Genomic DNA, 54,816 nt, shown 5'->3' with positions numbered 1-54,816 from the left:
CAGGCCGGCTTGCCTGCACGGCCGCCCGCTTCTGTGCCGCTTTGGCCTGGCTGATCAGATCCCGCAAGCGCACCACATCGGGACGCTGGCGCAGCGCCTCGGTGGCCTTCTCCAGCGCCTCTGCATAGTCGCCACGCGCGAAGGCCTTGTACGCGTCGTCGGCCAGCACCCAGGCCGGCCCGGTCAGGGGCAGGGGCAACGTTTGCTGCGCGTGAGCGGCGCTGGCAAGCGAGGCCAGGGCAAGCAGGCCCAGCACCGCAGTGCCTGTTTTCGTCAAGGTGGTCTTCATGTTATTCCGGTAGTTTCACGCGTGAAAGTTCTGCGTGCATCAGTCGCTGCTGCTGGACGACGCGCTCGATCACCTCGCGCACAATAATTCCCTGGTCCACCAGGTAATCGCCGACGCGGCCATGGCGTTCAGGGCGATAGGTTTGCATGGCGCCTTCAAAGAGGTTGCGCTTGAGCAAACCCTGCTCCACCAGCATATCGCCCAGCAAAGGCACGCCCGCAACGCCGCCCTCCAGCCTGTAAAAGTCGCCCTCGACGCCACGCAGCAGGCGCAAGGCGATCGCCAGTTCGCCTTCGCGGACCACACGCTGCTGCGGCTCCACGCCGAAGATTTCAGCAAGCTCAGTCAGGGCTGCCTCCTGCAATGGCGTTGCAACTGCCAGAATGGGTTTTTCGTGGGCGTCGCGGCCGACATACACGGCGCGAAAGCGCGTGCCGAAATCCTTGGGCACTGCGCCCGCATGGCTCATGACCATCTCTTCGGTCAGCCGCGTGCGTGTCAGGCCGGCCTGGTAGGCAATGGCTTCGGCCAGCGTATCCTCATCAAGCCAGCCATGGGAAATCAGTATTTGCCCCAAAGGCATCTCGGTCGTGGCCTGCTCCTTGAGCGCCCTGGACAGGATGGTTTCATCCACAGCCTGCCAGGATTGCAGGAGTTCTCCCAGTCGCTGACGGCGACGCGGCAACTGCCCGCCGGTCGGAAAGTCATGCATGGTCTTGTCCCATGCCAGCGCCTTGCCCCGGAACAGGTAAGACAAGTACAGGCGCCAGGCGCGCGCCACGGCCATGAAGTTGACGAAGTTGCTGACCACCATGCGCGGCAGCGACATCAGGCCGTGCTCCCAGCCGTAAAGAATGGTGGTGAAGTAGACCCGGTGCCCGCACCGGATGACGAGCGACACGGCGTTCAGATAGATCAGCACACGCCACCAGCTGTTTTCGGCAAACAGCGAGGGATAAAACACATTCCACCACCCCGTCCAGAGGCCGATGTGGAACACCATGAATTGCACCACCAGCACGTAGCCCAGCACATTGACCAGCGCCGTGACGGTGCTTTTGCGGTCCCGCAGCAAAAGATACCGCGCCGCGATCGAGCCTTTCCAGGCAATCTGCTCCCAACTTTGCAGGCCGATTCCCAGAACCCACCGGGCCTTCTGGCGGTAGGCCTGCTCAAACGTATCCGGAAAAAACTCGCGCACCGCGAGCGGCATGCGGACCATCACCTCGCGCGTGGCCTGTCTGCCAAACCACGCGGTTCGTGTCACACGATAGCGGACCGGGAACACGCCAAAAATGGCCTGCATGCCCAATTGCGCAAGGCGGTTTCCGACGTCGTAATCTTCGGTGAGGCTGTCGGTATTGAAGGGTTTGTTGCGCGTCGACCCAACCAGCGCCTGGAGCGCCCGCCTTGAAAAGCAGGTGCCAACCCCCGCAGACGGCACCACGCCGGCAACACTCTCGCGGACCACCATGTCCTTGGCATGGCTCTCGGCAAACTCGTCCATGTAGGTGCCTGCCACCAGTTCGTACCACTCGCGTTCCAGTGAGGCGACCGGCAACTGGATCATGTCCTTGCGGGGCAGAAGGTAGTTGAAAAACTTCAGTTCCAGCGGGTGAAGCACGTCTTCGCTGTCGTGCAGCACCACCCCGGCGAACGCCATACCGTGCTCTTTTTCATAGGCAAAAATCGCATCGACCACCCAGTTCAGGCAGTCTGCCTTGCAGGTGGGCCCGGCATGCGGGACTTCCACACGGTGCAATTGCTTGTAGCGCTTTTGCATGCGCTCGACTTCCTCGATGGTTTTCGCATCGTTGATATAGGTGCCAACAAAAACAACGTAGTGCTGATACTCCAGCACCTCCACCATGTTTTCGATCATCGATGCGATCACGTCATATTCGAGCCACGCGGGGACCATGATGGCCAGCGGTTGCTCGCTTTTTTCGCGCAGGTGGGCCGCCGTCATCGCGGAATACTGTCTTTTGACCGTGAGGGAGCGAAAACCGCGCCTGATCCAATACCAGAGATCAATAAACAGGTCGTCAACCGAAGATATGAAAATCAGCACGGCCACCCCGGCGGCAAGCATTTCCAGGGCCGCGTAGTAGTTGGCAGTAAAGAGGGTCCAAACCATGTTGGCGTTCCTTGCAGGTCAGCCTACACCCTGGCAGCCTGTTCCGCGGCCTTGCGCCGGCGCACCCGGCTAGCGAACACCAGCAACCCGATCATGAAGACGACACCGAGTACCGGCAGCATCCACCAATAGCCCCGGGCCAGAAGCCAGATGCCCGCTTCGGCACCCACCGCCTTGCGGCCGCCCGGGTCGGCCGAGTTGATCTCGAGCAGCAGGCCGCCGGCACCTATCACCGCAACGTCACCGCCAGCCAGCACAATGGCTTTGTCCAGGGCGGGGGCCTGCTCGCCCACCGTGCGGTAAACCAACCCTATATTGCCCTTGACCTTGACCACCTCGACAATCGCCACGTTGTTCACCCCCTTGATATCGAGGACGGCCTCTTTGCTGTGGCCATTCATCACCAGCCGTCCGGCTTCGAGCGTGACCTTCGACTCTGCATCCCTGAAGGGCAATTCCATCGCCAGAAAGGGGCCGCCGGGCGGCGGGATGGTGTCGCCCGTGACCGCCGTGAAACTGGCCTTCATGGGCGAAACGCCGGCTGTGACGGCCATGCGGATCAGCCGCGGCAGCGAAGCGGCTGCATCTGCAAGATAGGCGGCGGGCACCATCACATGCGCACCCGTGGCATACCGTGCCACCATGCCAGTGAAGTCATTGGAGATATCGGTCTTTTCCAGCAGCATGCGGCTGCTGGGCAACACCGACACGGGGTAGGGTTCCGGCGATTCTCGGCAGCGGTCGCTGGCCAGCTGGCGCACAAAGCTGACGCGCAGGGTATTGCGCGCGGCCAGGGCGTAGGCAGGGATGCGTGCCGTGACGCGCTCAAGCTTCCCGTTGGCGTCCATCTGCCGGGCGCCCAGAAGGATGTCGTTCATGAACACGGAGACCACCGGCGGCGTGCGCGCCGCACTTGGCGCTGCAGACACATCGAGTATCAGGCTGGAGGGCAGGCGTCCATCGGCCGCGACTGCGCCTATATCGAAACTGGCGTTCCAGTCGGCGTGCGACAGAACATCAAAACTGCCCGGTCTGCCGCCCAGGTATTTCAGCGATACCGCCGACGCGTCGCCCGTCGGATCGGCAGCGGTTTGCACCACCATCGATGAGCCAACCGCCAGGCGGCTCCAATAGGTACTGAACAAGCCGGCCGCCTGCGCGCCCGCATCGCTGGCGACAACAATGGCCGGATTGCCGAAGGCCGGGGACAGGCGGATTTCCCCTGGTGCGGCAGGCAGGGCTGCCGGCTCCAGCGCGCGTGCGCGCCACGCGGCAAAATCAGCGACGGCCGCCGGCGCTGCCGCCTGCAGCTGGTTCTGGAGGGCGTCCAGGGACGTATTCATGCCTGCAGTCAGCGCCTTGTCGGCAATGATGATGTCGGCCCGCAGCGGGCTGGCTGCGCCCAGAGAAAGCAGGGCCCCGATCTCGGCGGCATCCTTGATTTTGTATTTTCCGCCCTGGGCCAGCGCCGCAAAAGCCGGGATGCCGCGCAGCGCCGCCGGCACCGCCAGGCCGTCCAGATCAATCGTCTCGCCCACGCTGGCCAGCGCCTGTATCCGGGCGCGTTTGCCGGCCCGCTCCAGTGCCACGCCCATGCGCCAGGCTGAGTCATAAGACCCCGCGCTGAGATTGTTCGAAGAAACCAGGATCACGGGCGAAGAGGGCAAGGACCCCCATGCGGTCGCCAGGTCACGCACAGAGCTGGCGTCATAGCGGTAGGTAAAACGCGAGTCCGGCTCGATGCGCAGCACATTGCCGACAACGCGGCCGTCGGTGCAGAGCCGCTCCGCGCCCATGGCCGTGTTCCAGCTCAGTCCCATCCTGACAAATCCGCTGGTTCTGGGGGATCCGTCCACGCCCAGAAGAATGCTGGCGTCGCCCTTGTCCTGCGCCATCAGCCGCGATGACACCGGGTAGCTGTCCAGCGACAGCACCAGGCTGGTTCGACCACCCTCCGCGCGCAAGTAGCTGGCATTGAGCTTGATCTCGGCCCCGCTCAAGGGCACATTGGCCGGGACCGGCAGGTACAGCTCGCGCACTGTCTCCGGCGCGCCCAGCACCAGAGGCCCTGTGAACCCTAGTTCCGCAAACGTGATCTCGCGGGAGACCCAACGGTCGGCCGTGAGACGCCTGAAAACTTCAGACGCGCTGGCCGCTGCGCCGGGCGCCCCAGTAGAAACAGGTTGCCCCTGGGCCAGCAAAGGCAGACAAACCGCAACGATCAGGCTGGAGCGGCATACAAGTTGCGGCAAGTGGTCGGAGAGTTTGGACAGGGTCTTCATAAAACTTTTTTTCTCGACAAGGCTGGGCAGTGCTGGGAAATGCCGGGAATCGCCCCGGTCAGGTGCTTGCGGCGAAGGCGCCGAAGCAGGCAAATCGGCAGCCATCACGCGCGATCGTCAGCAGTGAAGTCGTCCGTGGAAGGACGATTTTTGTAAAAACTGAAAAGGCCGGTCCACACGCAACTCACGCGAATTCGGGGACGGTCGCAGGTTCGTTGGCCAGCGCGCTGGCCAACATGGCCACAATCTTGCTCGAAGCGGTGCCGTCGCCGAAAGGATTCACGGCCTGCGACATGCGGAGGTAGGCCTGTTTATCGCCCGACAAGCGCGCCACTTCACCCACAATCGCAGCACGTGACACGCCTATCAGCAGGGCACAGCCGGCCTCGATGGCCTCGGGCCGTTCCGTTTCGTCGCGCAGTACCAGTACCGGCACACCAAAGGTCGGCGCCTCTTCCTGCAGGCCTCCAGAATCGGTCAGCACCAGCCACGCGTCGGCGAGCGCCTGCTGCATGCCGGTGTAGTCCAGTGGAGAAGTCAGCGTGACGTTGGCAATCCCTCCAAGGATGTCGTTGACAGGCCCCTGAATGGCCGGATTGAGGTGCACGGGAAACAGCACATTCAGGTCAGGCTGCTGGCGTGCGATGTCGGCAATCGCATGGCAGATCTCCTGCACATCGTGGCCCCAGTTTTCACGCCGGTGTACCGTCACCAGCAAATGGCCCCGGCCCGCCACCTGCCGTTGCACGCCGCGGTGCACGCAGGCCCACTGTTGGGCATCAATCACCGTGTTGCCGGTGAGCGTGATCAACTCATCCGCGATGCCTTCGTTTTGCAGCGCTACCAGGGCGCGCTGCGTGGGCGCAAAGTGAAAACGTGCCAACCGGCTGATCATCTGGCGCAGGCCTTCCTCGGGGAAAGGCCGGGCAAGGTTGTAGGTACGCAAACCAGCTTCGACGTGAGCCACTGGAACCCGGTGGTAAAACCCGGCCAGCGCGCCCTGAAAGGCGCTTTCGGTGTCGCCCTGCACCATCACCAGCGACCAGTCGCGCTGCTGCATCACGGCGTCAAGCTGTTGCCGGCAGCCGGTGCTGAAGTCCAGCAGGCTGTCGCCGCCCCGAGACAGCGAAATATCGGGCACCACGTCAAAGCAGGCCAGGATCTGGTCGGCCATGTCTGCATGCTGGCCGGTATGCAGCCACGACACCCGCGCCCATGGGGCGCCTCGCAGCGCGTGATACACCGGCGCCAGCTTGATGATTTCCGGACGCGTGCCCGAAACCAGCAGGATCTCTTGTACGCCCACGCCGTGTGTTTGCAAGCCGCTCATGCTGCCTGCAGGGTAGGCGCGTTATCGCGCTCGGTCCCTGGCGTTTTCAAGTCAACAATCATGACCAGGTCGCCGGCGAAACGACCCACCCCCAACTCGCGCGTGATCTGGTGCTCCTGTTCTGCCGAGCCCATGCGCAGAAAGCACAGCGCCTGACGTTTGCCTGCCTGGCTGGAAACCAGGATGTCCAGACGTTCTACCGAACCAAAACGCGAGAGCAGGGAATGCAGCGCCGGCTTCAGGGCGCCAATGTCGGAAAACTCTTTAAGTTGGTCGAACGCATTAATCATTTGTGATTCAGGGCTGCTGTCGAGTAATCTTTAAAACTTAAGTTCTTATGCAATATAGGTAGTCCGGCGCTTAGGTGTTCTACGGAAACCCCGTTACAACATGTAGGACATAGCCCCCTGCGGAGTGACTGGCCCTTAAATCAAAGCATGACGCAGCGAAATATTGCGGCGGGACGCACTGACCGAAGGCCGAGGGCGTCTGTCAATTGCACACAAACCATTTGAAGGCCAGCCCATGCCATTCGCAGGCATCAACGCGGCGCCGGACGAGGCCGATTCAGCCATCCCGGAACACTTTGGCGAACCGCTGATCAGTTTGTGCGCTAGCGTACATACAAAGCGGCTTGAAAAGCCTACTATGTCCGGCTGGCCCGAGACCTCTGCCAGAGGCACCGCTCGAAGCCAGTACTGCTTCGGAGCTTTTGTTGATGGCTGTTTCCCCCGACCCGAAAAAAAACACTTTGCTGGCTGCCCTGCCAGATGCCGAGTGGCAGCGCTGGTTGCCCCAGCTGGAATGGGTCGACATGCCCCTGGGCCAGGTGTTGTATGAATCGGGCGCCACGCTTAGCCATGTGTATTTTCCGACGACCGCGATTATTTCGATGTTGTATGTGCTTGAAAACGGCTCGTCGGCCGAAATTGCCGTGGTGGGCAATGAGGGCTTGGTCGGCATCTCGCTGTTCATGGGCGGTGAATCCACCCCCAGCCGGGCCGTGGTGCAAAGCGCTGGCAAGGGTTTCAGGCTGCCAGCCCAGGCCCTGAAGGAAGAGTTCAACCGGGGCGGGCCAGTGTTACACCTGCTGCTGCGTTACACCCAGGCGCTGATCACGCAAATGTCGCAAACCGCCGTCTGCAACCGGCACCATTCGCTGGACCAGCAGCTCTGCCGCTGGCTGCTCTTGAGCCTGGACCGGCTAGACGGCAACGAGCTGGTGATGACGCAGGAGTTGATCTCCAACATGCTGGGCGTGCGCCGTGAAGGCGTGACCGAAGCAGCGCTGCAGGTGCAGGCCGCCGGCCTGATTCGTTACTCGCGCGGGCGCATCACCGTACTGGACCGCCCGGGCCTGGAAAAGCGCTCCTGCGAGTGTTACGGCGTGGTCAAAAAAGAGTACGACAGGCTGCTGCCCGCGCTGACAACAATCTAACAAGCCAGACAGCCAAGGCGGCGGCTTATGGGGCCCATGTGCGTGGGCAAACAGTGGGGTAGCGTGGGTTAGCGCATACTGGGGCACCGATTTGAACTGGTTTCGACCGTAGCGCGGCTTGATCTTGTCCCCGCACAGGGGTGCGCTACCCACCGGAGAGCCAACATGGCCTCAGTCGAAAACCACCTGATAGAACTCCTCCCCCGCAGCGACCGCAAACGCTTGCTGGCCGCCTGCAAGCCGGTGCAATTGGTACTGTCAGACGTCTTGTGCGAACCTGACAAACCCACCGCCCATGTTTACTTCCCTACTGATGGATTTATTTCGCTGGTGACCCTGGTCGAGGGCAGCCCCGGTGTGGAAGTCGGCATGGTCGGGCGCGAAGGCATGCTGGGCGCACAGTTGACCCTGGGGGTGCTGGATGCGCCTTGGCGCGCGCTGGTGCAGGGCCAGGGCTCGGCCTGGCGCATGAGTGCCGCTGCCTTCAAACGCGAGCTGGCGCAAAGCCCGGCGCTGCAACGCGGCATCAAACACTATTTATACGTGCTGATGGCTCAGGCAGCCGGTTCTGCCGGTTGCCTGCGTTTTCACCTGATCGGGCAGCGCCTGGCGCGTTGGCTACTCATGAGCCAGGACCGCGCCCATTCAGACAGCTTTCATGTGACGCATGAGTTTTTGGCCTATATGCTGGGCATGCGCCGCGTGGGTGTCACCGCTGCCGCCAGTGCCATGCAAAAGGAAGGCCTGATCGAGTACCACCGCGGCGAGCTCAAGGTGCTGGACCGGGCTGGTCTGGAGGCAGCGGCCTGCGGCTGTTATGCCGCCGACCGGCACACCTATGCGCAGTTGCTGGGCTGAGGCAACACCCCAAAGCATGCAGGTTGTTGCAGCGTACCAACACCTCCTTGTCTGTAACAGGTGTTTAGCACCCCGTAGTGGGCAACACGGGCCACGCCAGAGGCCTCAGAAACGGTTTCTATGTGCGCTATCGCACCGACGATCATCACCGCTCGGCTTACAACGGAGGCATCACACCACACGCTACCATGTCTTCAGCCATGCAAGCCAAACCCAACGGTCAGGATTCCGCTTCGAACCTGCTGCTTGTAAGTAGCGCGCCAAACTTGCCGGTAGAAGGAGGCGATCACCGCCTGGCCATTGACCCGGTAGACTGGGACGTCCTGTTTGACGCGGTGTCAGCCAGGCTGTGCCACGCCGTCGGTGACGACCTGCACCACCCGCCAGATGTGCCCGCCTGTTCTGCCGCCCTGACCGCCAGCCTGATCCAGGCCGTGGTGCTCGATTGTGTGGGTGCGCTGGATCAACTGCATGTGGCCCTGAAGTACGAGCGCAGCCAGCGTCTGACACCCTGACGCGCTGCAACGGAAGCGCATGCGTGTGATACGCGTGTTACTTTCGTTCGATGCCCCCTGTCGCACTTACCACGCCTGCGTCTGACGCGGCCACCATTCCGGCCAGCCTGCTGACCCTGCTGCAACGCGCAGCTGGTGCGGGCACCTGGTCGTTCAGCCTGCCCGCGCACCAACTGAGCTGGACCCAGCCCCTGGCCGACCTGCTGCAAGGCGGCAGCGAGGCAACGCCGCCATGGCGGCAGCCCCTTGATTTTTTTGCCCCCGAGTCGCGCGACCGCATGGCCATCGTGCTGCAGGCCTGCACCCACGGCACGGCGTTTGATGAAGAGGCCCAGGCCATCACCGCACAAGGCCAGCGCCTATGGGTTCGCGCGCTGGGCGAGGCGGTGCGTGATGCCGCGGGCGCGCTGGTGCAGATGTCAGGCGTCATCAAAAACCTGAGCACCGAAAAACGCGCCCAGCAGGAAACCCTGAGCCTGACCATGCGGCTGGCCACCACGCTGGCCAGCATGACCGACGCCTTTGCCACGCTGGACCGCGAGGCCCGCCTGACCTATGTCAACCCGGAGGCGGAACGTTTGCTGCGTCGCCCGAGCACTGCGCTGCTGGGGCAAACGCTATGGGAAGTGCTGGAGGGTAGTGAGGCCGGGCGCTTGCGTCAGGACCTGATGACCGCCCTGGGCAGCGCGCAATACATGGAATGTGAGGCTTTTTATGCCGCGCCGGGGCGCTGGCTGGAGCTGCGCGCCCACCCGTTTGATGAGGGGCTGGCGCTGTACCTGCGCGACGTCAGCGACAGACGCCAATCGCAAGAGGAACTGCTGCTGCTGCAAACCAGCATTTCACGCCTGAACGACATTGTGCTGATCACCGAAGCCGGCCCGATCGATGCGCCCGGCCCGCGGATTGTGTTTGTCAATGATGCATTCGAGCGGCAAACCGGCTACAGCCGCGCCGAGGTGCTGGGCCAGACGCCACGCCTGCTGCAGGGCCAGCGCACACAGCGCGCCGAACTGGACCGCATCCGCCAGGCGCTGAGCAATACGCAGCCAGTGCGCGCCGAACTGATCAACTACAAAAAAAACGGCGAGCAGTTCTGGCTGGAGCTGGAAATTGTGCCGGTGGACTATTTCAGCCGGGGTCTCACGCACTGGGTCGCGGTGGCGCGCGACATCACCGAGCGCAAGGCCGCAGAAGATGAAATTGAACACCTCGCCTTCTACGACGCGCTGACCCAGCTGCCCAATCGCCAGATGCTGATGAACAGCCTGCGCCTGGCACTGTCGCACACGGGAAGCCCCGACAGGACGGGGGCGCTGATGTTTATTGACCTGGACAATTTCAAGGTACTCAACGACACACGCGGCCATGCCACAGGCGATTTGCTGCTGCAAAAAGTGGCCAGCCGGCTGAACGCCTGCGTGCGGCTGCGCGACACGGTGGCGCGGCTCGGCGGCGACGAGTTTGTGGTGTTGCTGGAAAACCTGGGCGACGACCCGCAGGTGGCTGGTGCCAAAGCCAAACTCGTGGCGCAGAAAATTCTGAGCACCTTGTGCGAACCCTACGACCTGGCCGGCATCGACTACGACGGAACTTGCAGCATTGGCATTACCCTCATCAGCCAGCACCAGCAAAGCGTGGGCGAGCTGCTCAAGCAAGCCGACTTGGCGATGTACCAGGCCAAGGCCGATGGGCGCAACGCGATCTGCTTTTTTGACCCCGGCATGCAGGCCATAGCGACGGCCAATGCAGCCCTCACCAGCGAGCTGCGGCAAGGCCTGCGCCACCATGAGTTTGTGCTGCACTACCAGCCACAAGTCGGGCGCCAAGGGCATATGGTCGGCGCGGAAGCCCTGGTGCGCTGGCGGCACCCGAAGCGCGGGCTGGTGTTTCCCGACCTATTCATCGCGCAGGCCGAAGAAAGCGGGCTGATTCTGCCGCTGGGCCAGTGGGTGATGGAAACCGCCTGCACCCAGCTGGCGGAGTGGGCAAAACGCTCCGAGACCGAAAAGCTCTCGATTGCCATCAATGTCAGCGTGCGCCAGTTTCGCCAACCCGAGTTTGTGGAGCTGGTCATGGGGTGTATCAAGCAGGCCGGTATTCGCGCAGAGCGGCTCAAGCTGGAGCTGACCGAAAGCCTGTTGGCAGACCACATGGATGTGACGATAGCGAAGATGGGCATACTGAAAGAGGCCGGCGTGACCTTGTCGATCGACGACTTTGGCATCGGTTATTCAGCCCTGTCGTACTTGAAACACCTGCCGCTGGATCAGCTCAAAATCGACCGCAGCTTTGTCAAGGACGTGCTGACCGACCCCAACGACGCGGCCATTGCACGCACCATCATTGGCCTGGCGCAAAGCCTGGGCCTGGGTGTGATGGCCGAAGGCGTGGAGACCGAAGCACAACGCGACTTTCTGGCACGCCACGGCTGCCACTGCTACCAGGGCTACCTGTTTTGCAAACCGCTGCCGATTGATGAGCTGGAGGTTTTCATACAGGGCTTGCCGCAGAAGTCGACCTGAGAAGGCACGGGGATCGGCGAATACTTGCTATTCATTTAGCAGCTGCTTGCGCAAGCTGCGCATGGGCTGGAGGCCGATTTGATCAAACATTTCGGCTGCACGGCGCCGCAACTGCGGCGCGGGCGTCAACTCTGCGTTGACGGCACGCCCAGCTTGAGCCCCAGCGCCTTGATGACTTTCATCACCGTTGCAAACTCCGGATTGCCCTCGGGCGACAGGGCCTTGTACAGCCCCTCACGCGCCAGGCCGGTGTCGCGGGCCAGCTGGCTCATGCCGCGCGCGCGGGCGATGGAGCCAAGCGCCCTGCGAATCAGGCTGCCGTCACCGGGGTCTTCCTGAAGGCAAAGTTCAAAATAGAGCTCAATGTCTTCTTCCGTCTTGAGGTAATCGGCGCTGTCCCAACGCGAGAACTTTTCAGCAAGCAGTTTTTCAGCCATCACTCAATCCTTCCAGTCTTTTGCCATTGCAATGGCAGCTTCAATGTCGGCGTCCTGTGAGCGTTTGTCACCGCCGACCAGAAGCACGATGACCAGCGGTCCACGCCGCGTGAAATAAACCCTGTATCCGGGGCCGTGATCAATACGCAGCTCTGCAATACCTTCCCGCACAGGCTTGAAATCACCCGGATTTCCGCTGGCCAACCTGTCGATCCGCACCAAAACACGAATACGCGCCGTCCGGTCTTTCAGCCCAAGCAGCCAGCGCTCGAAGATTTCTGTTTTGATGATTTCAAGCATGGCGATTGTAACCCATGGTTTACAGGTTGTCAGCTGATACGCAACCGATTTCAAGCGGCTCTGGAGCGCTCCAGATTCAGCGCCAGCAGCCGCTTGAGGATTTCCTCATCTGGCATCTCGGGCGTGTAGTCCGCCCAGCCGTAGGCGGCGGCCACTGCGGTGTCGAGTTCTTTGTGCGCCGCGTCCAGCCAGACCGGGCGCTGGTTGTAGAGCTTGGTCAGCGTGCGCTCGGCCAGGTCTTTCTCGTGCCCGTCTTTGGGCAGGATGCGGTCCGGATAGGGGCTGGCCGTCATGCCCAGCGGAATCACCTCGGGCACACGCTGCGTCCACTCGGGCGGGTTCAGCCAGACCTCGCGCAGGTCGGTCAGGCGTTTGGCGGCGCGGGCGATGGCTTCTGCTGCTGCGCGAGTTGCTACTAAATTTATAGCTGCTTGCGCACGTTCCGTATGGGCTAGAGGCCGATTTGATTCTGAAAGCCCGGCGGGAATCAGCGCACCGCCTGTTATCGCTTCGGTTTGCTGATGCGCCGTGTCGGCAGGGGTCAGGCCTTGGGGGAAGGGGAAGGTTTCGAAGCAGGTGGTGGGGGTGTAGCGCGGGTCGTTACCGACGCCCAGCCAAGTGCCCATGCGCAGCGACCAGAGTTCGTGGAAGCGGCTGTGCAGGATGCCAAACGCTACATCATCAGGGATTGTGATGGCCACAGTCGCTGTGTCAGGCAGATTGGCGGCTGGTTGCCAAACGAATAGCCGATGCTTCGCAACGCGCGGCGTGTTGATATAGCGCGGCACCTTCGCAATTGCGGCTCGGAACTGTTCACCGTTACGGCCAAAGCGCCACCAAAAGGTTCGGCGAATGTGGTCATTATTTTTTTCACGTACTGGCTTCACGTATTGCAATACGTGAGCAAAAGGCTGCTCGTACAAAGCTGCATCTTCAACGGACATGGAAGCCCCGAAGTCAATCACCCACCCGTCGCGCCGTCTGCGTGTAATGTCAATTCCGTTGATCAAAGGCCGCAAAATTTCTGCGTTTGAGCGGCCATGAGGATTGGGCACCGCCATCCAGCGACGCGCGATTTGCCCACCAATATCGAGGTCTCCGTCTTTACGCAAACCCTCGAACACGAAACCTGCATTTTCCGGCAAGGTTCGAGCCAAGGTCAGGTCTATGCTGTCAGTGTTCTGTGATTGCGGTGTCAAATCAGCATGGATTCCGGCGACCGTGCTGCCATCCAGTTTTGCAGAGGATGAATGTCCAAAACATATGAGAGACACCCTCACCGCCGCACCGTCGTTAACCCAGCCCTCGTCGCTCCATGCCTCAAAGATTCGTGATGATCCCGCGATCGCCCCGAGAACTTTGCGATTTGAGCCCCCGCGAATGGAATTGGTGGCCACCAGACCCGCCGCACCCAAGCCTGCTTCACTTATTTGCTTGAGAGACTTGTCAAACCAGTAGCACACCAGATCTGCTCCTGCGGGAATGCGCCCGGAGAAAACAGTGTCCAAAGCCTCAAAGTAAGCATCGCCCAACTCACGCCGCTTCTTGCTGCCGCCCAAAAACGGCGGGTTGCCAATCACCACACTCGCCTTCGGCCAATCGGCTTCGTGAGCCTTGCCCTCAGCATCAAAGCTCAAGAGCGCATCGCGGCACTCAATATGGTCCAGCGGGTCCAGCACCGGATTGGTCTTGAACTCGTAGCCGTGTTGCAACCGCCATTGCAGCTCGCCTATCCACACGGTCACGCGCGCCAGCTCGGCGGCGTATTCGTTCAGCTCAATACCCAGCATGTTGTGCGGGCCGGTGACCAGATCGGCCTCTCGGTCCAGGCCCAGGGTGGCGGCTTCGAGGTGGCTTTTGTGCTCAATGTCTTTCAGTGCCTTCAGGCCCAGAAACAAAAAGTTGCCGCTGCCGCAGGCGGGGTCGAGCACGCGGTAGTTTTCAAGCTGGTCCAGCCAGCCCACAAAGTGTGTCAGCGCGGCTTTGTAACTGGCGTCGCCCTTCTTTCTGCTTTTGGCCAGCAGCCCTTTGATGACCAGCGCAGTTTGCTCCCAAATCTGTAGCAAAGGCCGCTGCAACACGGGCTCCACAATACGCATGATGGTGGCCGGATCGGTGTAGTGAGCGCCCAGCTGGCTGCGTTTGGCCGGGTCCAGCCCGCGCTCAAACAGGGTGCCAAAGATGGACACATCAATCGCGCTCCAGTTCAGCGCGGCTGCGTTGCGCAGCTCGGTCATGTCGAGCACGGTAAGCGCGGGCACCTTGATTTTTCTGAACAGGCCGCCGTTGAACCACGGAATGTCGTCGTTGCCGTACAGGCCGCCTTCGCGCATGACGGTGAAGAGGTTGTGCAAGCCGGTGGTGAGTTTGTCGCTGGTGAGTTTGCGGTTGTTGACCAGGCCCTCAAACATGCGTCCGGGCAGCAGGCCCACGTCTTCGGCAAAAAAGCAGAACAGGCACTGGGTGAGGAAGTGCGCCACTTCGTCGGCATGCTGCTGGGCTTGCTGCGGCTGCGTGTCTTTGGCGGGGCCGCGCTTGCGCAGGCCGTCGGCCAGCGTGGCAAAACTTTTAGCGGCGGCTTCGGTAATGTCGCGGCTGGTTTTCTTGGGCCTGAAACTCTCGGGGTCGGTCCAGATTCGGCGCAGCAGAACCAGTTTTTCGGGCTGGTCAAGCTCGGCCAGCGCGATGTTGAAGGTTTCGGTTGGGTGGCCGGTGAACTGGGTTTGAATACGGATGGTCAGGCGGTCACACACCACCAGAATGGGTGGGTTGCTGAGCGCGCTGCTGTAGCGCAGCAGTTGCGTCAGTGCGTCGTTCAGGTTTTTGCCGGGGGCCTTGTTCTCCCATGCAAACGCGCCGCGCTTGAAGACATCGGCATAACCAGTGCGCCCGCCTACGACGGTGTTTTTTTCTTCAAACAGGTAACCCGCTTCGGTGCCGGGCCTGGGCACGCCCAGCAGGTCACACAGATCAATGAAGTGGCTTTGCGCACCCTGCTCTTCGTTGAGGTGAAAGGCCGGCCCGCCGGGGCCCCATTTGGTGATGAAGGTTTGGGGGGTCATGGTTTTTTAATAGCCCCGCAACAGCATGTCTAACGCGGTTTCAATATCAAGTCCGCGCGCCTGGGCAGACGCGATGATGTCACGCAATTCATTGACATAAAAAACGCTGATGCCCAAGGGATGCAGGCGCAAGGTTTCACCGGCCACCTCAATGGTTGGGTTAAAGCGTTCCGTCAACCCGGGCACCGCCTGTGGGCGAGCCAAGGGCACGCATACCCGTTCTGTGAACTGATAAAGCAGATCGCTTTGTATCTGGAGCACAAAAGGGAACTCGGGACGGTCTTCAGTAATAGGGTTGGGATAGATGTCGAAGCGGGCCATGAATGTGAACGGACAGGTTTGAAGCGAAGCGCAGTCACCGACAGGTCAGGTCTGTGATCAGGTGGGCTGGCCCGCTTGCGATTGCCGCCAGCGTCGTACACGCTGGGCATAAGGCTCACGCGTACTGGCCCAGGCGTTGTACTCCGCAATCTCGGCAGCGTGGTCGGCTACCCACTTCTGATTTTCTGCACCGGCGACCGGAGCTGGCTGGGCACGGACAGGCGACTTGACCTCATAAGCAGCCGTGTCTTCCCGCACCTGTGGATCAGCAGGCACAACCTTGACCGGCAGCAGTTCAACCCGACCGTCCTGGTGAAAGACAGCGTCATACAGTTGCCCCGCAAACTTCTTACCCAGCGATATCTGGCCGCTGGCACCCACTTCTTTAAGCATCGTGTGTCCTTAATGACTTTGGTTAATGTTGGCCGCGGCCTGCTTTTTGCGCCACTCATAAATGCGCCAGCCCATGCTACCGATCGCTTCATAGTGCTTGTTCATGCTGTCGATGGCGCCCTGATTTTCAGACTCCCACTGGCGGGCCATGCGTTCTGTCTCTTCCGGACTGCGCTCCAGCGCCGCCTTGCGCGCTGCCAGCCGCTCGGGCGTAAGCCAGCCGTCGCCCACGCGGTAGGTACCTACTTCTTTCAGCATGGCAGCTCCTTCAGAATATTCATGCCATCATGCCGCATGAAATAAGCAGGGTCAACCGGGCGATGGAAAATCCCGCCGCCGTCAATCACTCGGGGCCGCTGGGCCACAATGCCTGCATGCCACACACACCGCTTGTAGAACTGACCCGCGCCGGCACGCTGGAGTGCCAGCATGTGGGCTCCATCGCTGTTGTCAACACCCAGGGCCGCCTGGTGGCCAGCGCGGGTGACCCGCACTGGATGACGTTCACCCGCTCTACCCTGAAGGCGCTGCAGGCCCTGCCTTTTGTCGAGGCGGGCGGCCCGGCGCAGTTTGGCTTCAGTACCGGCCAGGTGGCGCTGCTGTGCGCCAGCCACAACGGTGAGGACATGCATGCGGCGGCGGCGCAAGGCATGCTGGACAAAGCCGGACTGACCTACAAGGCGCTGCGCTGCGGCTGCCACGTGCCGGGGCTGTTCACGCTGCTGGACCAGCCACCGCCGCCGGATCTGGTGTTTGACGAGCGGCACAACAACTGCAGTGGCAAACATGCCGGTTTTCTGGCCTATTGCGTGCAACACAGGCTGAGCCTGGACGACTACATTGCGCCAGACCACCCCCTGCAACAGGCGATACGCCGCGACGTGGCGCGCGCAGTCGGCATGGACGCGCAAGACATGGTGGCAGGCATAGACGGTTGCTCGGCCCCCAACTACGCCATGCCGCTGGCCAAGCTGGCCCTGGGCTACGCGCGCCTGGCCAGTGGCGCGCGCGACAGCGAGTTTGGCGCAAGCTTTGCGGTGCTGGGCGAAGCCATGACCGCGCACCCCGAGCTGGTGTCCGGTACCGGCCGCAACGACCTGGCCTTCATGCGTGCCGGGCGCGGCGACTGGGTCACAAAAATAGGCGCCGACGGTGTGCAAGTGGTCGGCAGCAAAAGCCGGGGCGAAGCGCTGGCGCTGAAGGTCATGGACGGCAACAAACAGGCGCTGTACGCCGCCACAGTCGAGGCGCTGGACCAGCTGGGCTGGCTGGACGATGACCAGCGCGCCGAGCTGGAGCCCTGGCGCGCCCGGCCCATCATCAATGCGCGCGGCTTGCTAGTGGGTGACCGGCGGCCAGCGTTCAGCCTGAAGGCCGGGGGCTGAGGCAAGAGCGCATCAATGCCCGCCGGCCAGCAAAGTCGCATTGCCGCCCGCCGCCGTGGTGTTGACGGTCACGGTCTGCTCCGCGCAAAAGCGGTACAGGTAGTGCGGCCCACCGGCTTTGGGGCCGGTGCCGCTCAAGCCCTCGCCGCCGAATGGCTGCACCCCCACCACCGCACCAATCATGTTGCGGTTGATGTAGATGTTGCCCACATGCGCGGCCGTAGCCAGGGCCTGGGCGCGTGAGTCGATGCGGGTCTGGATGCCCAATGTGAGGCCGTAGCCGAGGGCATTGATCTGGGCGATCACGGCTGCCGGGTCGCCGCGCCAGCGCACGATTTGCAGCACCGGGCCGAAAATTTCGTCTTTGACTTCGGCCAGGGTGGCGACCTCAAAGGCCGCAGGGTAGATCAGATTTGCTATTGAATCAGGAGCTGCTTGCGCAGGCGGAACAATGGCTGGAAGCACTTTTGAGCTTGAACCCAAACGCTGCAGGTGGCGCTGGATGTTGTCAAAGGCCTCGCGGTCTATCACCGGGCCGACGTCGGTGGCCAGCTCAGCCGGGTCGCCCACTTTCAGCTCCTGCACCGCGCCCTGAATCATTTCAATCACCTTGTCGGCAATGCCCTCATGCAGGCACAGCAGACGCAGGGCCGAGCAGCGCTGGCCGGCAGAACGAAAAGCGCTTTGCACCACGGCATCGACCACTTGCTCGGGCAATGCACTGCTGTCCACCAGCATGGCATTGATGCCGCCGGTCTCGGCGATCAGCGGGGTGATGGGGCCGTCTTTGGCGGCCAGGGCGCGATTGATGATTTTGGCGACCTGGGTGGAGCCGGTGAACACCACCCCGGCCACACCCGGCGCCGCCACCAGCGCGGCACCCACGGTTTCGCCGGGGCCGTGCAGCAGTTGCAGCGCGCCTTCGGGCACACCTGCAGCATGCAAAAGCTTGACCGCTTCCCAGGCCACGCCGGGCGTCTGCTCGGCCGGTTTGGCCAACACGGTGTTGCCGGTGGCCAGCGCCGCGGCGACCTGGCCGACAAAAATGGCCAGCGGAAAATTCCACGGGCTGATGCAGACCCAGGGGCCGCGCGCGGTCAGGCGCAGGGTGTTGGTTTCGCCCGTGACGCCGTGTGTCACGCCCTGGCTTTGGCCGGGCATCGCGATGGGCTGCATGATGCGCTCGGCCTCGTTGGCGTAGTAGCGCAAAAAGTCAATCGCCTCGCGTACCTCGCTGACCGCATCGCCCCAGGTCTTGAAAGCCTCTTTGACCAGCAGTGCGCAAAAGCGCGGCATCTGCTGCTGCAGCGTATCCGCCGCGCGGCGCAAGATGGCGGCGCGTTCAGCCACCTCTGACTTGCTCCACTTTTGATAGCTGCTTGCGCTTATGGATAAAGGGCCAGAGGCCAATTTGGCATCAAACTCCGGTACCACCGGCACTTGTGTGCTGGCCAGTGCGGCCAGCAGCGGAGCGCGCATGGTTTGCACCGTCAGATCCAGCCCTTCGCTGTTGGCGCGCGTCTGGCCATACAGCTCGGGCGGCAGCGGCAATGAAGGCTGCGGCGCCAGGCGCAGCGGCGACGTCAGCAACACATCCATACCGACCGACTCGTCGGCGAGCTGGTGCACAAAGGAGGAGTTGGCGCCGTTCTCCAGCAGGCGGCGCACCAGGTAGGCCAGCAGGTCGCGGTGCGCGCCTACCGGCGCGTACACACGGCAGCTGATCTGCGGATTTTTCAGTATCTCGCGGAAGATACCTTCGCCCATGCCGTGCAGCCGCTGCAACTCGAAAGGGACACTATCGCGCGCGGCCATCTGAATGATCGCGGCGATGGTTCCTGCGTTATGCCCCGCAAACTGCGGGTAAATCGCATCAGGTGCAGCCAGCAGGGCCTGTGCACAGGCGAGGTAAGACACATCGGTGTGGTGCTTGTGGGTGAACACCGGGTAATGCGGCAAACCCAGCTCTTGCGCCCGCTTGATCTCTGAATCCCAGTAGGCGCCCTTGACCAGGCGGCACATGAAGCGCAGCTGGTATTTGCGCGCCAGCGCAATCACCGCCTGCACCAGCGCCAGCGAGCGGGTCTGGTAAGCCTGCAAGGCCAGGCCGAAGCCCTGCCACTGCGGGTAGTGTTCTGCCACCCGGGCGGCCAGCGCTTCAAACACCTCCAGCGACAGCTCCAGCCGGTCCACCTCTTCGGCGTCAATGGTGAGGTTGATGTTGGCGCGCGCCGCCAGCTCGCACAGCCCCCAGACGCGCGGCACCAGCTCGGCCATCACACGTGTGTGCTGGGCATCTTCGTAACGCGGATGCAGTGCGCTGAGCTTGATGGATATACCATCATTTTGCTCACAAGCCAACGCCACATCTGCGTGAGAAGCTATCGATTTAATAGCGTTTGTATAGCTGGCCAGGTAGGCCTGCGCGTCGGCGTCGGTGCGTGCGCCTTCACCCAGCATGTCGTAGCTGAAGCGCAGGCCAGGCAGGGTCTTTCTGCTGCCATTGGCCTCCTTCATCGCCTCGACTATGTTCTGCCCCAGCACAAACTGCCGGCCCAGCAGCTGCACGGCACGCAAGGTGGCGGCCACCACCGTGCGCGCGCCGAGTTTGCTCATGAGCTTGTTCTGGCCGTCCTCTGGCAGAAACTTTTTGGACAGCCCAATCGCCGACGCCGACAGGCGCGCCATCACGCCGTCGCCGGCTGCATCAAAGTCGGCGCGACCCAGCTGGTCGGCGGTCAGGGCAATCGCCGTCTCGGCGTCGGGTACACGCAGCAGGGCCTCGGCCAGGCGCATCAGGGCCAGGCCCTCAGCGCTGGAAATGGGGTACTCCTTGAGCAGGCTTTCCATGGCCCAGAACGGTGGCGGCTTGTCACGCACCGCCTGCACCCAGGGGTGGGCTGGCAAAACGGCAGCGGCCCAGTCAAGCCCGCCAGCCAGCGCAGCCAGACCGTCAGACACAACAGCGGTCTCGGGCAGGTAGGGAAAAGGCAGCCTGGGTTGATAGCTCATTTTTGAAAAACTCCGCAGATGGTGAATGCTGTGATGTTGGCTTGATTCAAAACGAATTTCACGCTAAATTTGGCTGATTTTTCAGAATATTTCACCAGATATGACCCAAACCCTGACCAACATTGACCGCATTGATTTGAAGATTCTGAATCTTCTGCAGCACGATGGCCGCATCTCCAACCTGAAGCTGGCTGAAAGCGTGGCCCTGTCTGCCACGGCCGTTCTGGCCCGGGTGCAGCGCCTGAGCCGCGATGGTTTCATCCTGGGCTACGAAGCGCGGCTGAACCCGCTGCAGCTGGGTGCCGGCATGATGGTGTTTGTAGAGGTGCTGCTGGACCGCACCACGCCCAACGTGTTTGATGCCTTCAAGGCGGCGGTGCAGGTCTACCCTGAAATCATGGAATGCCACATGGTGGCCGGCGGCTTTGACTACTTGCTCAAGACCCGCATGGCCGACATGCCGGCCTACCGCCACTTTGCCGGCACCGTGTTGTGGCAATTGCCGGGCGTGCGCGAGACCCGCACCTACGCGGTGATGGAAGAGGTGAAAAGTACTACCCGGCTCGCGCTGGGTGTGTAAGCACAGCAACAAAGAGATCTCCGCAGCGCAGCCTTTTTGGCCTGCTTTGGTCAATAGTGCACACCGTGGGGGGCAACCACATTGCCAGCCCCCGGGACTTGGACTACCTTCAGGTCGGGTCATGTTCTGTTTTGCATCCATTCGGCAAGGCAGCCTTTGGCCAAGCCCAGCTCCCTTACCGAAAGAACCCCTGATGAACAAGCACTCCCTCTGGGCCTCCTGCGCCCTGTTTGCCGCCCTGTTCATGGCGACCGCTCCGGCGGCAGCAGAGACCGGCGTCACCGACCGCGAAATTCTGGTGGGGCAATTTGCTGCCCAGACCGGGCCGGCGGCAGAACTTGGCAAACGCATGCAGCTAGGCATGCTGGCGCACTTCAATGCGGTGAATGCGGCCGGCGGCATCAATGGGCGCAGCATCAAATTGGTTTCACGCGACGACGGTTATGAGCCGGAGAAAGCCGCCGCTGCTGTCAAGGCGCTGATTGAGGAAGACAAGGTGTTTGCATTGGTAGGCTCGGTCGGCACGCCCACCACGCTGGCGGCGGTGCCCGCCATCAATGCAGCAGGGATTCCGCTGATTGGGCCCTTCACCGGCGCACAGGCCCTGCGCGAGCCGTTTAACCGCAACCTGTTTCATGTACGCGCCAGTTACTTTGACGAAACCGAACGCATCGTGCAACACCTGAGCACGCTGGGTATCAAGAAAATTGCGGTGTTCTACCAGAACGACTCTTATGGCAAAGCCGGGCTGGAGGGGGTCACGCGGGCCCTGGCCAAGCGCAATCTCACCGCCGCCGCTGCCGTCACCGTGGAACGCAACTCGATTGATGTGGCCGCCGCCTGGGCAACCCTGCAGACGGCGGCGCCGGAAGCCGTGGTGCAGATCAGCGCCTACAAATCCTGCGCAGCGCTGATCAAGCTGGCTCGTTCCAAGGGTTATGGCGGACAATTTTTCAATGTCAGTTTTGTCGGCTCCACGGCGCTGTCGGCCGAGCTCGGCGACGCCGGCGCAGGCGTGACGATTTCGCAGGTGGTGCCCTTCCCTTACACAGCGTCATCGGCCATCGTGCGCGAGTACCAGCAGCGCATGACGGAAGGCGGCAACAAGGATTTTGACTTTTCCAGCATGGAAGGTTTTCTGGCGGCCAAGGTGTTTGTAGAGGGCGTGCGCCGGGCCGGAAAAACACTGACGCGAGAGAGCCTGGTGACCGGGCTGGAGTCCATGCGCGAGGTCAACCTGGGCGGCTTCCTGGTCAACTATGGGCCCAAAAGCCACGAAGGCTCGCGCTTCACCGACCTCACCATCATTGGGCGAGGCGGGCGCTTCGTGCGATAGGATTTTTTGGAGAACAGATTCATGAACCTACGGCGTACCCCACCGCAGCTCGCTGCCAGCGTGCTGGCGTTGCTCTTGCTGGCAAGCCCGCTTGCCATGGCCCAAAACCTCAAGCCCGGTTTGTGGGAGATCAACAACAAGATGCAATCCGGCTCAGGCCAGCTTGAAAAAGGCATGGCCGAGATGCAAAAACAGATGGCCGCCATGCCGCCCGAGCAACGCAAGATGATGCAGGACATGATGGCCAAGCAGGGGGTTGCTCTAGGCGCGGGTGGGCCTGGCAACATCGTGGCCAAAATCTGCATGACCCAGGACATGATTGACCGCAATGAGCTGCCCGCGCAACAAGGCGACTGCAAGACCAGCACCTCGCCGCGTTCCGGCAACACCATGAAGATGTCTTTTGTCTGCACCCAACCGCCGTCCAGCGGAGAAGGCACGGTGACCTACGTCAGCCCCGAGGCCTACAGCATGAAGATGGTCATGAAAAGCAACGTACAGGGCAAGCCGGAAACCATGACCATGGATGGCGGCGGCAAGTGGATTGCTAGCGACTGCGGGACGGTCAAGCCGATCACCGGCCTCCGAAAATAGCGGTCCCCACACGCACCATGGTGCTGCCAGCATGGATGGCGGCCTCCAGGTCGGCCGTCATGCCCATGGACAAGGTGTCCATCGCCCGGGGCAACACCCCAGCCGCATTGATCTCACCAAAAAGGCCTGCAGCCCTTTTGTGAATTGCGCAAGCAGCTACAAAATCAATAGCAGGCTCGGGGATAGACATGATGCCGCGCAACTGCAGCCGGGGCAGCCGCGCCACTTCTGCGGCCAGCGCCAACGCATCATCCGGGCTCACGCCCGCCTTGTTGGCGCCGCCGTCGATATTGACCTGCAGGCACACCTGCAGCGGGGGCAGATGTTCTGGCCGCTGCTCGCTCAGGCGCTGCGCAATTTTCAGGCGGTCCACCGACTGGACCCAGTCGAAGTGCTCAGCCACCAGCCGCGTCTTGTTGCTCTGGATGGGACCGATGCAGTGCCATTCTGGAGGGATGGAGAGGGGCCCCGCCGAAGGTGGGGAGCGGAACGCGGAGGAATGGCCAGAAGACGACAGCCGAAGGCCATCGGCTTCCCATCTGAGAACCGAGAGAATCTTCTCCACCCCCTCCTGAATGTAGTTCTCTCCAAATGCGGACTGCCCGCCTGAGAGCGCCTCGATGACCGCGTCGGGCCCGAAGGTTTTTGAAACGGCCAACAAGCGAACATCGCCTGGGTCGCGCCCGCAGGCTGCGCAAGCCGCAGCGATGCGCGCATGCACAGCTTGGAGATTGTCAACAATCATGGTCATAATCGAACTGTAAACTTATGAGGAACTCCCGGGATGGACATTACCCAGCTGCTGGCTTTCAGCGTCAAGAACAAGGCGTCGGATCTGCACCTCTCGGCGGGGCTGCCGCCCATGATCCGGGTGCACGGGGATGTACGACGCATCAACGTCGATCCGCTGGACCACAAGCAGGTGCATGGCATGGTGTACGACATCATGAACGACACGCAGCGCAAAAACTACGAGGAGTTTCTGGAGATTGACTTCTCGTTCGAGATTGACGGCTTGGCGCGTTTTCGCGTCAATGCCTTCAACCAGAACCGGGGCGCTGGCGCCGTCTTCCGGACCATCCCCTCGAAGATCCTGACGCTGGAGCAGCTCAACGCGCCGAAGATTTTTGGCGATCTGGCGATGAAGCCGCGCGGCATGGTGCTGGTCACCGGTCCCACCGGCTCGGGCAAATCGACCACCCTGGCAGCCATGGTCAACTTCCTCAACGAAACCGAGTACGGTCACATCCTGACGGTGGAAGACCCGATCGAGTTTGTGCACGAATCGAAAAAATGCCTGATCAACCAGCGTGAGGTCGGCCCGCACACGCTGAGCTTCAGCGCGGCATTGAAGTCCGCACTGCGCGAAGACCCGGACGCCATTCTGGTCGGCGAGATGCGCGACCTGGAAACCATTCGCCTGGCCATGACGGCCGCTGAAACCGGCCACCTGGTGTTTGGCACGCTGCACACCTCCAGCGCGGCCAAAACGATTGACCGGATCATTGACGTGTTTCCGTCCGAAGAAAAGGAAATGATCCGCGCCATGTTGTCCGAGTCGCTGCAGGCCGTGATCTCGCAAACCCTGTGCAAAACCAAAGACGGCCAGGGCCGTGTGGCTGCCCACGAAATCATGCTGGGCACCAGCGCCATCCGTAATTTGATCCGGGAAGCCAAGGTCGCGCAGATGTATTCGTCGATCCAGACCGGCAACAGCGTGGGCATGCAGACCCTGGACCAGAACCTGACCGATCTGGTCAAGCGCAACGTCATTTCCGCCGCTGAAGCGCGCGGCAAAGCGAAAATTCCGGAAAACTTCCCCGGCTAACCAGGACAAGTCATGGAACGCGACCAGGCCAGTAAATTCATCAACGACCTTCTCAAACTGATGGTCAGCCGCAACGGCAGCGATTTGTTCATCACTGCGGATTTTCCGCCGGCCATGAAAGTCGACGGCAAGGTCACCAAGGTGTCGCCGCAGCCACTCAATGCCAGCCACACGCTGGCGCTGGCCCGCGCCATCATGAACGACAAGCAGGCCGCCGAGTTTGAGCGCACGAAAGAGTGCAACTTCGCGATATCGCCGCCCAGTGTCGGTCGCTTCCGCGTCAACGCCTTCATCCAGCAGGGCAAGGTCGGCATGGTGATGCGGGTGATCCCGGCGGTGCTGCCGACGATTGACGGCCTGGGTGTGCCGCAGGTGCTCAAGGAAGTGGTGATGTCCAAGCGTGGCCTGTGCATTCTGGTGGGCGCTACCGGCTCGGGCAAGTCGACCACGCTGGCTGCCATGGTCGATTGGCGCAACGAAAACTCCTACGGCCACATCATCACGATTGAAGACCCGGTGGAGTTTGTGCACCCGCACAAAAATTGCGTGGTAACGCAGCGCGAAGTCGGGCTGGACACTGACAGCTGGGAAGCGGCGCTGAAAAACACCCTGCGCCAGGCACCCGACGTGATTTTGATGGGCGAGGTGCGCGACCGCGAAACCATGGAGCATGCCGTGGCGTTTGCCGAGACGGGCCACCTGTGCCTGTGCACCCTGCACGCCAACAGCGCCAACCAGGCGCTGGACCGCATCATCAACTTCTTCCCGGAAGAGCGCCGCGCTCAGCTGCTGATGGATTTGTCGCTCAACATGAAGGCCATGATCTCGCAGCGCCTGGTGCCCAAGCAGAACAGCAAGGGCCGCGTTGCGGCGGTTGAAATCATGCTGAACACACCGCTGATCTCTGACCTGATCTTCAAGGGCGAGGTCGCCGAGATCAAGGAGATCATGAAGAAAAGCCGCAACCTGGGCATGCAGACTTTTGACCAGGCCCTGTTTGATGCGTTCGAGTCCAACACCATCACCTACGAAGATGCGCTGCGCAATGCCGATTCGGTCAATGACCTGCGCCTGCAGATCAAGCTCAATTCACAGCGCGCCAAGACACAGGACCTGGCGGCCGGTACAGAAAACATGGCCATCATCTAGGGATGCGCTGCCTGACTTCCGCCATGCGCGTTCGGGTCCACAACGGGATGATTTGCTCGCCAACACGCCGCGTCGTGTGCCCGGAGGCACACGCAAGGGGTTTGGTGAGGAAAGCGCCCGCCAGCACAGCCGGTCGGCTGTGCGTGCCGGAATGGCCAACATGGCCCGCAAACGCGACCGCGTTTGCTCGGGTCCGAACCCGAAGGGGCGTGGTTTTGCGGGCGATCCGCTTCGTTACAAAACCAGGCAAGGCGCAAAGCCTTGCCTTGGGTTTTGCGCCTCTCGGCTCATCCCGCAAAAGCCTCGCCGCGCACGGCGCGAGTCAGGCAGCGCATCCCTGGCTACTGCGCGGGCTTGATGCGTCGATGCGCGGTGCTCGCTATCCTTACGTACCCTTCCCTTGGCTGTGTGCTGGGCGCCTCGCCTGAAGCCCGCTTGCTACGCCTCATCGCCCTTCCAACAGCGCCCACATCATGAACAGCACCAACCCCAAAACCTACGAAGCAGCCCCCTCCCGCAAAGTCGCCTTTCTCGGCCTGGGCGTGATGGGCTACCCCATGGCGGGCCACCTGGCGCTGGCCGGCCACCAGGTCACGGTGTACAACCGCACCGCTGCCAAATCAATAGCATGGTGTACTGAATACGCAGGGACCAGCAGCCCAAAACATGCCGCAACGCCGCGTGAGGCAGCGCAGGGCGCCGACATCGTGTTTTGCTGCGTCGGCAACGACGATGATTTGCGCGGGGTCACCCTCGGAAAAGACGGTGCTTTTGCCGGCATGCAGCCGGGCGCCATCTTTGTTGATCACACCACCGCGTCGGCCAACGTGGCCCGCGAGCTGTATGCGGCCGCCCAGGCGCTGAAGCTGCAGTTTGTCGACGCCCCGGTCTCTGGCGGCCAGGCCGGCGCGCAAAACGGCCTGCTGACCGTCATGTGCGGCGGCGATGCGGCGGCGTTTGAGGCCGTCAAGCCGGCCGGCATGGCGTTTTCCAAAGCCTTCACACTGATGGGCGCCAGCGGCGCCGGCCAACTCACCAAAATGGTCAACCAGATTTGTATCGCGGGGCTGGTACAGGGCCTGAGCGAAGCCATCGCCTTTGGGCAAAAGGCCGGACTGGATGTCAACCAGGTGCTGGACGTGATCGGCAAGGGTGCAGCGCAGAGCTGGCAGCTCGACAACCGGGGCAAGACCATGGTGGCCGACAAGTTTGACTTTGGTTTTGCGGTGGACTGGATGCGCAAAGACTTGGGCCTGGTGCTGGACGAAGCCAAAACCAATGGCGCACGTTTGCCGGTTACGGCCTTGGTAGACCAGTTTTACGCCGACGTGCAGGCGATGGGCGGACAGCGCTGGGACACCTCCAGCCTGATCAAACGACTGAAATAAAGCCCCCACGGTCGCTCGCTACGCGTGCTCTCTGCCCCCGGCCGGGGGTTCGCAGCAGGTGTGGTCCACAAAAAAGCCGGTGCATGCACCGGCTTTTTTGCGACGCGGAGGAATCAGCCGCCCGGGGCCCGGGCTGGCGTTGCGGGCTTGGCTGCCCCTGGCATCAGGCTGCGCAGTTCGTCCTCGCTGATGATTTCAAGAATACGCACCACTTTTTGCACACCGCGGGCGCCACGCACAATCTCGGTGGCGCGGTCGGCCTCGCGCTGGGTCACACGCCCCATCAGGTACACCGTACCCCGTTCGGTGACCACCTTGAAGGCATTGGCGTAAATGTCGCGTGAGTCAATCAGCAGTGCCTTGACCTGGCCGGTGACCAGCACGTCGGACGAGCGCTGCACCAGCGTCGGGCTGTTGATGATGTCCAGCGCATTGACCACGCCGGTGACGTTTTCCACCCGCGTGACCACCTGCTCCACCAGTTTTTTATCCTGCTCATTGAGCACCTCGCCGGTGAGCAGCACCTGGCGGTTGTAACTGGTGACGCTGACCCGTGCGCGGCTGCCGATGGCATCGCGCAGCCGGCTCATGGCCCGCAGTTCAATGCCTTCGTCTTCCAGCTGGGCGCCCGAGGTGCGGCGGTCAATGGCGACCAGCGCACCGCCCGCCAACGCGCCGCCCGCCAGCAGAGGGAAACACGCCGTCAAGCTGGTGCCGACCACGGCTGCGGCGCAAACCGCCAGCATCAGACGTTTGAAAACAGATGCTGGTCCTGGCTTTGCTGTCGATGTCATTTAAGAATTCTCCTGGTCGCCAAGTAATTGGGCATCCACGCCATCACAGATGCAGTGAAGGGCCAGCAGATGAACTTCCTGAATACGCGCGGTGCGGTCGTGCGGCACGCAGATATGCACATCGGTCTCGCGCAGCGCTGATGTCATTTTTCCGCCGCCTTTGCCGGTCAGGGCCACCACGGTCATCTCGCGCTCGTGCGCGGCTTCAATCGCCGCCAGCACATTGGCCGAGTTGCCGCTGGTGCTCAGCGCCAGCAGCACGTCACCAGCACCGCCAAGCGCGCGCACCTGCTTGGAAAAAATCACACTGAAATCGTAATCGTTGGCAATTGCAGTGAGGATGGAGCTGTCCGTGGTCAGCGCAATCGCACCGAGCTCGGGCCGCTCGCGCTCAAAACGCCCGACAAACTCGGCGGCGAAATGCTGGGCGTCAGCTGCCGACCCACCGTTGCCGCAGGCCAGCACCTTGCCGCCGCTGGTAACGCTGGCCAAAATCGCCTGCACCGCAGCCGCAATCGGTTTGGAAAGGGTTTGGGCCGCCTGATATTTGAGGTCGGCGCTGTCAATGAAGTGCTGTTCAATGCGTTGTTCAAGCATGGGGCGATGATACCGGGTCGGTTTTTCAAATTAGTGCCCTGGGCCGTTTCGGACGCCCAGGCGCAATGCATGGTTACAAAATGGGGATCAAGTGGCCTTACACAAGCCACTCAGGGACTGTCCTAACCCGCATCAAAAGCGCCGCGCAGCCAATCCACCGCCACGGTCTCTGGCGACTCCAGCGCGCCCTGGACGGTGACAACATCAAAACGGCAGGGCGGCAGGCTGGCAAAGCGCATCAAAAAATGCCGGGCGGCAAAGATGATGCGTCTTTGCTTGACCAGGCTGACACTGGCCGCCGCACCCCCATGCGAGCTGCTCTTGCGGTGCCGCACTTCGACAAAAACCAGGGTGCCGTCCCTGTCGCGCATGACCAGGTCCACCTCACCGCCGCCCCGGCCTGGCGTCCGATAATTGGCCTGTACCAGTTTCATGCCGGCGCGCGCCAGATGGGCCAGCGCCAGGGATTCCGCCGCGTCGCCCAGCCGCTTGGTGGTAATCTGGCCGGGCTGCGCCCCCACGCCGACATCGCTGCCGGTGGGGGTTTCTTTTGCAACCTGTTTTCTGGAAAACCACATTGAACGCTTCCTTCGACCTGGCACTGCCCGCCGCGCGCGCCGCAGCCGGCATGCAGCATTATCCCGAAGCGGCGCTGTATGTGGTGGCCACGCCGATTGGCAATCTGTCGGACATCAGCCTGCGCGCATTGCATGTTTTGCAGCTGGTCCATGCCATTGCCTGTGAAGATACGCGCCACACCCAGACCATGCTGCGCCAGTACGGCATCGACAAACCCCTGCTGGCGGTGCACGAGCACAACGAGGCAGAAGCCGCAGGGCTGGTGATAGAGCGTCTGCAACGCGGTGAACGTGTGGCCTATGTCAGCGACGCCGGCACCCCGGCCGTCAGCGACCCCGGCGCACGCCTGGTGGCAGCCGTGCGCAGCGCCGGCCTGACCATCCTTCCCCTGCCCGGCGCCAGCAGCGTGACGGCCGCACTGAGTGTGGCCGGTGTCAGTGGCGGCCCGGGATTTGTCTTTGCCGGATTTCTGCCGTCCAAGGCCCTTGAACGGGATCAGGCCGTGCAGGCGCTGCAAGCGGACCCGCGTGCCGTCGTCATTCTGGAAGCACCACACCGCATAGAAGCGCTGGCGCGCGCCATGGTGCCGCTGGGGCAGCGCCAGGTCACCATCGGCCGTGAGTTGACCAAACAATTTGAAGAAATCGCTACCGTGGCCGCGCAGGATCTGGCAGCCTGGCTGGCCGCCGGCGGTCAGCGCACACGCGGTGAATTTGCGCTGGTGCTGCATCCGGGTGAAGAGGCGCAAGCCAAGGACGATGGGCATCGGGTATTGCAGTTGCTGCTGGCGGAGCTGCCGCTGAAAACCGCCGTCAAACTGGCCACCGACATCACCGGCGCGCCGCGCAACGAGTTGTACGACGCTGCTTTGCAGCTGAAAAAGTCTGAGTCCGAATCGCCCTGAATTTTAGTTACGCGGGTCCCTGTCATTGCGAAACTCCATGCCGGGATGCGCCCTCTGCACCACCTGGTTGCCGTCGAGGTAAACCCAGTAAAACAGATCCTGCAGGTCATACCAGCGGTAGGTCAGGATGTCGCCCTGCCAGGAAGCGACACGATCCACCATGGCGGGCGGCCCGAATTCGCGCAATACATCGGCGCGGGTCCATTTGCCCGGCTCTATGCGCGCGAAATCCCTGGCGTTGAGGACCTGTCGCACGCTGAGCACCCGCCCTGTTGCATCCAGATCAACCATGACGGCAAATTGTCCGGTGGGCTGGCCGGAATATTGCAGACGCGTGCCCTGAGGGATGGCCACCGCCGCACCGGGCTGGCCCATACGCGCAAGCACGTCTTCGCGCGGCATGCCGGGCGTGACGCCGCCAAAGGGCTGCAGCGCGCAGCCAGTCAACCAGAGCAGGCTGGTGAGCAAAAAAAAGAGGCGGATTATGGGAAGGTACATGGCAGATCCTTGAAGTCGATGTTTGCTGTTTTGTTATACACCGCTGAAGCAAAAGGTCTGACGCATAGACACCAAAACGGTTCCCCGCCAGCGACAATCGGGCGCTTATGGACAAACCCCAAGCCCCCGCCACCGATCGCAATCGCGAGCCCATTCTGGCTGTATTGCAGGCGCTTTTTGCCGACCGGCACGCGGTACTGGAAATCGGCAGCGGCACCGGGCAACACGCGGTTTATTTCGCGCGCGCCATGCCCTGGTTGCGCTGGCAAAGCTCGGACGTCGCCAGCAATCTGCCAGGCATCAGACTCTGGCTGCAAGAGGCAGGACTTGCGAACACGCCCGAACCCAAGCTACTTGATCTGCGCCAGGACTGGCCAGAGCTCGTATTTGACACGGTCTTCAGCGCCAACACCCTGCACATCATGGGCTGGCCGCAAGTGCAGCGCCTGTTTGCTGAGCTCGGTCGGCGCATGCCACCCGCTGGCCTTCTCACGGTGTATGGCCCATTCAACTACGCGGGCCGCTTCACGAGCGACAGCAATGCGGCGTTTGACGCCTCTTTACGCGCCGGCAACCCGTCCAGCGGACTGAGGGACTTTGAAGCGGTAGACGCCCTGGCCAACGAGGCGGGCTTGCGCCTGCTGGAAGACCGCGCCATGCCGGCCAACAACCGGTGCATCACCTGGCGGCGTGGCCCGGCTGACCGTGGCTAAAAAAACGAGGCGGGAGGTTCCGCCATCGTCCGGGGTGCGCAATTGGCTGGTGGTGCGGCTGGCGGGGATCGAACCCACGACCCTTGGCTTCGGAGGCCAATACTCTATCCACTGAGCTACAGCCGCAACGCTGAAAAAACTTCTGCCTGGACTTTGCAGCAGACAAACCCCGACAGAAACCAGCTTTTAAAGCCGCCGCCCTGTGGAGCTGCAACGATTCTATCAGCCGGGCGGGCCTTGACCGGGGTTTACAGGGGCCACAGCTATAATCGAAGGTTGTCGAATATGAGTTGCTTTAGTCACCGATTTTCAGTTTTTTGAGGAAGCCATGAGCGCAAACGATCACACGACGGCCCACGAAGAAGACCACTCTGGCCCCATCAAAACACCCAAGCAACTGCTTGCCGCAGTCTTCTTTTCTTTCGTGGTCCCGATTTTTGCCATCATTGCCCTGGTTTACTACGTGACCTCGGGCAACAAGCCAGCCGCAGGTGCAGGGGAAGTTGAAAAAGCCGTGGCCCAGCGCATTCAGAAAATCGGCATGGTTGAAATCCGCGATGCCAATCGCCCGCTGAAGTCTGGCGAAGAAGTCTACAAAGCGCAATGTGTGGCCTGCCACGCCGCCGGTGCAGCCGGTGCACCCAAGTTTGGCGATGTCGCCGCCTGGGCGCCGCGCATCAAGACCGGGTTTGCCGCTCTGTGGGATGCATCACTCAAAGGCAAGGGCGCGATGGGTGCCCAGGGCGGCGGCGATTTTGACGATGTCGAAATTGGCAAGGCGGTGGTGTACATGACCAAAGCAGCCGGTGCCAAGTTTGCAGAGCCGCAGAAAGCAGCGGCCCCCGTTACCGCTGAGGCGCCAGCTGCACCGGTCGTCGCCGCAGCCGCCATGCCCGCCGCACCAGCCGTGGTTGCTGCCGCTGCTGCTCCGGCCGCCCCGGTCAAAGCGGGTGCAGGTGCTGGCGAGGCTCTGTACAAACAAGTCTGCGTTGCCTGCCATGCCGCGTCTGTCGCTGGTTCGCCGAAGTTCGGCGACAAGGCCGCATGGGCACCGCGCATCAAAACCGGGCTGGACATGATGACTGCCAGCGTCATCAAGGGCAAGGGCGCGATGCCACCCAAGGGCGGCTCTGCCGCTTCCGATGCGGACATCCGCGCTGCGGTGGAATTCATGGTGAATGCCGCCAAATAAGCCGGCACTGACCCCCGTCTCAAAAGCCGGTCCTGGACCGGCTTTTTTAATGCCGAAACAGGCTGTAGCCCTTATTCAATGAGCGTAAGCAGCTATTGAATCAATAGCATCAAACCGGCCCGACCAGGCTCGCCGCCGGGCTGCGCACGTACGAAAAGCGCTTCGGCAAGTCGCGGGTAGCGACTTCAACCGGTACCCACAGCCCCTGCTCAATCGCCTCGGAGGCCTGGATCATGTCCTGTGTATGCACCAGGCCAAAACCGATGTCGGTGTCCAGATAGAGGCGCCCATGCTCATCCAGCACGCAGCGCTGCACCCGGGCCGACTGGCCGGTGTGTGCTGTGACCGCAAAACCCGGCGCGGCGTCTACACGCCACACCAGCGGCGTGGCCTCCAGCTCCACATAAACACGTTGTGGGCCGTTCTGGAAAAACCAGAGCCCGGCAGGGTCGCTTTCGTAGTTGCGGGCGATGAAGTCAATCAGCTTGTCGTGTTTCAGGAGCGAGCCTTTGCTGGCCGCCGTGCCGCCTGCAAAGGCGCCCGCCGCCTGGGCCTGGTCGTCACGCATGTACCAGTTACCGCGCGCGTCCAGGCCGAGCCAGCCATAACAGTGGGGAACATTGGGCCACTTGGCAATGGCCTGGCGAACGATGTCATCCATGGCCGCTATTTTGCCCCGATGGTGGCCGAGCAGCAGCAAAGAAGCCGCAGACCGCCTCGGGCATGGCGCGCACATGGCCAGGAAACGGCGCTGCAGGAAAACCGACGTGGCCACCTTGGCGTGGTTGCCATAGCGTGACGGCCGCACTCACATCGCCCGCCTGCGGCAGGCTGGCGGCCGGAATGAAAGGATCGTTCAACGCGTTGACAGCCAGTGCCGCCACCGCAATGCGCCTCATGTGCGGTTTGGCAGAAGCACGCTCCCAGTAATCCTCGGTGTTTTTAAAACCGTGCAGCGGGGCCGTGACCACGTTGTCGAAGGCATACAGATCGCGCGCGGCGAGCAGGGCTTCAGCACTGAACAGCCCGGGGTGCTGCTCCAGCTTCTTCATGGCCTTGGGCACCATGGAGTTCAGAAACATGCGGGTGTACACCAGCCGGTTAAAGCCCCGGCCTATGGCGTGGCCACTGGCCGCCAGATCAAGCGGTGAGCAGACCGACGCCACCGCCGCCACCACCCTGTCGGCCTGGCTGCCAAGCTCGCCGGCCCAACGCATCAGCGCGTTGCCCCCCAGCGAAATACCCACCGCAAACAGCGGGCCTGCGTGCTGGCTCTGCAAACGCCGCAAAATCCAGTCGATCTCTTCAAAATCACCCGAATGGTAGGCACGTGGCGCGCGGTTCAGCTCACCCGAGCAGCCGCGAAAATGCGGCACGGCGCAGGCCCAGCCGCGTGTGCGGGCCACATCGGCAAAGGCCTCGGCATAGTGGCTGGCCGATGAACCTTCGAGGCCGTGAAAAATAACCAGCAGGGGGGCTGAGGCACCGCTGGCATGCCGGGCAAAGTCAACATCGACAAAATCGTCGTCGGGCGTTACCCAGCGCTCGCGGCGAAAGCTTGGCGCCTCGCCGAGGTAGCGCCTGGAGCGCAGTGCGGCATAAATCGTCTGCAGGTTGCCACCAGGCAACCACCACGGCGCATCGTAAGTCATCATGGTCCGGAGCTCAATGCAACACTTGGGGACTGTCCGAGATTTCCTGCATCTCGCGCGGCGTCCCCGGGCTGGCATGGTGCGCCACCAGGCGCCAACCTTGCGCGGTCTTGTGATAAACATTGCTGGCAATCACATAGGCATGGCGCGGGCCTTCTTCGGTCATGACCTCGATGCGCTCCAGCACGCTGTGCAAGCTGGCGCCCATGGACTCGACCTTGCGCACCTTCTCTGCGTGGGCGCGAATGCTGCCGTTGGCAAACATGGCTTCAAAGGCAGCGCGTATCGCACCCGCGCCCAGCCAGCGCGGACCGCCGGGGTGCACGCAGACAATATCATCCTCATCGGCCCAGCAGGCCATGAGTTTGTCGATGTCGCCGCTTTGCAGGGCTTCGTAAAAAGCGGCTTCGATGTCATCGGCGTTGCCGCTGCTGGCCGGGGGGACTTTGGGTTTTCGCATGGTTCGGTGGGAAGGGCTGCGTTCAGTTTTCCTGCACGTTGAGCCTTGTATTAAGCCATGCTTGCACGACGGCCTGCATGTCCTGGGGCTTGCCGCCTTGCCAGAGCAGTTCGGTGCCCACCACATGGGTACCCGGCGGCAACACACGCAAGGCGGCGTCCAAAAATTCGGCGACGCGCGCTGGCCGCACTGGCAGCGCGGCAGTTGGGATCATGTAGCTGCACACCGACAACATCCATGTGGCAATTCTTGCCAGCGGCCTGGCACCGACAGGCCGGGGCGGTTTTTGCGCAGAGCGCAGCAACAGCAGGCGTTCAAAACCCAGCGCGGCAAGCTCTTGCTCGGCCAGGCTGGCCAGCCCAAGCCTCAGGGCCTGCGGCAGGCTGCCCTGCGCATGGGGCAATACCAGCACCAGCGTTGTCACGCCGCAGCGCTGCAGCCACGCGGCCAGCGCCACCAACTGTGCCGGCACCGGCGTCCACAAGGCGCGCTCACGATCGTGGTGCAGCCGGGGCGGCTCAAACATCACGACCCCGGTCTGCGCTGCCAGGGTGCTGGCGGACCAGCTGGCAATGTCGTCGCCCGAAACCGGCGCAATCACCACCTGCGCCAGACCGGTGCTCATCGGTTCACGCGCCAGCACCTGGGTGTGCGCAATGCAGCCGCTGCCCGCAAGGCGGCGCAACACCTCGCTGCCCAGCGCGCCAGTGGCGCCGGCAACAATCAGCCCGGGCTTGACATGGGGGGTGCCGCGAGCCGGACCAAGCGCTGCCTGCAGCATATGCAGCGGAGTGCCACGGGTAGAGCGGTTTTCTGACGCTATGGACATGGTGTCTATGGTAGTGTTGCAAATCGCATTTTTGGAGGTTTGCCATGAACTCACGCTTTTTCAATTGGGTACTTCTGGGCGCCATGGCGCTGCTGCTGCCCGGCTGCGGCTACAACGACTTTCAGCGCCTGGATGAGCAGACCAAGTCGGCCTGGTCCGAAGTGCTGAACCAGTACCAGCGCCGCGCCGACCTGGTGCCCAATATTGTGGCCACCGTCAAGGGAGAAGCCGCTTTTGAGCAGGACACGCTGACCAAGGTGGTGGAAGCACGGGCCAAAGCCACCTCCATGCAGGTGACGCCCGAGACCCTGAACAACCCGGAAGCATTCGCGAAATTTCAGGCGGCGCAGGGCGAACTGAGCTCGGCGCTGTCGCGTCTGCTGGTGGTCACCGAAAACTACCCCAATCTCAAGGCCAACCAGGGCTTCCAGGATTTGCGCGTGCAGCTGGAAGGCACGGAGAACCGCATCACGGTCGCGCGCAACCGCTACATCCAGGCGGTGCAGGCGTACAACGTGCTCGCGCGCAGCTTTCCGAACAACCTGACGGCCATGGTGTTTGGTTACGCGGTCAAACCGACTTTCAGTGTGCAGAACGAGGCGCAGATATCGGCCCCGCCCACAGTGGACTTCAACAAGAAGTAAGCCAGCACTTTGTCGGGCATGCGCAACTTTCGTTACTTCCATTGGCCGCAGCTCGCGCTGGCCCTGTGCTTGTTTGCGGGCATCGGTGTGCTGGGTGCGCAGGATGTGCAGCCCGTGCCTGCGCTCACGGCCCGCGTGATGGACAGTACCGGCACGCTGGATGCTGCACAAAAGCAGGCGCTGGAGGCCAAACTCGCCGCCTTCGAGCAGTCGCGGGGTGCCCAGGTGGTGGTGCTGATGGTGCCCAGCACTGCGCCTGAAGACATTGCCGCCTACGCCCAGCGCGTTGGCGACAGCTGGAAGATCGGGCGCAAGGATGTGGGCGACGGCTTGCTGCTGGTGGTGGCCAAGAACGACCGCAAAGTGCGTATTGAAACCACCAAAACGCTGGAAGGGGCCATCCCCGATCTGGCCGCGCGCCAGATCATCGACAACGCCATCACGCCGCGCTTTCGGCAAAACGACTTTGCCGGCGGCCTCAATGCCGCCACCGACCAGATCATGGCGCGCATCACGGGCGAAAACCTGTCGACCCCGGACCAGCCCGGTGGCAGCCGTCCTGCCGACAAGGGCCTCAACTGGACCGACATGGCAGTGTTTCTGTTTTTTGCCGTACCCCTAGGCGGGCGCGTGCTGGCCAGCGTGCTGGGCCGCAAGTTGGGATCGGTGGCAACGGGTGGCGCAGTTGGTGCGCTGGCCTGGCTGTTCACCAGCAGCTTGTGGATAGGCGGCATAGCGGCGTTGGCCGGGATGCTGTTTGCGCTGGTGTCCAGCTTGGGCAGCCTGGCCGGTGTGGGCCGCGGCCGCGGTTCATCGGGCTGGGGCGGAGGCGGTTTTGGCGGCGGTGGTGGGTTTGGTGGCGGTGGCGGTGGCGGCGGCTTCAGCAGCGGCGGTGGCGGCAACTTCGGCGGCGGTGGCGCGTCGGGAAGCTGGTAGGGACCATGATCACCAAGCTCAAACTTCTGCTCAAGCACCTGTGGCTGGACGCATCCGACACGGCTCGAGCGATTCCGCCGGACATGCTGGAGCGTCTGGCACGGCGCGTCGCCGCCAGCGAGCGGCGTCACAGCGGCGAGATCCGCATATGTGTCGAGTCTTCACTGCCCGCGAGCTACCTGTGGCGGCTGGACAGCAGCCACAGCCTGGCCGCAATCACCCGCGAGCGGGCGGTGGCGATGTTTGGCAAATTGAGGGTGTGGGACACCGAGCACAACAACGGCATCCTGATTTACCTGCTGCTGGCAGAACATGCGATCGAAATTGTGGCCGACCGTGGTGTGGCCCGGCATGTCACTGCAGACGAGTGGCAGACGATGGTCGCGAACATGGCCGGTGCCTTCAAAGAGCAGCGTTATGAAGACGGGCTGACGCAGGCCCTGGAAGAATGTTCGGCGGTGTTGATGCAGCATTTTGAGCTTCAGGCCGGCGCCAGCGGTGTTCAGGGCGCAGGCAACGAATTGCCGGACACGCCGCTGCTTCAGTAGCGGCCAGGCGCCAGGCGGCTATTGAGCGAGCAGTACCCCGAGGGCCGCCACGGTACAGAGCAACAAAAGCCCCCGCTTGAGCCAGACCCGGACCGCAGGTCTGGGCTTGCCCGCAGGCTGGGCCTCGTCTGCCCAGGTCACGCTGTCCAGAATGCTGTCCATGATCTGTCCGCCTCTTTGTCGTTTGAACCACATTCAAGATAGCGCCCATCAGCCCCCGCTGTCGTGAGCAGATGTTACAAACGCTATTGATTTGATAGCTGCCAGCGCTTGCAGAACAAGGGCTTTCGGCAGATTTTAGGGGTGCAAAGGCCGGCTGCGCCGAAACGTCACAATTGCGCTAAACGCCACACAGCCAGATCCTGTGCCGGGCCAGGCGTGCGGCCCACCGGTCCGTAGCCCGGTGGGTGTCTGGTGCATGAAAAAGCCCCTGGCTTGCGGCAGGGGCTTGGTCAGAACAAGCTGCGGCGGTTCTTACTTCTTGCGAAGGAATTTGCGGGCGGCGCTAATCTCGGCGGCCATCACCGCTATCTCGGACTGGATACGAGCGATGTCGATTTCGCTCTTTGCGTTTTTCAACGCCTCTTCAGCCGCTGCCCTGGCCACGCCGGCCTTGGCTTCGTCCAGGTCTTTGCCGCGGATGGCGGTGTCGCTGAGAACGGTCACGCAATTCGGCTGCACTTCAAGCAGGCCGCCGGCGACGAAGACAAACTCCTCCGTGCCGTCAGCCATTTCAATCCGCACCGCGCCCGGCTTGATACGGGTGATGAGCGGTGTGTGGCGTGGGTAAATACCCAACTCGCCCGCCTCGCCCGGCAAGGCGACAAACCTGGCCTCGCCCGAAAAGATGGACTCTTCGGCACTGACAACATCGACGCGGATGGTGTGTGTGGTGTCCATGACTTAGACCTTCTTGGCCTTCTCGAAAGCTTCGTCAATCGTGCCAACCATGTAAAAAGCCTGCTCTGGCAGATGGTCACATTCGCCCGCCACAATCATCTTGAAGCCGCGAATGGTTTCAGCCAGGCTGACATATTTGCCGGGTGATCCCGTGAACACTTCAGCAACGTGGAAAGGCTGGCTCAGGAAACGCTGGATCTTGCGGGCACGGGCCACAGCCAGCTTGTCTTCAGGTGCCAGTTCGTCCATGCCGAGAATCGCAATGATGTCGCGCAATTCCTTGTAGCGCTGCAGCGTGCCTTGCACGGCGCGCGCCGTGTTGTAGTGGTCTTCACCGACCACCGCTGGCGAGAGCTGACGGCTGGTGGAGTCGAGTGGATCGACCGCAGGGTAGATACCCAGCGAGGCGATGTCACGGCTCAGCACCACAGTGGAGTCCAGGTGGGCAAAGGTGGTGGCAGGCGACGGGTCGGTCAAGTCATCGGCAGGCACGTAAACGGCCTGGATGGAAGTGATGGAGCCCACCTTGGTGGAGGTAATACGCTCTTGCAGACGGCCCATTTCTTCGGCCAGCGTCGGCTGGTAACCCACGGCGGAAGGCATGCGGCCCAGCAGCGCGGACACTTCGGTGCCGGCCAGGGTGTAGCGGTAGATGTTGTCCACGAAGAACAACACGTCACGGCCTTCGTCACGGAAGGACTCGGCAATCGTCAGGCCGGTCAGCGCCACGCGCAGACGGTTGCCTGGCGGCTCGTTCATCTGGCCGTACACCATGGCCACTTTGGATTCGCCGAGGTTCTCGAGATTCACCACGCCGGAGTCAGCCATCTCGTGGTAGAAGTCATTGCCTTCGCGGGTACGCTCACCCACACCGGCAAACACGGACAGGCCCGAGTGCGCCTTGGCGATGTTGTTGATCAGTTCCATCATGTTCACGGTCTTGCCGACGCCGGCGCCGCCGAACAGGCCGACCTTGCCGCCCTTGGCAAACGGACACACCAGGTCAATCACCTTGATGCCGGTTTCCAGCAGTTCCTGTGATGGGCTCAGCTCGTCGTAAGCCGGGGCTTTGCGGTGAATCGGGGCCGTCAGGGTCTGGTCGACCGGGCCACGCTCGTCAATCGGCGCGCCCAGCACGTCCATGATGCGGCCCAGGGTGGCTTTGCCGACCGGAACCGTGATGTTGGCGCCGGTGTTGTATACCATGTTGCCGCGGCGCAGGCCGTCGGACGTGCCCAGTGCGATGGTGCGCACAATGCCGTCGCCGAGCTGCTGCTGCACTTCAAGGGTCAGCGCAGAGCCTTCCATCTTGAGCGCGTCATAAATCTTCGGCATCTGGTCGCGCGCAAATTCCACGTCAACCACCGCACCGATACACTGAACAATCTTGCCTTGAGCTTGAGCCATGACTGGATCCTTTTCTATTCTTTAATCTTTAAATCGGAGTGGCGGCTTAAACCGCTGCAGCACCAGCGACGATTTCCGAAAGTTCTTTCGTGATCGCTGCCTGACGCGTTTTGTTGTAAACCAGCTTGAGCTCGCCAATCACGCTGCCGGCGTTGTCGGTGGCGGCCTTCATGGCCACCATGCGGGCCGACTGCTCGGACGCCATGTTTTCGGCCACAGCCTGATACACCAGCGCTTCGACATAACGAACCAGCAGATCGTCAATGACGGTCTGTGCATCGGGCTCGTAGATGTAGTCCCAGCCATGCTGGTCCTTGTCGGCCTGCATGTTTTCGGCCGTGAGCGGCAGCAACTGCTCAACCACCGGCTCTTGGCGCATGGTGTTGATGAACTTGGTGTAACACAGGTACACCGCCTTGATCTTGCCTTCGCTGTAAGCGTCGAGCAGCACCTTGACCGGGCCGATGAGCTTGTCCAGATGCGGCTTGTCACCCAGCTGCGTCACATGCGAGATCACCTTGGCGCCAACCCGGTTGAGAAAACCCAGGCCCTTGTTGCCGATGGCCACCGCCTGCGAATCTTCGCCCGCCGCCTGCAGCTCCTTGAGCTTGAGCGTCACGGCGCGCAGCACATTGGTATTCAACCCGCCGCACAGGCCCTTGTCGGTCGTCACCACGATGAACCCCGTCGTTTTGGTGTCGTTGGACGCCATGAACGCGTGGGTGTACTCGGGGTTGGCCTGAGCCAGATTGGCCGCGATGTTGCGGATCTTGTCGCTGTAAGGACGGGCGGCACGCATCCGTTCCTGCGCCTTGCGCATTTTGGAGGCCGCCACCATTTCCATGGCTTTGGTGATCTTTTTGGTGTTTTCCACCGATTTGATCTTGCCGCGTATCTCTTTTCCTGCCGCCATATTTTTTCCTAAATGGTTTCTAAGCGCTGGGCTTTGATGTCTTCAGGTATGGATCAGGCAAACGACTTCTTGAACGCAGCGACAGCGGTGTTCAGTTCAGCCTCGGCGTCCTTGTCCATGGCCTTGTTGGTTTCCAGCTTGGCCATCAGCGCGGCGTTTTTGTCCTTCAGGTAGCTGTGCAGTCCGGATTCGAACGCCAGCACCTTCTTGACTTCCACGTCGTCCATGAAACCCTTGTTCACTGCGAACAGTGTGGCGGCCATGTTGGAGATGGACAGCGGCGAGTACTGCGACTGCTTGAGCAGTTCGGTCACGCGGGCACCACGGTCCAGCTGCTTGCGGGTGGCCTCGTCCAGGTCGGAAGCAAACTGCGCAAACGCAGCCAGCTCACGGTACTGGGCCAGGTCGGTACGGATACCACCGGACAGGTTCTTGATCAGCTTGGTCTGGGCTGCACCACCAACACGCGACACCGAGATACCGGCGTTGATCGCAGGGCGGATACCGGCGTTGAACAGGCTGGTCTCCAGGAAAATCTGGCCGTCGGTGATCGAGATCACGTTGGTAGGCACGAAAGCGGACACGTCGCCGGCTTGCGTTTCAATAATCGGCAGGGCCGTCAGTGAACCGGTTTTGCCTTTGACTTCGCCCTTGGTGAAGTCTTCAACGTATTTTTCGTTCACGCGGGCGGCGCGCTCCAGCAGGCGGCTGTGCAGATAAAACACGTCGCCGGGATAGGCTTCGCGGCCTGGCGGACGGCGCAGCAGCAAGGAAACCTGGCGGTAAGCCACGGCCTGCTTGGACAGGTCGTCATACACAATCAGCGCGTCCTGACCGCGGTCGCGGAAATACTCGCCCATGGTGCAGCCAGAGTAAGCGCTGACATACTGCATGGCAGCGGATTCAGATGCCGATGCAGCCACCACAATGGTGTAGTCCATCGCACCGGCTTGCTCAAGCGAACGCACCACGTTTTTGATCGACGAAGCCTTTTGACCAATAGCCACATAAACGCAGAAAACGCCCGTGCCCTTCTGGTTGATGATGGCGTCAATCGCCACAGCCGTTTTACCGGTCTGGCGGTCACCAATGATCAGCTCGCGCTGGCCACGGCCGATCGGCACCATGGAGTCGATGGACTTCAAGCCGGTTTGCAGCGGCTGATCCACCGATTTACGGGCGATCACACCAGGTGCGACTTTTTCAATGACGTCGGTCATCTTGGCATTGACCGGGCCTTTGCCATCAATCGGCTGGCCCAGCGCATTGACCACGCGGCCAAGCAGCTCGGGGCCTACCGGCACTTCCAGAATGCGGCCCGTGCACTTGACGGTGTCGCCTTCAGCGATGTGTTCGTACTCACCCAGAATCACCGAGCCGACCGAGTCGCGCTCCAGGTTCAGGGCCAGGCCATAAGTGGGCGTGCCATCAGCGGTGGGCGGAAATTCCAGCATCTCGCCCTGCATCACATCGGACAGGCCGTGGATACGCACGATACCGTCGGACACGGACACCACCGTGCCCTGGTTACGGACATCGCTGCTGGCGCTCAAGCCCTCGATACGGCTCTTGATCAGTTCAGAAATTTCTGCGGGATTGAGTTGCATGACTCTTTCCTTCTTTCTAGGTTGTTGGCTAATTCCGGGAAGCTGCGCTTGAGCGCAAGCTCACGAAATCAACGCCACTTTCATTTGCTCTAAACGGGCTTTGACCGAGGTGTCCAGCACCTCGTCACCCACCACGACACGTACGCCGCCTATCAGTTCGGGTTCCAGCTCGACCTTGAGGTTGAGCTTGCGGCCAAAACGCTTTTCCAGCGTTGCCGCCAGATCGGTCAGCGCCGCCCCTTCCAGCGCAAACGCGCTGTACACGGTGGCATCCGACGATCCACTCTGCGCATTCTTCAAGGCCCGGAACTGGCTGGCAATTTCGGTCAGGACGCCGAGACGTCCGTTTTCAATCACCGTACGCAGGAAATTCTTTGCGGCCTCTGGCAACTTGGTCCTGGCCACACCGGAAACCACGTCAAACGTCTGTTCTGCCGTGACTCGGGGGTTGCCTGCAAATTGCAACAGTTGCGCATTGGCAGCAATCGCTGCCAGCTCATCCAGCCAGGTCGCCGCAGCGCCCAGGTCGGACCCGGACGCCTTGAACAGCGCTTCAGCGTAAGGACGGGCGATGGTGGCTAGTTCTGCCATGTTGACCCCTTCTTACAGCTCTGTCTTCAGGCGGCCCAGCAAGTCAGCATGCACACCGGCATTGACTTCCTTGCGCAGAATCTGCTCGGCACCCTTGACGGCCAGAGCGGCAACCTGCTCGCGCAGCGTCTCCCTGGCCTTGACGGTTTGCTGCTCGGCTTCGGCCTGGGCAGCGGCAATGATTTTCTTGCCCTCTTCCGTTGCCTTGCCTTTTGCCTCTTCGATCAGTGCCTGCGCGCGACGCTCGGCCTCAGCCAGACGCAGCGCCGACTCATTGCGCGATTTGGCAAGTTCTTCTTCCACGCGCTTGTTGGCAACGGAGAGTTCGGACTTGGCCTTCTCGGCAGAAGCGAGGCCTTCAGCGATCTTTTGGGCCCGCTCGTCCAGCGCTTTCGCGATCGGGGGCCACACGAATTTCATCGTGAACAGCACCAGCAATGCAAAGACGATGGCTTGCGCCACCAGTGTTCCATTAATGTTCACAGTAAATCTCCCTCAACGAGGTGTTGCAGGCAGGACTTACTTGACCAGGCGTGCGATTTGAGCGAGGAAGGGGTTGGCAGTTGCGAACCACAGTGCAATACCGGTACCGATAATGAACGCAGCGTCAATCAGACCAGCCAGCACGAACATTTTGGTTTGCAGTTCGCCCATGAGTTCTGGCTGGCGTGCAGCTGCTTCAAGGTACTTGCTACCCATGATGCCGATACCGATACAAGCGCCGAGCGCACCCAGACCGATGATCAAACCAGCAGCCAGAGCAGCAAAACTAATAACTTCCATGATTCACTCCTAAATTAACGAAAAAACACCAAAACGAAAACGAAAATCAATGCGCGTCGTGCGCCTGCCCGATGTAGACCAGGGTCAACATCATGAACACAAAAGCCTGCAGCAAAATGATGATGATGTGGAACACTGCCCACGCCCAGCCTGCCACGACATGCAACAACAGCAGCATCAGGTCTCCTGGCGCCGTTGAAAAGGCCCAAGAGCCGCCCAGCAGGGCAATCAGCATGAACACCAGCTCACCGGCATACATATTGCCAAACAGCCGCATGCCATGCGACACCGTTTTGGCCACAAAGGAGATCAACTGCTCGGCAATGTTGATGATGCCCAGAATCACCGCAAAAATCGGGTTCTTGCTGGTGCCAAACGGCGCAGAAATCAGCTCATGCGCCCAGCCGCCCACACCCTTGATCTTGATGTTGTAGAAGAGGCAGATGAACAAGACGGAAACCGACAGACCCATGGTCACAGACAGATCGGCCGTGGGGACCACGCGCAGGTAGGCGTGGCTCGGATCGTAGCCGGCGGCACCATAGGCCAGAGCCCACAATTCGGGCAGCAGATCCAGCGGCAGCAGGTCCATTGCATTCATCAGGAAAATCCAGACAAACACCACCAGCGCCAGCGGCGTCACCAGTTTGCGGCTGTTGGCGTTGTGCACAATCGCCTTGGCCTGGCCGTCCACCATTTCAAGCAGGATTTCGACAGCGGCCTGAAAACGCCCGGGCACGCCGGACGTCACACCACGAGCAGCCTTCCACAGGAAGAAGCAGCCGACCACACCCAGCAGGATGGAAAAAAACAGGGAGTCAATGTTGAAGACAGAGAAATCGACGATTTCCGTCTGCGGCTTGTTTTGCCAGTGCGTCAGGTGGTGAACAATATATTCACTGGCTGTCGGAGCGTTTGCTTCTGCGGACATGATTGACTCTTTAAGCTATTTTTCGTTCAGGGCGCATTAACAGCGCCACCCAATACACCTTCAAGGTCACGATCAGGCCGATCAGCATTGCCAACCAGTCCAGATCAGGGACCAAGCGCGGGGCCGCAAACAGCATCCCGACGCTGGAGGCAATCTTGATTGCCTCCCATACAAAAAAACCAAATCCGGCAGTCATTGCGTTGATGGACGAGAACTGGCTCATCAAACCCCGCGCAAACAAAGCGCCGGGAATCACCACCGCCAGCGCGCCATACAGCGCAGACCATCCGGCGCTTTGCCTTCCGGTCAGCAGCCAGGCAGCACACGCCACCAGCACACCCACCAGCAACTGACCCGCCAACACCGCCCACGGGGAGGTAGAGGGGTGCGCCAGACGAAGTTTTTGAGCCTCATCACGCGTCAGCGGCTTGAAATCACTGTCTTCTGCCACCACCGTCCAAGCTGGAGCTTTTGTAGAAACTGCTGAATGTGTCATTTTGGAAGTCACAAAGTACAAGCAGGTTACAGGCTGGTGTTTAGCAAAGCCCTTGATTATACGTAGAAACCCGCCCGTGCCCAAAATGCCCCTGCCGGGCGCTGCGGTGATGGCCAATGACCACAGGGCAAAAGGACCGGACTTTGGAGGCGACAATTCACCTCCTGCCGCTCGCGCAAGCTTGGGGCGCTCTCTTGAAGCCCTCTCTGCGCACCCAGTCCCGGTAACGCCGATTTTTTAAAGGTCTCCCATGCCCGCCCTGATGAAATTTTTGCACCTCGCCGCCGCCATCGTCTGGCTGGGCGGCATCAGCTTCATGCTGTTTGCGCTGCGGCCCGCGGCACAGGCCCAGCTTGCACCGCCCCAGCGTTTGCCGCTGATTGCAGCGGTACTCACGAAATTTTTCAGGCTGGTGTGGGTGAGCATCGGTTTGCTGCTGGCCACCGGCATGGCGATGCTGCTGGCTGTCGGCATGAAAAACGCACCCACGGGCTGGCACCTGATGCTGGGTATGGGCCTGCTGATGTTTGCGTTGTTCGGCCATCTTTATTTTGGCCCGTACCGGCGTCTGAGGCAGGCAGTGGCAGCGTCAGACTGGCCAGAAGGTGGGCGCCGCGTCGGACAGATTGCCACGCTGGCCGGCATCAACCTGGCGCTGGGCGCAGCGGCGATTGCCGCCGTGGTTTTTATCGGTTGAACACTGCTTGAGGAGACCACTCGCTGTGACCTGTTTTGTCGCCCGTGTTTCGCTGCTGCTTCTGTGTGTTGAGGATTTTTTCATGATGAAAATTGGCGAAGCGCGGTCGCTGCCAGCCAGACGGGCACAGCCGTGAGCCCGCGCAAGCCTGTCAAGGCCCACTGGAGCGATCGTTTCACACAGGGCATCAGCCCGCAAACTCTGGCGGCTCACCCCTGGCTCAAGCCGGTTGCGCATCGACTGCAGGAGCCAGGGCTGTGGCGCATGCAGCATGAAGCGGTGGCGCGGGGTGTGGCCATCGGCCTGTTCTGGGCCTTTGCCCTGCCAGTCGCGCAGATTCTGGTGGCAGTCGCGCACAGCGTCTGGTGGCGCGGCAACATTCCTGTGGCTGCAGGCATGACCCTGGTCACCAACCCGTTCACCATCGGCTTCTGGCTCTGGCTTGCTTACAAGCTGGGGAGCCTGATCCTGGGTGTGTCGGTCTACGAAGCGGCCGCAGGCGACGCCGCGTTTCAGGCAACCGCGGCCGCGCCAGGTTTTGACGCCATGGCCTGGCTGGCACACTTCGGCTGGCCCGCCGTGCTTGGCATGGCCATTTTTTCAGTCGCAGGTTCGCTCAGCGGCTACCTTCTGGTCAAGTTGGTCTGGCGCTGGCGCGTCTGGTTCAAGCGGCGCACGCGGCAGGGCAAGCGCTGAGGATTGCGCGACAATAACCGCCCAACCCCAGACACTCACGATGACCCCTTCCACGCCAACGCTGCCCGACACGCCCTGCTACCTCAACGGTGAAATCACCGCGCTGAAGGACGCAAAAATCAGCGTGATGGACCGCGGTTTCATCTTCGGCGACGGTGTTTACGAAGTCGTGCCGGTTTATGGCGGCAAGCCCTTCCGTTTTGCCCAGCACATGGCGCGCCTGGACCGCAGCCTGGCCGAGCTCCGCATCCCCAACCCGCTGTCGCACGCGAAGTGGCATGAACTGGTGCTGAAACTGGTGGACGGCTACGCGCTGTCGCAACACAGCTCGCACGAAAAAATCGACCAGCTGGTCTACATCCAGATCACGCGCGGCGTCGCCCTGCGCGACCATGTCATGCCGCCTGATTTGGCACCCACCGTTTTTGTCATGACCAACACCATGAAACCGCCCACGCCCGAGCAGCGCGCGCAGGGTGTAGCCTGCGTCAGCGCCGACGACTTCCGCTGGAGCAAGGCGCATATCAAAAGCACCAGCCTGCTGGGGGCGGTGTTGGCGCGCCAGATCAGTGCCGACGCCGACGCGGTGGAAACCGTGATGTTCCGGGACGGTTACCTCAGCGAGGCGGCGGCCTGCAACGTGTGGGTCGTGCGTGACGGCCAGGTGCTGGGCCCGCCCAAAGACAATCTGGTGCTGGAAGGCATTCGCTACGGGTTGATCGAAAGCATTTGCCGCGACGCCGGCATTGGTTTTGAATTGCGCCGCATCAGCCGCGAGGAAGTGTTCAGCGCCGACGAGTTGCTGCTGTCGTCGGCCACCAAAGAAGTGCTGGCCATCACCCGGCTGGACGACCAGCCGATTGGCAGTGGCAAGCCCGGCCCGGTGTATGCCAGGCTGCACGCAGCCTACCAGCGCGCCAAACAGGCAGAGCAGGCATGAGCACCCCCACGCCCCCGGAGGTACCGCGCCAGGAGTCGCTGATCGAGTACCCGTCGCAGTTCCCCATCAAGGTGATGGGCCAGAAGGTCGATGGGCTGGTGCATGCCATCACCCTCATTGCACACCAGTTTGACCCGGCGTTTGACGCCTCCACCATCGAGCTGCGCGAGAGCAAGGGCGGCAAATACCTGGGCATCACCATCACCGTGACGGCGACCTCCCGAGAGCAGCTTGACGAGTTGTACCGCACGCTGTCCACACACCCGATGGTCAAGGTGGTGCTGTAGCAGGCACTCGCGCTTGATGCACATGGATATTCGCACCCTGGGCCAGGTCGACTACCTGCCCACCTGGCAGGCCATGCAGGCCTTCACCGCCGCCCGCAGCCGTGAAACTACAAGCCAAATTGGCGTCCAGCCCTTATCTGACGGGCGCGACCAGCTATGGATTTGTGAGCATTCGCCGGTTTATACCCAGGGTCTGGCGGGCAAAAGCGAACATGTGTTGAGCCCCGGCGACATCCCTGTGGTGGCCACCGACCGGGGTGGCCAGGTGACTTACCACGGGCCGGGGCAGGTCGTGGCTTACCCGCTGCTGGACCTCCAACGCGCCGGATATTACGTCAAGGAATATGTCTACCGGATGGAGGAGGCCGTGATCCGGACGCTGGCGCACTTCGGTGTGACAGGGCACCGCGTGGCTGGCTCGCCGGGCATTTATGTACGCCTGGACGACCCCGGCGCACACGCTGCACTGACCGGCCCCCTGAACCCGGCCGACCCGTTTCGCGGCCTGGGAAAAATCGCTGCACTCGGTATCAAGGTCAGCCGCCAGTACAGCTACCACGGTGTGGCGCTCAACGTCGCCATGGACCTGGAACCCTTCTCACGCATCAACCCCTGCGGCTACGCCGGGCTGAGCACCACAGACCTTTCTACAATCGGGGTATCGGCAAGCTGGCAAGAGGCGGCAGATGTCCTGAGCCAAAAGCTTGTGACTTATCTGGCACCCTGAGCCACCCCCCAAGGTAAAACATACATGAGCACCCCAGAAGTTGTCCGCGACATCCAGAGCCAGGCAGACTACAACCCGCTGGCCAAACAAAAGGCGGCGGCCAAGCTGTCGCGCATACCGGTCAAGGTTGTCGCAGGCGAAATTCTGAAAAAACCCGAGTGGATTCGCGTCAAGGCCGGCAGCCCGAGCACACGTTTTTACGAGATCAAGCAGATCCTGCGCGAGAACAAGCTCAACACGGTGTGTGAAGAAGCCTCCTGCCCCAACATCGGCGAGTGTTTTGGCAAGGGCACGGCGACTTTCATGATCATGGGCGACAAGTGCACACGTCGCTGCCCGTTTTGCGACGTGGGCCACGGCCGGCCCGATCCGCTGGATGTGGACGAACCCTTGAACCTGGCCAAAACCATTGCCGCGCTCAAGCTCAAGTACGTGGTGATCACCAGCGTGGACCGCGACGACCTGCGCGACGGCGGCAGTGGTCATTTTGTGGAATGTATCCAGAAAATTCGTGAGCTGTCGCCGCAGACCACGATTGAAATCCTGGTGCCCGACTTCCGCGGCCGCGATGACCGCGCGCTCGAGATTCTGAAGGCCGCGCCGCCCGACGTGATGAACCACAACCTGGAAACCACGGCGCGCCTGTACAAAGAGGCGCGCCCCGGCAGCGACTACCAGTTCAGCCTGAACCTGCTGAAAAAATTCAAGGCCCTGCACCCCAAGGTGCCGACCAAAAGCGGCATCATGGTCGGACTGGGTGAGACCGACGAGGAAATTTTGCAAGTTATGCGCGACATGCGCGCGCACCACATCGACATGCTGACCATAGGCCAGTACCTCGCGCCTTCGACCAGCCACCTGCCGGTGCGCCGCTACGTTCACCCCGACACCTTCAAGATGTTTGAAGCCGAGGCCTACAAGATGGGCTTCACCCACGCTGCCGTCGGCGCCATGGTGCGCAGCAGTTACCACGCCGACGAGCAGGCGCATGCGGCCGGTGTGGCCGACAAGGCCGACGCCGCAGCGGCCACCACCACCCTCTGACATGAACACGCCGCAGGGCTTGCTGTCGCTGCGCCACTACGGCGCGTCACACGGCAGCCATGCGCACGCGCACTTTCAGGTGCTGCTGGGGCTGGACGGCGTACTTGAGCTGGAAGTGCAGGGCCGTGGACAGCGTATCGCCGCAGGTGATGGCTGCGTGATTGCCCCCGGAGAACGCCACGACTTTGAAGCCCGCAGCGGCAGCCGCTGTCTGGTGCTGGACACCGCGCAGCCGGGCTGGGCGCGCTGCGCCGTACAACCGGCCCAGCCCCGTCAAACGCTGGCCCTGGCCCTGTATCTGGAGCATGCCTTGCAGCAAGCCGGCGGCCTGGCGCAGCAGCATGGCCCGGCCCTGCTGCTCGAGGCCTGGCGCGCCTACGGCCCGCTGCCCCAGCGCCCTGCGCGCGCCATCAACTGGGCGCGGCTGGCCGACTGGACCACGCAGCACATGCACGAAGCGCTGAGCGTGGCGCAGATCGCGCGGCAGGTGTTTTTGAGCCCCAGCCGGTTTGCAGAGCGATGCCGGGCTGAAACCGGGCTCAGCGTGATGCAGTGGCTGCGCGGCCAGCGGCTGGCACGCGCGCTGCAACTGCGTGGGGAAGGCTTCAGCGTGGCAGAAACCGCGCTGCGTTGCGGCTACCAGTCGCCGTCGGCACTGACAGCCGCCCTGCGCCGCTTCCGGCCGCACTGAACTCACACCAGCCGTTGTTGCGCGACGGCCCACCCTGCTTGCGCGACGATGCCCCGTGCCGCCGCAGACTATGCTTGCGGCCATGCCAGCCAACCTTTACGCCCTGGGTGCCATTGTTTTGTGGGCCTGTCTCTCGTCTCTGGGTGTCCTGCTCCAGCACGTGCCGCCGTTTCTGCTGACCGGCGTGGCGCTGCTGGTGGGCAGCGCCTTGTCCTGGCCTGCCGTACTGAAGCACCCCGCGCAATGGAAGATTGCGCGCCGCACCCTGGCGATGGGGGTGTTCACCCTGTTCGGGTTTCACTTTCTGCTGTTCATGGCGCTGCGCCTGGCACCGGCGGTGGAGGTGAACCTGGTCAACTACCTGTGGCCCTTGTTCATTGTGGTGCTGGCGCCGCTGTATTTGCCCGGCATCCGGCTGCGCGGCCTTCATGTCGCCGCCGCAGTGACTGGTTTTGTCGGCGCAGCGCTGGCCATTCTGGGCGGGCGCCAGGCTGGTGACGCGGCGGGTCCGGGCCTGGCTGCCAGCAGCGGCTGGGGCTACCTGCTGGCGCTGGTGTCGGCGCTGATCTGGGCCAACTATTCGCTGCAGACGAAACGGGCCGAGTTGACGGGGCGCAGTTTTCCAACCGCCGCGGTTGGCCTGTTTGGCGCGGTCTCGGGCGCCTTATCGCTGGTATGCCACTGGGTACTGGAGCCGTCGGCGGCCCTGAACACGCGCGACTGGCTGCTACTCGTCGCAACCGGTCTGGGCCCGCTGGGTGCGGCGTTTTTTCTCTGGGACAAGGCGCTCAAGCTCGGCGACGCGCGCCAGATCGGCATCTTGAGTTACCTCACGCCGCTGGGCTCGACCTTGCTGTTGATGCTGGTCAGCGGGCGCGACCTGAGCTGGAGCATTGCACTGGCCGCGCTGCTGATTGTCGGGGCTGCAGGCCTGGGAAGTAGAGCCAAACAAGCCTCCAACCGCTAATCCATATGCGCAAGCAGCTATGTTTTTAATAGCACGTCAATCACCAGCCCCGGTGTCGCATTACGCACCTCCAGCCGGCTGCCATGCGCCTGCGCCACCAGCTGGCACAAGTACAGGCCCAGGCCCACGCCGCCCGTGGTGCGTTGGCGGGCGCTGTCGGTTCGGTAAAAGGGTTCGGTCAGCCGCTCCAGTTGCGCAGCGTCCACACCCGGCCCGAAGTCGCGCACCTGCAGCCGCAGGGCAGCCCCTTCGGCCTGCAGGGTCACACGCGGCGGCTGCGCCGCATCGGCGCTGTAACGCAGGGCGTTGTCCAGCAGGTTGCGCAGCAACAGGCGCATGCGGGTGCGGTCCAGCGCCAGTGGGCCCAGGCCGGGTGCCAGGTCCACGGTGACAGCATGGGCGGCCGGCATCTCGGCCACCACCTCGCGCACCAGCGCCGCCAGATCCACACTTTCACGCTGCACGGCGGCGTGCGGGCTGGCCAGGCGTTCGCTCTCCAGCAGGTCGCTGATCAGGTCGCGCATTTCACCGAGGTCACGCAGCAGGGCCGCCCGCTCGCCGCCGCCCTCCGGTGCGTCGGGCAGCAGTTCGGCATTGAGCCGGGCCCGCGTCAGGGGTGAGCGCAACTCATGGCTGAGCGCCAGCAGCAGAGCGCGTTTGGCATCGAGCATGCCCTCGATGTCATGCGCCATGGTGTTGATGCGCTGCGCCAGCTCACCCAGTTCATCGCGCCGACGCAGCGGAATCGGCGTATCAAAGGCGCCACGGCCAAAACGCTCGGCACCGGCGCGGATGTCATCGAGCGGCCGCAGCAGGCGCCGCACATAGGCATAGGCAGCGGCAATCAGTCCCAGCAACAGGGCCAGCGTGAACCAGCCGATGCCGTGCGGCCCCTCTCGCCAGTTCACGCTGCCCCAGCCAAAAGTCACCCGGTGGCCATCAGCGGTCATGCGGCTGCGCCAGTCGTTGCCGCGCCCAACCCGTCCGCGCCAGTCCGGCCCGTCACCCGACTCTGGCCGGGATTGCCAATTGACCACAGGCCCTTCGATACGGATGGCAATGGGCAAACGCGCTTCCAGCGCCTGGGCGCGATTGATGTCTGGGGGGGTGCCCAGTTCGGCCACCACGCGGTCCATATAGTCGGTGATCAGGGGGCGGCCGGCTTCGCGCCAGCCCGATGAAAAAGCGCGCTGCATGCCACCCAGAAAAACAGCAGCCATCACCAGTGCCAGCAGCACAAAAACGCCGATCAGGCGCAGCCGCAGAGAATGGCGCCAGCGGTGCGCCCAGCCCCTGGGGCGGGAAGCGTGATCAGCCTTCACGGCGCCGCTGCCTTGCCAACCGCCAGCGTGTAACCGGCGTTGCGCAGTGTCTTGATGCAGTCGAGTGGCTCCAGCTTTTTGCGCAAGCGGCTCACCACAATATCCACGGCGCGGGTGTACAGCTCTGCCTCGTGCCCGCGCAAGCGGTTCAGGATGTCGTCGCGGCTGAAGACCTTGCCCGGCTCGGCCGCCAGCAGCGCCAGCAGTTCAAACTCGGTGCCGGTCAACTCCACCGGCTGGCCCTGGCGCAAGACCTCGCGGGTTTCCACGTCAATGACCAGCTCATGAAACACCCGGCGCTGCCCGCGTGTTGCAGCCGGCGTGGCGCGCTGGCGCCGCAGTATGGTTTGCAGCCGCGCCACCAGCTCACGCGGCTCAAACGGCTTGGGCAAATAGTCGTCGGCGCCCAGCTCCAGGCCCACCACGCGGTCCATCACATCGCCGCGCGCGGTCAGCATGATCACCGGCACGTCGCTGCCCTTGCGGATCTCACGGCACAGCGCAAAACCGTCCATCTCGGGCAGCATCACATCCAGAATGGCGGCGTCATAAGGCCTGCTGCGCAGCATGGCCAGGCCTTGCGTGGGCCGGGTGGCGCTGTCGAGCTGAAAACCGAAGCGAGCAAAGTAGGCAGCCAGCGGAGCGGCCAGATGTTCATCGTCGTCAATCAGCAAAATACGGGGCATGAGCAGATCATAAGAAGCTGGGGCGCCACAGCGTCAAGTATTTGTTCACCAGGGGTCGCTTTGGCCAATGCAACCCAGGTGTGTGAGGCCAAAGCCCTCGCTGTACTTGAGCCCGTAACCAAGCGTGCGGTCAAAACCAATGTGGGCACACCAGACCAGGCCGACGGCGAGCAAACCAGGCATGGCCACCAGCACGCCAGCGGCCAGCAGCGCCAGCGCGCCCAGGTAAGAATGCGCAGCGTTGTAGGCGGCGGCCCCCCAGCGCGGGCCGGCCAGATAGGCTGCAAAAGACAGGTCAGGCAAAAGAAACAGCAGCGCAAACCAGCCCCAGCCCGCACCAAACTGCGCATAGGCCGCCAGTGCCAGCGTCAGCGCCGCCAGACCTTCCAACCGCAGCAGCGTGCGCACCCCACCGGCAGCGCTGCCGGGCAGGGCCGTCACCTGTGCCGCCCGCTGCGGCCGGCGGCCCGCGTCCAGGCGCACCAGACGGGCGCCCAGCAGTCCAAAGCCAGCCGCTTTAGCCACGCTGGCCCCAGCGACGGCCACGCTCCATGAACTCGCGGACTTTCTGCTGCTGCTCGGGGCGCAGGTTGTCAAAGAAGTCGGCGGCGGCGGCAATCACCTCCGGGCTGCCAGTCTGTATGGCTGCGGTTTTTTCGTCGATCAGCTTTTTGGCGCCCGCCTGGTCCAGCTTGCTGCCAGCAAACAGGCCCTGCATCGCCGCACGCGGGTCGGTTGCGCCGCGCAGCGCAGTGCGCTGGGCCTGCAGCTTGCCAGCGAGCACATCGAGCTTCTGCTTTTGCGCGGCGTCCAGGTCCAGCCGCGAGCCGACTTTTTCGACCAGCCGCGCACGCGACTCGGGCGAAGCCTCGCTCCAGCCGCCATGGCCGCGGTGCGAACAGGCGCCCAGGCTGCCAATAATCAGCGCCCCGCCAAACAGGCCGAGCAGGGTTCTTTTGATAAAACGTTTCATGGGGGTACCTTGTGAGGAGTGGTTGAGGCTTTGTATGGTGCGCGGCTTGAGGGTGGCGTGGGTTTCACGGCGGTTGCGCTGTGTTTCGTTTTGTTTCGGTTTGGGATTCAATCCGGCGTCACGCTGCGTCCCCGGTCTGCTTGCGACAGTAGGAGCGACTCCCCACTCCCAACCCCCCGCCCTTCCCTCGCCCCGCTGGGCGAGAGAAGGGAGCCTCATTTGGCCGCGTGTGCTGCTCCCGCGTGCAAACATGACGGTCCCGTGGTCCGAAGATGACGCGCAAAGCGCGTCATCTTCTCCCCGAATTCGCATCCGTTCCCGCATTCATCCCCCCACCCGTCGGGCTGGGCCGAGGAGCGGAGGTCAAAGCGGATCAGGGCTCGCGATTGTCTGAGCCGAAGGCGAGTTCGAGCGAGACCCCGCTTTGACCGAGCACCGCAGGTTGCCTGCAGCGAAGCGGAAGGTCCCAGACCATCGGGTCGCCTTTTCTTTGCTTACTTTCTTTTGGCGAAGTGTATAGACCGGAGACATGGGAAACAGGTGTGCGGAGACATAGGAAACACCTTGGAATCTCATCAGGCTTGCGTCAGGGTATTCAAGTCGAGCCGCATGAAGCGGTGGTGACAGAAGAACACATCGTAGCAACCGTCGGC

General features: G+C 62.1%; 60 protein-coding genes and 1 tRNA gene (1 of these 61 only partly in view). 25 read left to right on the top strand and 36 right to left on the bottom strand.

Annotated elements, in window-relative coordinates:
* The 5 genes from Q8L50_RS06180 to Q8L50_RS06160 all read right to left on the bottom strand — a co-directional run.
* On the bottom strand, window positions 1–289 hold the 5' end (the start) of the coding sequence (locus Q8L50_RS06180) for a tetratricopeptide repeat protein (protein ID WP_305347785.1). 1,724 nt of this gene lie to the left of the window's left edge; only the first 289 of its 2,013 coding nucleotides appear in the window; its start codon is at window positions 287–289; the stop codon falls past the left edge of the window.
* A 1-nt stretch (window position 290) separates the two neighbouring features.
* The gene (locus tag Q8L50_RS06175; RefSeq protein ID WP_305347784.1) at window positions 291–2,426 is read right to left on the bottom strand and encodes a glycosyl transferase family protein; all 2,136 of its coding nucleotides are present in this window, start codon (window positions 2,424–2,426) and stop codon (window positions 291–293) included.
* A gap of 23 nt (window positions 2,427–2,449) precedes the next feature.
* On the bottom strand, window positions 2,450–4,708 hold the full coding sequence (locus Q8L50_RS06170) for a cellulose synthase (RefSeq protein WP_305347783.1): 2,259 nt from the start codon (window positions 4,706–4,708) through the stop codon (window positions 2,450–2,452).
* Window positions 4,709–4,892: 184 nt separating this feature from the next.
* Entirely contained in the window at window positions 4,893–6,038 is a 1,146-nt protein-coding gene (wecB, locus tag Q8L50_RS06165) for a non-hydrolyzing UDP-N-acetylglucosamine 2-epimerase (protein ID WP_305347782.1), read from the bottom strand.
* Window positions 6,035–6,328 carry an RNA-binding protein gene (locus tag Q8L50_RS06160; protein ID WP_305347781.1) on the bottom strand — a complete coding sequence of 98 codons (294 nt, stop codon included), beginning with the start codon at window positions 6,326–6,328 and terminating at the stop codon, window positions 6,035–6,037. The genes wecB and Q8L50_RS06160 overlap by 4 nt, the downstream gene beginning before the upstream one ends.
* Window positions 6,329–6,756: 428 nt before the next feature.
* Between Q8L50_RS06160 and Q8L50_RS06155 the strand changes: the two genes are divergently transcribed.
* The 4 genes from Q8L50_RS06155 to Q8L50_RS06140 all read left to right on the top strand — a co-directional run bounded on the left by Q8L50_RS06155 (window position 6,757) and on the right by Q8L50_RS06140 (window position 11,374).
* A complete protein-coding gene (locus tag Q8L50_RS06155) occupies window positions 6,757–7,476 on the top strand; it encodes a Crp/Fnr family transcriptional regulator (protein ID WP_305347780.1) in 720 nt (239 codons plus the stop codon).
* 165 nt (window positions 7,477–7,641) lie between these two features.
* Window positions 7,642–8,334, top strand: a complete 693-nt coding sequence (locus Q8L50_RS06150) for a Crp/Fnr family transcriptional regulator (protein WP_305347779.1) — start codon at window positions 7,642–7,644, stop codon at window positions 8,332–8,334.
* A gap of 200 nt (window positions 8,335–8,534) precedes the next feature.
* The gene (locus tag Q8L50_RS06145; protein ID WP_305347778.1) at window positions 8,535–8,849 is read left to right on the top strand and encodes a hypothetical protein; all 315 of its coding nucleotides are present in this window, start codon (window positions 8,535–8,537) and stop codon (window positions 8,847–8,849) included.
* A 50-nt stretch (window positions 8,850–8,899) separates the two neighbouring features.
* A complete protein-coding gene (locus Q8L50_RS06140; RefSeq protein ID WP_305347777.1) occupies window positions 8,900–11,374 on the top strand; it encodes an EAL domain-containing protein in 2,475 nt (824 codons plus the stop codon).
* Between the two features lie 125 nt (window positions 11,375–11,499).
* Here Q8L50_RS06140 and Q8L50_RS06135 read toward each other — a convergent pair whose 3' ends face one another.
* Genes Q8L50_RS06135 through Q8L50_RS06110 form a run of 6 tightly spaced genes read right to left on the bottom strand, consistent with a single transcriptional unit; the run spans window position 11,500 to window position 16,145 of the window.
* Window positions 11,500–11,811 (bottom strand): addiction module antidote protein, encoded by a 312-nt coding sequence (locus Q8L50_RS06135; protein ID WP_305347776.1) that lies wholly within the window; start codon window positions 11,809–11,811, stop codon window positions 11,500–11,502.
* A gap of 3 nt (window positions 11,812–11,814) precedes the next feature.
* Window positions 11,815–12,111, bottom strand: coding sequence for a type II toxin-antitoxin system RelE/ParE family toxin (locus Q8L50_RS06130; RefSeq protein WP_305347775.1), 297 nt, complete (start codon window positions 12,109–12,111; stop codon window positions 11,815–11,817).
* 50 nt (window positions 12,112–12,161) lie between these two features.
* A complete protein-coding gene (locus tag Q8L50_RS06125) occupies window positions 12,162–15,173 on the bottom strand; it encodes a DNA methyltransferase (protein ID WP_305347774.1) in 3,012 nt (1,003 codons plus the stop codon).
* A gap of 6 nt (window positions 15,174–15,179) precedes the next feature.
* Entirely contained in the window at window positions 15,180–15,494 is a 315-nt protein-coding gene (locus Q8L50_RS06120; protein WP_305347773.1) for a CcdB family protein, read from the bottom strand.
* A 57-nt stretch (window positions 15,495–15,551) separates the two neighbouring features.
* The gene (locus tag Q8L50_RS06115; RefSeq protein ID WP_305347772.1) at window positions 15,552–15,887 is read right to left on the bottom strand and encodes a hypothetical protein; all 336 of its coding nucleotides are present in this window, start codon (window positions 15,885–15,887) and stop codon (window positions 15,552–15,554) included.
* Between the two features lie 9 nt (window positions 15,888–15,896).
* A complete protein-coding gene (locus Q8L50_RS06110) occupies window positions 15,897–16,145 on the bottom strand; it encodes a hypothetical protein (RefSeq protein WP_305347771.1) in 249 nt (82 codons plus the stop codon).
* A gap of 116 nt (window positions 16,146–16,261) precedes the next feature.
* On the opposite strand from Q8L50_RS06110, the gene Q8L50_RS06105 reads away from it, so the two are divergent.
* Window positions 16,262–17,272, top strand: a complete 1,011-nt coding sequence (locus Q8L50_RS06105; RefSeq protein WP_305347770.1) for an asparaginase — start codon at window positions 16,262–16,264, stop codon at window positions 17,270–17,272.
* Window positions 17,273–17,284: 12 nt separating this feature from the next.
* On the opposite strand, the gene Q8L50_RS06100 is transcribed toward Q8L50_RS06105, so the two are convergent.
* Entirely contained in the window at window positions 17,285–20,284 is a 3,000-nt protein-coding gene (locus Q8L50_RS06100; RefSeq protein ID WP_305347769.1) for an L-glutamate gamma-semialdehyde dehydrogenase, read from the bottom strand.
* Between the two features lie 100 nt (window positions 20,285–20,384).
* Here Q8L50_RS06100 and Q8L50_RS06095 point away from each other — a divergent pair, with 100 nt between their 5' ends.
* From Q8L50_RS06095 to Q8L50_RS06085, 3 genes are all read left to right on the top strand, one after another.
* Entirely contained in the window at window positions 20,385–20,864 is a 480-nt protein-coding gene (locus tag Q8L50_RS06095; protein ID WP_305347768.1) for an Lrp/AsnC ligand binding domain-containing protein, read from the top strand.
* Between the two features lie 193 nt (window positions 20,865–21,057).
* Window positions 21,058–22,200, top strand: coding sequence for an ABC transporter substrate-binding protein (locus Q8L50_RS06090; RefSeq protein ID WP_305347767.1), 1,143 nt, complete (start codon window positions 21,058–21,060; stop codon window positions 22,198–22,200).
* Between the two features lie 21 nt (window positions 22,201–22,221).
* Window positions 22,222–22,794 (top strand): DUF3617 domain-containing protein, encoded by a 573-nt coding sequence (locus Q8L50_RS06085; RefSeq protein ID WP_305347766.1) that lies wholly within the window; start codon window positions 22,222–22,224, stop codon window positions 22,792–22,794.
* Here the strand turns inward: Q8L50_RS06085 and Q8L50_RS06080 are convergent.
* Entirely contained in the window at window positions 22,775–23,545 is a 771-nt protein-coding gene (locus Q8L50_RS06080) for a YggS family pyridoxal phosphate-dependent enzyme (RefSeq protein ID WP_305347765.1), read from the bottom strand. The genes Q8L50_RS06085 and Q8L50_RS06080 overlap by 20 nt on opposite strands.
* A 33-nt stretch (window positions 23,546–23,578) precedes the next feature.
* Between Q8L50_RS06080 and Q8L50_RS06075 the strand changes: the two genes are divergently transcribed.
* From Q8L50_RS06075 to Q8L50_RS06065, 3 genes are all read left to right on the top strand, one after another.
* Window positions 23,579–24,622: a type IV pilus twitching motility protein PilT gene (locus Q8L50_RS06075; RefSeq protein WP_305347764.1), complete on the top strand. Its 1,044-nt coding sequence runs from the start codon at window positions 23,579–23,581 to the stop codon at window positions 24,620–24,622.
* Window positions 24,623–24,634: 12 nt separating this feature from the next.
* Window positions 24,635–25,771 (top strand): PilT/PilU family type 4a pilus ATPase, encoded by a 1,137-nt coding sequence (locus Q8L50_RS06070; RefSeq protein ID WP_305347763.1) that lies wholly within the window; start codon window positions 24,635–24,637, stop codon window positions 25,769–25,771.
* A gap of 473 nt (window positions 25,772–26,244) precedes the next feature.
* Entirely contained in the window at window positions 26,245–27,159 is a 915-nt protein-coding gene (locus Q8L50_RS06065; RefSeq protein ID WP_305347762.1) for an NAD(P)-dependent oxidoreductase, read from the top strand.
* Window positions 27,160–27,272: 113 nt separating this feature from the next.
* Here Q8L50_RS06065 and Q8L50_RS06060 read toward each other — a convergent pair whose 3' ends face one another.
* From Q8L50_RS06060 to Q8L50_RS06050, 3 genes are all read right to left on the bottom strand, one after another.
* Window positions 27,273–27,953: a BON domain-containing protein gene (locus Q8L50_RS06060; protein ID WP_305347761.1), complete on the bottom strand. Its 681-nt coding sequence runs from the start codon at window positions 27,951–27,953 to the stop codon at window positions 27,273–27,275.
* Window positions 27,954–28,550 carry a phosphoheptose isomerase gene (locus Q8L50_RS06055; RefSeq protein WP_305347760.1) on the bottom strand — a complete coding sequence of 199 codons (597 nt, stop codon included), beginning with the start codon at window positions 28,548–28,550 and terminating at the stop codon, window positions 27,954–27,956. It abuts the gene before it with no gap.
* Between the two features lie 122 nt (window positions 28,551–28,672).
* Window positions 28,673–29,128 (bottom strand): YraN family protein, encoded by a 456-nt coding sequence (locus Q8L50_RS06050; RefSeq protein WP_305347759.1) that lies wholly within the window; start codon window positions 29,126–29,128, stop codon window positions 28,673–28,675.
* Between the two features lie 50 nt (window positions 29,129–29,178).
* On the opposite strand from Q8L50_RS06050, the gene rsmI reads away from it, so the two are divergent.
* Complete coding sequence (rsmI, locus tag Q8L50_RS06045) at window positions 29,179–30,033, top strand: 16S rRNA (cytidine(1402)-2'-O)-methyltransferase (protein ID WP_305347808.1); 855 nt, start codon at window positions 29,179–29,181, stop codon at window positions 30,031–30,033.
* A gap of 3 nt (window positions 30,034–30,036) precedes the next feature.
* On the opposite strand, the gene Q8L50_RS06040 is transcribed toward rsmI, so the two are convergent.
* Entirely contained in the window at window positions 30,037–30,531 is a 495-nt protein-coding gene (locus Q8L50_RS06040) for a hypothetical protein (protein WP_305347758.1), read from the bottom strand.
* Between the two features lie 107 nt (window positions 30,532–30,638).
* On the opposite strand from Q8L50_RS06040, the gene Q8L50_RS06035 reads away from it, so the two are divergent.
* A complete protein-coding gene (locus tag Q8L50_RS06035; RefSeq protein ID WP_305347757.1) occupies window positions 30,639–31,244 on the top strand; it encodes a DUF938 domain-containing protein in 606 nt (201 codons plus the stop codon).
* 50 nt (window positions 31,245–31,294) lie between these two features.
* On the opposite strand, the gene Q8L50_RS06030 is transcribed toward Q8L50_RS06035, so the two are convergent.
* Window positions 31,295–31,370: transfer RNA gene (locus Q8L50_RS06030), tRNA-Arg, on the bottom strand.
* Between the two features lie 202 nt (window positions 31,371–31,572).
* Between Q8L50_RS06030 and Q8L50_RS06025 the strand changes: the two genes are divergently transcribed.
* Window positions 31,573–32,436, top strand: a complete 864-nt coding sequence (locus Q8L50_RS06025; RefSeq protein WP_305347756.1) for a cytochrome c5 family protein — start codon at window positions 31,573–31,575, stop codon at window positions 32,434–32,436.
* 109 nt (window positions 32,437–32,545) lie between these two features.
* Here Q8L50_RS06025 and Q8L50_RS06020 read toward each other — a convergent pair whose 3' ends face one another.
* The 4 genes from Q8L50_RS06020 to Q8L50_RS06005 are packed head-to-tail and all read right to left on the bottom strand — an operon-like array spanning window position 32,546 to window position 35,377.
* Window positions 32,546–33,097, bottom strand: coding sequence for a DUF2946 family protein (locus Q8L50_RS06020; RefSeq protein WP_305347755.1), 552 nt, complete (start codon window positions 33,095–33,097; stop codon window positions 32,546–32,548).
* Window positions 33,090–34,088, bottom strand: a complete 999-nt coding sequence (locus Q8L50_RS06015; RefSeq protein ID WP_305347807.1) for a YheT family hydrolase — start codon at window positions 34,086–34,088, stop codon at window positions 33,090–33,092. Before Q8L50_RS06015 ends, Q8L50_RS06020 begins: the two co-directional genes overlap by 8 nt.
* 13 nt (window positions 34,089–34,101) lie before the next feature.
* Window positions 34,102–34,548 carry a nuclear transport factor 2 family protein gene (locus Q8L50_RS06010; protein ID WP_305347754.1) on the bottom strand — a complete coding sequence of 149 codons (447 nt, stop codon included), beginning with the start codon at window positions 34,546–34,548 and terminating at the stop codon, window positions 34,102–34,104.
* A 22-nt stretch (window positions 34,549–34,570) separates the two neighbouring features.
* Entirely contained in the window at window positions 34,571–35,377 is an 807-nt protein-coding gene (locus Q8L50_RS06005; protein ID WP_305347753.1) for a hypothetical protein, read from the bottom strand.
* Window positions 35,378–35,421: 44 nt separating this feature from the next.
* Between Q8L50_RS06005 and Q8L50_RS06000 the strand changes: the two genes are divergently transcribed.
* The 3 genes from Q8L50_RS06000 to Q8L50_RS05990 are packed head-to-tail and all read left to right on the top strand — an operon-like array spanning window position 35,422 to window position 37,505.
* Complete coding sequence (locus Q8L50_RS06000) at window positions 35,422–36,021, top strand: LemA family protein (RefSeq protein ID WP_305347752.1); 600 nt, start codon at window positions 35,422–35,424, stop codon at window positions 36,019–36,021.
* A gap of 18 nt (window positions 36,022–36,039) precedes the next feature.
* A complete protein-coding gene (locus Q8L50_RS05995; protein WP_305347751.1) occupies window positions 36,040–36,957 on the top strand; it encodes a YgcG family protein in 918 nt (305 codons plus the stop codon).
* Window positions 36,958–36,962: 5 nt separating this feature from the next.
* Window positions 36,963–37,505 carry a TPM domain-containing protein gene (locus tag Q8L50_RS05990; RefSeq protein ID WP_305347750.1) on the top strand — a complete coding sequence of 181 codons (543 nt, stop codon included), beginning with the start codon at window positions 36,963–36,965 and terminating at the stop codon, window positions 37,503–37,505.
* Window positions 37,506–37,523: 18 nt separating this feature from the next.
* On the opposite strand, the gene Q8L50_RS05985 is transcribed toward Q8L50_RS05990, so the two are convergent.
* From Q8L50_RS05985 to Q8L50_RS05940, 10 genes are all read right to left on the bottom strand, one after another.
* Entirely contained in the window at window positions 37,524–37,667 is a 144-nt protein-coding gene (locus tag Q8L50_RS05985) for a hypothetical protein (RefSeq protein WP_305347749.1), read from the bottom strand.
* Window positions 37,668–37,979: 312 nt separating this feature from the next.
* Window positions 37,980–38,405: a F0F1 ATP synthase subunit epsilon gene (locus Q8L50_RS05980; protein ID WP_305347748.1), complete on the bottom strand. Its 426-nt coding sequence runs from the start codon at window positions 38,403–38,405 to the stop codon at window positions 37,980–37,982.
* Between the two features lie 3 nt (window positions 38,406–38,408).
* Window positions 38,409–39,812: a F0F1 ATP synthase subunit beta gene (atpD, locus tag Q8L50_RS05975; protein ID WP_188709654.1), complete on the bottom strand. Its 1,404-nt coding sequence runs from the start codon at window positions 39,810–39,812 to the stop codon at window positions 38,409–38,411.
* A 46-nt stretch (window positions 39,813–39,858) separates the two neighbouring features.
* A complete protein-coding gene (atpG, locus tag Q8L50_RS05970) occupies window positions 39,859–40,725 on the bottom strand; it encodes a F0F1 ATP synthase subunit gamma (protein WP_305347747.1) in 867 nt (288 codons plus the stop codon).
* Window positions 40,726–40,778: 53 nt separating this feature from the next.
* Complete coding sequence (atpA, locus tag Q8L50_RS05965) at window positions 40,779–42,332, bottom strand: F0F1 ATP synthase subunit alpha (protein WP_305347746.1); 1,554 nt, start codon at window positions 42,330–42,332, stop codon at window positions 40,779–40,781.
* Between the two features lie 60 nt (window positions 42,333–42,392).
* A complete protein-coding gene (locus Q8L50_RS05960) occupies window positions 42,393–42,923 on the bottom strand; it encodes a F0F1 ATP synthase subunit delta (RefSeq protein WP_305347745.1) in 531 nt (176 codons plus the stop codon).
* Window positions 42,924–42,935: 12 nt separating this feature from the next.
* A complete protein-coding gene (locus Q8L50_RS05955; protein ID WP_305347744.1) occupies window positions 42,936–43,406 on the bottom strand; it encodes a F0F1 ATP synthase subunit B in 471 nt (156 codons plus the stop codon).
* A 36-nt stretch (window positions 43,407–43,442) separates the two neighbouring features.
* Window positions 43,443–43,706, bottom strand: a complete 264-nt coding sequence (gene atpE, locus Q8L50_RS05950) for a F0F1 ATP synthase subunit C (protein WP_114972255.1) — start codon at window positions 43,704–43,706, stop codon at window positions 43,443–43,445.
* A 46-nt stretch (window positions 43,707–43,752) separates the two neighbouring features.
* Window positions 43,753–44,637, bottom strand: coding sequence for a F0F1 ATP synthase subunit A (gene atpB, locus Q8L50_RS05945; RefSeq protein ID WP_305347743.1), 885 nt, complete (start codon window positions 44,635–44,637; stop codon window positions 43,753–43,755).
* Between the two features lie 10 nt (window positions 44,638–44,647).
* Window positions 44,648–45,250: an ATP synthase subunit I gene (locus Q8L50_RS05940; RefSeq protein ID WP_370869756.1), complete on the bottom strand. Its 603-nt coding sequence runs from the start codon at window positions 45,248–45,250 to the stop codon at window positions 44,648–44,650.
* A 133-nt stretch (window positions 45,251–45,383) separates the two neighbouring features.
* On the opposite strand from Q8L50_RS05940, the gene Q8L50_RS05935 reads away from it, so the two are divergent.
* The 8 genes from Q8L50_RS05935 (at window position 45,384) to Q8L50_RS05900 (ending at window position 51,182) form a co-directional block, all read left to right on the top strand.
* On the top strand, window positions 45,384–45,830 hold the full coding sequence (locus Q8L50_RS05935; RefSeq protein ID WP_305347742.1) for a DUF4149 domain-containing protein: 447 nt from the start codon (window positions 45,384–45,386) through the stop codon (window positions 45,828–45,830).
* A 132-nt stretch (window positions 45,831–45,962) separates the two neighbouring features.
* Complete coding sequence (locus Q8L50_RS05930; RefSeq protein WP_305347741.1) at window positions 45,963–46,526, top strand: DUF2062 domain-containing protein; 564 nt, start codon at window positions 45,963–45,965, stop codon at window positions 46,524–46,526.
* A 40-nt stretch (window positions 46,527–46,566) separates the two neighbouring features.
* On the top strand, window positions 46,567–47,466 hold the full coding sequence (locus tag Q8L50_RS05925; RefSeq protein WP_305347740.1) for a D-amino acid aminotransferase: 900 nt from the start codon (window positions 46,567–46,569) through the stop codon (window positions 47,464–47,466).
* Window positions 47,463–47,753: a YbeD family protein gene (locus Q8L50_RS05920; protein WP_305347739.1), complete on the top strand. Its 291-nt coding sequence runs from the start codon at window positions 47,463–47,465 to the stop codon at window positions 47,751–47,753. The genes Q8L50_RS05925 and Q8L50_RS05920 overlap by 4 nt, the downstream gene beginning before the upstream one ends.
* Before the next feature lie 16 nt (window positions 47,754–47,769).
* Complete coding sequence (gene lipB, locus Q8L50_RS05915; RefSeq protein ID WP_305347738.1) at window positions 47,770–48,480, top strand: lipoyl(octanoyl) transferase LipB; 711 nt, start codon at window positions 47,770–47,772, stop codon at window positions 48,478–48,480.
* Window positions 48,481–48,504: 24 nt separating this feature from the next.
* Window positions 48,505–49,524: a lipoyl synthase gene (gene lipA / locus Q8L50_RS05910; RefSeq protein WP_305347737.1), complete on the top strand. Its 1,020-nt coding sequence runs from the start codon at window positions 48,505–48,507 to the stop codon at window positions 49,522–49,524.
* A 1-nt stretch (window position 49,525) separates the two neighbouring features.
* Window positions 49,526–50,215 carry an AraC family transcriptional regulator gene (locus tag Q8L50_RS05905; protein WP_305347736.1) on the top strand — a complete coding sequence of 230 codons (690 nt, stop codon included), beginning with the start codon at window positions 49,526–49,528 and terminating at the stop codon, window positions 50,213–50,215.
* Between the two features lie 82 nt (window positions 50,216–50,297).
* Complete coding sequence (locus Q8L50_RS05900; protein WP_305347735.1) at window positions 50,298–51,182, top strand: DMT family transporter; 885 nt, start codon at window positions 50,298–50,300, stop codon at window positions 51,180–51,182.
* Window positions 51,183–51,199: 17 nt separating this feature from the next.
* Here the strand turns inward: Q8L50_RS05900 and Q8L50_RS05895 are convergent, their stop codons facing one another.
* The 4 genes from Q8L50_RS05895 to Q8L50_RS05880 are packed head-to-tail and all read right to left on the bottom strand — an operon-like array spanning window position 51,200 to window position 54,163.
* Window positions 51,200–52,504 (bottom strand): ATP-binding protein, encoded by a 1,305-nt coding sequence (locus Q8L50_RS05895; RefSeq protein WP_305347734.1) that lies wholly within the window; start codon window positions 52,502–52,504, stop codon window positions 51,200–51,202.
* Window positions 52,501–53,190: a response regulator transcription factor gene (locus Q8L50_RS05890; protein WP_305347733.1), complete on the bottom strand. Its 690-nt coding sequence runs from the start codon at window positions 53,188–53,190 to the stop codon at window positions 52,501–52,503. Before Q8L50_RS05890 ends, Q8L50_RS05895 begins: the two co-directional genes overlap by 4 nt.
* 45 nt (window positions 53,191–53,235) lie before the next feature.
* On the bottom strand, window positions 53,236–53,715 hold the full coding sequence (locus Q8L50_RS05885) for a DUF4260 domain-containing protein (RefSeq protein WP_305347732.1): 480 nt from the start codon (window positions 53,713–53,715) through the stop codon (window positions 53,236–53,238).
* Complete coding sequence (locus tag Q8L50_RS05880; RefSeq protein WP_305347731.1) at window positions 53,708–54,163, bottom strand: Spy/CpxP family protein refolding chaperone; 456 nt, start codon at window positions 54,161–54,163, stop codon at window positions 53,708–53,710. The genes Q8L50_RS05885 and Q8L50_RS05880 overlap by 8 nt, the downstream gene beginning before the upstream one ends.
* Window positions 54,164–54,816 lie beyond the last annotated feature (653 nt).

Source organism: Polaromonas sp., assembly GCF_030680935.1.
GTDB lineage: Bacteria > Pseudomonadota > Gammaproteobacteria > Burkholderiales > Burkholderiaceae_C > Polaromonas.
This window is presented reverse-complemented; position numbering and strand designations above follow the sequence as displayed.

Coding starts and splice junctions, on each gene's coding strand:
- Q8L50_RS06065 (WP_305347762.1), top strand. CDS start 26,245: ATGAACAGCACCAACCCCAAAACCTACGAAGCAGCCCCCTCCCGCAAA.
- Q8L50_RS06130 (WP_305347775.1), bottom strand. CDS start 12,111: ATGCTTGAAATCATCAAAACAGAAATCTTCGAGCGCTGGCTGCTTGGG.
- Q8L50_RS06040 (WP_305347758.1), bottom strand. CDS start 30,531: ATGTACCTTCCCATAATCCGCCTCTTTTTTTTGCTCACCAGCCTGCTC.
- Q8L50_RS06125 (WP_305347774.1), bottom strand. CDS start 15,173: ATGACCCCCCAAACCTTCATCACCAAATGGGGCCCCGGCGGGCCGGCC.
- Q8L50_RS05980 (WP_305347748.1), bottom strand. CDS start 38,405: ATGGACACCACACACACCATCCGCGTCGATGTTGTCAGTGCCGAAGAG.
- Q8L50_RS06115 (WP_305347772.1), bottom strand. CDS start 15,887: ATGCTTAAAGAAGTGGGTGCCAGCGGCCAGATATCGCTGGGTAAGAAG.
- lipB (WP_305347738.1), top strand. CDS start 47,770: ATGCACATGGATATTCGCACCCTGGGCCAGGTCGACTACCTGCCCACC.
- Q8L50_RS06095 (WP_305347768.1), top strand. CDS start 20,385: ATGACCCAAACCCTGACCAACATTGACCGCATTGATTTGAAGATTCTG.
- Q8L50_RS06035 (WP_305347757.1), top strand. CDS start 30,639: ATGGACAAACCCCAAGCCCCCGCCACCGATCGCAATCGCGAGCCCATT.
- Q8L50_RS06075 (WP_305347764.1), top strand. CDS start 23,579: ATGGACATTACCCAGCTGCTGGCTTTCAGCGTCAAGAACAAGGCGTCG.
- Q8L50_RS06105 (WP_305347770.1), top strand. CDS start 16,262: ATGCCACACACACCGCTTGTAGAACTGACCCGCGCCGGCACGCTGGAG.
- Q8L50_RS05985 (WP_305347749.1), bottom strand. CDS start 37,667: ATGGACAGCATTCTGGACAGCGTGACCTGGGCAGACGAGGCCCAGCCT.
- Q8L50_RS06070 (WP_305347763.1), top strand. CDS start 24,635: ATGGAACGCGACCAGGCCAGTAAATTCATCAACGACCTTCTCAAACTG.
- Q8L50_RS06090 (WP_305347767.1), top strand. CDS start 21,058: ATGAACAAGCACTCCCTCTGGGCCTCCTGCGCCCTGTTTGCCGCCCTG.
- atpG (WP_305347747.1), bottom strand. CDS start 40,725: ATGGCGGCAGGAAAAGAGATACGCGGCAAGATCAAATCGGTGGAAAAC.
- Q8L50_RS06085 (WP_305347766.1), top strand. CDS start 22,222: ATGAACCTACGGCGTACCCCACCGCAGCTCGCTGCCAGCGTGCTGGCG.
- Q8L50_RS06155 (WP_305347780.1), top strand. CDS start 6,757: ATGGCTGTTTCCCCCGACCCGAAAAAAAACACTTTGCTGGCTGCCCTG.
- lipA (WP_305347737.1), top strand. CDS start 48,505: ATGAGCACCCCAGAAGTTGTCCGCGACATCCAGAGCCAGGCAGACTAC.
- atpB (WP_305347743.1), bottom strand. CDS start 44,637: ATGTCCGCAGAAGCAAACGCTCCGACAGCCAGTGAATATATTGTTCAC.
- Q8L50_RS06170 (WP_305347783.1), bottom strand. CDS start 4,708: ATGAAGACCCTGTCCAAACTCTCCGACCACTTGCCGCAACTTGTATGC.
- Q8L50_RS05905 (WP_305347736.1), top strand. CDS start 49,526: ATGAACACGCCGCAGGGCTTGCTGTCGCTGCGCCACTACGGCGCGTCA.
- Q8L50_RS06020 (WP_305347755.1), bottom strand. CDS start 33,097: ATGGATGACATCGTTCGCCAGGCCATTGCCAAGTGGCCCAATGTTCCC.
- Q8L50_RS06050 (WP_305347759.1), bottom strand. CDS start 29,128: ATGTGGTTTTCCAGAAAACAGGTTGCAAAAGAAACCCCCACCGGCAGC.
- atpD (WP_188709654.1), bottom strand. CDS start 39,812: ATGGCTCAAGCTCAAGGCAAGATTGTTCAGTGTATCGGTGCGGTGGTT.
- Q8L50_RS06150 (WP_305347779.1), top strand. CDS start 7,642: ATGGCCTCAGTCGAAAACCACCTGATAGAACTCCTCCCCCGCAGCGAC.
- Q8L50_RS05920 (WP_305347739.1), top strand. CDS start 47,463: ATGAGCACCCCCACGCCCCCGGAGGTACCGCGCCAGGAGTCGCTGATC.
- Q8L50_RS06175 (WP_305347784.1), bottom strand. CDS start 2,426: ATGGTTTGGACCCTCTTTACTGCCAACTACTACGCGGCCCTGGAAATG.
- Q8L50_RS05995 (WP_305347751.1), top strand. CDS start 36,040: ATGCGCAACTTTCGTTACTTCCATTGGCCGCAGCTCGCGCTGGCCCTG.
- Q8L50_RS06000 (WP_305347752.1), top strand. CDS start 35,422: ATGAACTCACGCTTTTTCAATTGGGTACTTCTGGGCGCCATGGCGCTG.
- Q8L50_RS05880 (WP_305347731.1), bottom strand. CDS start 54,163: ATGAAACGTTTTATCAAAAGAACCCTGCTCGGCCTGTTTGGCGGGGCG.
- Q8L50_RS05890 (WP_305347733.1), bottom strand. CDS start 53,190: ATGCCCCGTATTTTGCTGATTGACGACGATGAACATCTGGCCGCTCCG.
- rsmI (WP_305347808.1), top strand. CDS start 29,179: ATGCAGCATTATCCCGAAGCGGCGCTGTATGTGGTGGCCACGCCGATT.
- atpA (WP_305347746.1), bottom strand. CDS start 42,332: ATGCAACTCAATCCCGCAGAAATTTCTGAACTGATCAAGAGCCGTATC.
- Q8L50_RS06140 (WP_305347777.1), top strand. CDS start 8,900: ATGCCCCCTGTCGCACTTACCACGCCTGCGTCTGACGCGGCCACCATT.
- Q8L50_RS06015 (WP_305347807.1), bottom strand. CDS start 34,088: ATGACTTACGATGCGCCGTGGTGGTTGCCTGGTGGCAACCTGCAGACG.
- Q8L50_RS06100 (WP_305347769.1), bottom strand. CDS start 20,284: ATGAGCTATCAACCCAGGCTGCCTTTTCCCTACCTGCCCGAGACCGCT.
- Q8L50_RS06025 (WP_305347756.1), top strand. CDS start 31,573: ATGAGCGCAAACGATCACACGACGGCCCACGAAGAAGACCACTCTGGC.
- wecB (WP_305347782.1), bottom strand. CDS start 6,038: ATGAGCGGCTTGCAAACACACGGCGTGGGCGTACAAGAGATCCTGCTG.
- Q8L50_RS05935 (WP_305347742.1), top strand. CDS start 45,384: ATGCCCGCCCTGATGAAATTTTTGCACCTCGCCGCCGCCATCGTCTGG.
- Q8L50_RS06160 (WP_305347781.1), bottom strand. CDS start 6,328: ATGATTAATGCGTTCGACCAACTTAAAGAGTTTTCCGACATTGGCGCC.
- Q8L50_RS05960 (WP_305347745.1), bottom strand. CDS start 42,923: ATGGCAGAACTAGCCACCATCGCCCGTCCTTACGCTGAAGCGCTGTTC.
- Q8L50_RS06080 (WP_305347765.1), bottom strand. CDS start 23,545: ATGACCATGATTGTTGACAATCTCCAAGCTGTGCATGCGCGCATCGCT.
- Q8L50_RS05925 (WP_305347740.1), top strand. CDS start 46,567: ATGACCCCTTCCACGCCAACGCTGCCCGACACGCCCTGCTACCTCAAC.
- Q8L50_RS06010 (WP_305347754.1), bottom strand. CDS start 34,548: ATGCGAAAACCCAAAGTCCCCCCGGCCAGCAGCGGCAACGCCGATGAC.
- Q8L50_RS06005 (WP_305347753.1), bottom strand. CDS start 35,377: ATGTCCATAGCGTCAGAAAACCGCTCTACCCGTGGCACTCCGCTGCAT.
- Q8L50_RS06135 (WP_305347776.1), bottom strand. CDS start 11,811: ATGGCTGAAAAACTGCTTGCTGAAAAGTTCTCGCGTTGGGACAGCGCC.
- Q8L50_RS05900 (WP_305347735.1), top strand. CDS start 50,298: ATGCCAGCCAACCTTTACGCCCTGGGTGCCATTGTTTTGTGGGCCTGT.
- Q8L50_RS06120 (WP_305347773.1), bottom strand. CDS start 15,494: ATGGCCCGCTTCGACATCTATCCCAACCCTATTACTGAAGACCGTCCC.
- Q8L50_RS06055 (WP_305347760.1), bottom strand. CDS start 28,550: ATGCTTGAACAACGCATTGAACAGCACTTCATTGACAGCGCCGACCTC.
- Q8L50_RS06145 (WP_305347778.1), top strand. CDS start 8,535: ATGCAAGCCAAACCCAACGGTCAGGATTCCGCTTCGAACCTGCTGCTT.
- Q8L50_RS06060 (WP_305347761.1), bottom strand. CDS start 27,953: ATGACATCGACAGCAAAGCCAGGACCAGCATCTGTTTTCAAACGTCTG.
- Q8L50_RS06110 (WP_305347771.1), bottom strand. CDS start 16,145: ATGCTGAAAGAAGTAGGTACCTACCGCGTGGGCGACGGCTGGCTTACG.
- atpE (WP_114972255.1), bottom strand. CDS start 43,706: ATGGAAGTTATTAGTTTTGCTGCTCTGGCTGCTGGTTTGATCATCGGT.
- Q8L50_RS05990 (WP_305347750.1), top strand. CDS start 36,963: ATGATCACCAAGCTCAAACTTCTGCTCAAGCACCTGTGGCTGGACGCA.